The following is a 57,671-nucleotide window of genomic DNA, read 5'->3' on the forward strand; positions in this document are numbered from 1 at the left end:
GGCAAAGAAGCTCAGTAGAACAAGCGCCAGCAAGCCATGGCCGAGCAGCAGGAAGCGCACATTGCCGTAGCGGTCGATCCACCGCCCGACGAAGCGCGTCAGGAACGCGGAGAGAATCGCCCCCGGCGCTATGGTCAAGCCGATGCGCATGGCGCTGAGGCTGAACGCCTTGGCAAGGATGAGCGGCATGAGAAACAGGTTGCCGAGATTCAAGATCAGCAAGCAGAATCCGATCGTCACGAGCTTGAGGAAGGTGCCGTTTCTCAACAACGCCGGGTTAATGAAGGTTTCCTGCCCTCTGCGCAAATGCCAGGCATGAACGGCAAAGGAAGCTATGCTGACCGCAAGCCACACCCATGACAGCTGAGTGACCGCCAGCAGCAGCGTGGCTGCGTTAACGACTGTCATCAGAGCCCCGGCCAGATCGAAGCGAAACGGCGGAGCTTCTTCTCGGGGCAGCAATCGCAGCAAGACGGGCAAGATAACGAGAACAAGGCAGGTCACCGCGAACAAACCGTTCCAGCCGAAGTACTCGCTGATGATGCCGCCGACGATCGGACCGAGCCCGAATGCCATGGCGCTGCCTGCCGAGATCATGGCAATCGCGGAACCGCGGCGCTCTGCCGGGATATAGCGACTGGCGAGTACTAGCCCGAGACCGGCCATGACGCCGGCGCCGGCGGACTGCAGAATGCGAGCGGTCAGCAGCATGCCGAAGCTGTGCGCGAACAAGCCGAGTACCGAGGAGAATCCCAGCACGCACAGGCCGACGGCGAGCAGCTTGCGAATCGTCACGGTATCCGAGAGCCGGCTGTAGATGACCGTAGAGAGCGCGTAACCGATGGAATAGCTGGATATGACCCAGGAGCCGAGATCCGCGGTGATGTGTAAATCTTGAATAATGCTAGGGATGGACACATTAAACATCGTCGTGTTCATGACCACGATGAAAAGCCCGATCGTCCATACCGGCATCACAATTCTATCGTTCATATTCATACCGTCCAGTCTGCAGCTAAGATATTTGCTAGTGTTATTCCCCTAATTTACACAAAATAAAGGCAGCCATGCAAGCGGCTGCCTCCGTCATCTGTCAATTAATCCCGGTTTAAAAATAAAGAAACATGTGCGGCAAATAAATCCGGATACTGGAATAGAAAGCCATGACCGGAATCCGGGTAGATGATCAGTTGTGCGTTCGGTATTTTTTGAGAAATGATATACGAATTGATCGTGGGAACCATAATATCGTGATCCCCGTTGGCCACAAGAACAGGCTGCTTGATCTCTCCAAGCCGGTCAAAGGTTGAATCCGTTCTCCAAGCCATAGCTCCTTTGATCTGCGCTTGTACGGATTCCGGCTTGACTAACGGCGATCTGTCATCGCTTCTTCGCTGATTGAGCCGTTCCAAATACTTGGTTCCTGCGGTTCTGCTTGTTTCCGTCGGCTCGAAGAATAAATAAAGGAAATCTTCAGGTTCGTTAGGCTCCGGCTTGAACGCAACTTGGAATACTTCGGGTTTCCCGGATTCCGTACCTTCCCCTGTTCCGCCACCTGTCCCTGCTAGGATCAATCGGCGAACCAAGTCCGGACGAGTAATCGTTACGATCTGCGCGATATAACCCCCCATCGAAAACCCGAGCAGATCCACTTGCTTCAGACCAAGCGCCTCAATAAATGCAATCGCATATTCCCCGGTTCCATAGAACGTTTCGGCAACCTCTCCGGCAGATAGCCCGACACCGGCACTATCGAATAGGATCACCGTTCGTTCTTTCGCCAATGCATTCACTACGGCAGGATCCCAATCATCCATCGTTCCCCGGAAACGTTGGCAGCACACAAGCGGTACTTCCGATGGTTTGCCAAAAATGCGGTAGGCCAATCGAATTCCTTTGACATCGAGATAAGAAGTCTCAACGGTTTCAGCTGTTGCCCCAATGGTAGTCATCATACAAATCTCCTTTAAAATATTTTTATTTTGAGAATGATCATTCTAAAATGGTCTCATTCATATTATCAGAAAAGAAAACATAGATCAACATGCCTCCCCTGCTCCCTATTCAAATACTTGAACAAATTGTCGTGGATAAAAAAACCAACCCGTAAAGCGGTTGGTTCTCGGGTTGTTCCTGTTAGAAATACACGTGAATTATGACAGCTTGATGATTTGTCCGCCGTCTATGACCATACAGTGTCCCGTCATGTACCGGGACTCGTCGCTCGCCATGAACAGTGCCGCATCGGCGATATCTTCCGGCTGGCCGACCTTTCGCATTGGAATCGACATCACATAGTTCCCAATCGCCTGCGGATTGTCAATCAACGGTTGCGTCAACCTCGTTTCGATAAAGCCGGGGCATAGCGAATTGACGCGGATGCCGTGTTCGGCGAGCTCCAGCGCCATCGACATCATAAGCAGATTCAACCCGCCCTTCGATGCATTGTAGTGGGCTTGTTCAGACTCGGCAGCCAATCCGTTCACACTGGACATCTGAATGATTGAGCCCCCCGCTCCCTTACGCACCATCTCCTTGGCCGCACGTTGGGATACGAGGAACGCGCCTTTCAGGTTCACGTTCATGTGACGGTCCCAATCTTCCTCCGTCATCTCGAGAAAGCGGGACGGCCTGCAAATACCAGCATTATTTACGACAACATCGAGCCTGCCCCATCGAGCGGTCACTTGATCGATCATGGCGTCAACCTGGGATTTACATTGCACGTCCGTAACGACCGCTAACACTTCCGCTCCTTCAGCGCGCAGCAATCCGCCGGCTTCTTCCAGCGCCTCCGCTTCGTTATCCGCGATGGCTACCTTCGCCCCTTCCCGGGCGAAACGGCGGGAGATGGCACGGCCGATGCCGTGCGCTCCCCCTGTAATTAACGTTACCTTCTCTTTAAGCCGCATATCCTTGCCTCCTCCCTTAACCGAGACGACTTAGAGCCCGATCTGCGGCAAGCAGCGTTTCTTCGATATCCGCTAGGCCGTGAGCCGTCGAAATGTACCATAAGCCGTTCGGCCGGAGCAGGACGCCTTCGCTGAGCATGAGTTCAGCGAAACGTGCATATTTGCCTGCATCTCTTCGATTGAACGTATCAAAATCCGCTACCTCTTGCTCATCGATGAACATCATATGGAAGACGGGACCGACTTGATTGATGACGCCTGGGAGGCCATGCTTCCCGAGCAGCCCGCGAAGACCGGCGGATAAAGTAACAAACAAATCTTCCATACGTTTGAAAGAGGCCCCTTCATCTTGGGCCAGCTCTCGGATCGTCGTCAGTGCAGCGGCCGTGGCCACGCCGTTCCCGTTCAAGGTTCCCAGATGACTGACCGCCGAGGTGTCGATATGCTGCATAAGCTCGGTTGAGCCGGCAACGGCGCTGACGGCCATTCCGCCGCCCATCGCTTTGCCGATGGTGACCAGATCCGGCTGGATGCCGAACCGGCCATGCGCGCCCCCAAGACTTAACCTGAAGCCTGTAATGACTTCATCCAATATAAAAACGATCCCCAGCTCCTTCGTTAAGCGGCGGACCAGCTCCAAATACCCGGGCTTTGGTTGAAGGCAGCCCGAATTGCACATAACCGGCTCCGAGATCACGGCGGCAATCTCGGAAGCCCGGCTCCTTAGCGTCGATTCCAGCGCTGCCGGGTCGTTCCATGGGAGCAGGATGATATCGTCCAGACTGTTACCGCTTTGCCCCTTCGTTCCCGGAGGTACCGGAGGTAACGCAGAAGTTCCTCCATCACCTGCCGGTTCGCTCAAACCCGCACCGGGAAAAGAGGTGAAGATCGAGTCGGACCAGCCGTGATAATGCCCGTGGAAACGGACGACCTTGCTTTTACCCGTATGGGCTCGGGCGAGGCGTAACGCTAGCATGACCGCTTCGGTTCCTGAACCGCTGAGCGCGACCTTATCCGCGCAGGGAAGCACTTCCACCAGCAGGTCGGCAAGCTCGATCTCGCCTTCATGCTGCAGCCCGTACGTATACCCTTTGCGCATCGCGGCTAAGATGGAATCCGTTAATCCGTCGTGAGCATGCCCCAGAATCAACGGTCCGTAAGCAAGTAAATAATCGATGTAGGTATTTCCATCTACATCCTGCAGCCGGGCGCCTTTGGCCGATTCGGCATATAACGGAACCGGCTTCATCGCAGCGCGCAGCGAGCTGGCGACTCCCCCGGCAAGATGCTGCCGCGCCCGCTCATAGTTAGCTTTGGAACGTTCAGTTGTTCGCATAGCGGATTTACCCCCTAAAATACATTCTCAAATGGTTGATATTGTTTAATCCAACGGAAAAACAGGACGTTGGATTTGTTTATATGGAAAATGAGACAGGTTGGAGCTGCAGCAGCCCGGCGTATCGACCGGGATGACAGCCTTGCAAATCGATCCGAATGCCGTCTTCCAGGCTACGGCCGATTTGACGACAATCACATGATAATCGTCTGCTTGAAGTCCCGCCGAACGGATATGGCCCGGATCCCAGGGAGCGGTTCGCTTTTCCGTTACCATGACCGTAAGCAATCCTGCTTCGATCACCGCGGTTTTCCCCATATCCGCCCGCTGTCCGGTCATATAAGGACCGATATGCGTATAACGACCGTCGAACAGCGTCCGGATGATTCCCCGTATCCGTACGGGTTCACCGTGCAGACGACCGCTTCTTCCTCCGATATGGCCGTCGTATTCGGCTCCGACACCGAGCTCGTGTGCGGCTGCAGCGGCTTCTTCGTCGCGAATGACGATAAGCGTTCTTCTTACAGGGTTGATGAGATGAACCAACGTATGGGTGGCATCCGCAGGTGCTCCGCCTCCGACATTATCCGAGCCTTCCACCAGGATGACGGGGCCTTCGGGAATCTCCATTGCGCGGGACACCGCTTCCTCCACCGGCAAATCCGCATAGGTGAACAGGTGCCTGCGATCCCAGGCCATCCGCTTCAGCTCCTCGGCATAGCACTCCGCTAGCGTAAGATCATTCTCGGTCGTCACCACGAAGGATAGACCCGCGTCCGGCACGTCACTGTAGGGGAATCCTCCCGCCACCGTAACGTTCAGTACGTTCGGCTCAAGCTCCATGGCAAACGCACGGTCCATCAATTCCTTCATCGGCCCCTCCTCGTGAGTCAGCATCACCTGAGGAACAACCAGCATACCGGGCTTGGCGAGGGCAAGCGTAGGCACAATGTTACCGCTGACCGTGCGAATCAGCAGTTGGGCTGCTTCAACCGCACGCTCATATGCATCGATATGCGGATACGTATCGTAGCCTACGAGAATATTGGCCAAGCGCGCCATTTCCGGACTTATGTTCGCGTGCAGATCCAGCGTCGCCACAATCGGCTTGGACGGGCCGATCCGCTCTCGCACCCGCCGCAGCAGTTCGCCTTCCACATCGGGAAGACCTTCAGCAACCATTGCCCCATGCAGAATGACCAGTACACCGTCCGATGTCACATCCAGCGAACCGGAGAAGGCATCAATCAGCCGTTCCGCCGCTTCCGCTGCCACAATCCCGCTCGGTGTCGCTCCGGCATACAATCCGCAGGCCAGCTGAATGTCCTCACCGCAGAGAGCGTCGATTGCGCCTCCCATCGATGTCCGCGTGCCGCCATAGCGGCTCACAAATGCTTCATTGCCGAGCACCCATTCGGAGCTGAACGCCTCCAATCCCGTGATGTCCGGCGCAAATGTATTCGTTTCATGGAAAACACCGAGAACAGCAATCTTCATCTTGTTCATCCTTTCGCAGGAAGCAGTCCGCACCAGTCAATGATCATCTCCGCATACCAGCGAATCAAGCGCTCGTAAGCATCGAGGTCGAGGCATTCATCCGCCGCGTGGGCATTCGCCCCGCTCGGACCTATGACGATGGCAGGCGTACGGCTATACAGATTAAACATAAAGGCGTCACATGCGAACGGAGCGCCTTGAGGCGGGCCGACAGGAGCTTCAAGCACCCTTTCGCCGGTACTGGCGGCGATGCGCATAAAGCTGTCTGTCCGATAGTCCCTGGGCAATTCACTCCCGCTTAAGTATCGAATCAACGGCTTAATCTGCGGTCGGCATTGCGCAAGCGTCGGATAATGAGGCGATTGAGATTCGTAATACGCCCATAGTTCAGCCATTATCTCCTCTCCGGTCACTCCCGGATAACCTTCGATCCAGAAGTTCAATTCGCCCGTCGCGGGAAGCTTCTCTTGCAGCTCGCGGCTTGCGTCGCCGGAGTAAATGCTTAGCAGCGTTACCTCTGGCTCCCGGCCCCCTTCCCATAAGGGATGTGCGGGCATCCTGCCGAAGCGGTAGGCGCGGAATGCTTTCAGCATGGCGGCGAACTCCACCGTCGCATCCAGTGCGCTCACGAGCTCCTCCCCTGCGAAGCCGATCCCGCTTCTCCCTTCGAAAGACGCCTTCCAGATGCCGCCGCCCAAATGTGCCGTATACAGCCGCATATTGGATGGCTCGGGAATGATCGCCATATCCGCATTCGGTCCCCGCAATCTCCCGGCCAGCGACCCGTTGGCACCCCCATGTTCTTCATCGACAACGCTCTCGATATGTACCGTCCCCGCAATGGGAACGTTCAGCGAGATCAGGCATTTCACCGCCATCATGGCGGCAGCCATGCCGCCTTTCATGTCGTATGCGCCACGGCCGTACAGATAGCCGTCATGCACTTCACCGCCATAAGGCGGATATGTCCAAGCCTCATTCCCCTCATAAACCGTATCCGCATGGCCGGAAAATAGCAGCGATCTGCCGTTCCCGCCAAAAAAACTTCCCGCAACATTGGGACGGTTCGTATACACCCTGCTGTCCATATAAGCGGGATGGTCCTTTAAGCCGGGTACGTCCGTAAGCGGGTACATTTCTACCGCAGCCCCGGCTTCTTGTAACCATCGGGCCATAAACCGCTGATATTCCGCTTCTTCCCCATGCGGCGGGTGATTGACGCTTGGTATTCGGACGAGTCGGGCCGCCAGTCCGACGGCCTCCTCCCGATGCTCTTCCACCCATCGGCGGACCGCTTGCGACAATAGATCTCGTTCCATCCCTCATCCCCTCCTGAAAGGTCCTTTATTGCTGCGTTCTTTTGGCCGGCGCATAGGCAATGACGTCGATCTCCACCAAGTACGCTCCCATATCGACAGGCGCGGTTGTTCTTGCGGGGTAAGGCTGTTGGAATATCTCAGCATAAGTCCGGTTGTATCCGGGGAAATCCTCCGTTCTGCTGACATAAGCGTTCGATTTGACGACATGATCCAGCGTAAGTCCCACCTGCTCCAAGATGATTTCGATATTCCGCAGACACTGCCGGGTCTGATCTTCAATGGTCGGACCGGCAACAGCAAGCGTAACGGGATCCACGCCAACCTGGCCGGAAACATATACGAAATCTCCCGCGATAACGGCATGAGAGAACGGCAGCGGGAATTGCGGTGCCTGAGGAACGTTGGAAGCGATAGACATTGTAATCAACCTCTCTTTATGAAAGTTATTGGATACGCCCGCGAGCGTCGACGGTTATCGGTCTCTCAACCTTCCCATGACGCACGCCTTGTAAGGTGTTGTGAAGATTAGTTACCGTACAGCAATGATTGGGAATGAATTCGAGCCGGTCTCCGATAGCAAACCTCGCCCCTTCGGGAACTGCAACGATGCCGTGCTCCTCGCTAAGCCGTTCAATGAACACCGACGGATCGTTTCGGAGAAAGCCGTAACCCGGGCGGTGCGGATTGGTGTCGCTGCTGAAGGTTTTGGAACCTGCGTCGATAATGATGGTCCCGGGCCGGGGCGCAGCGACAACGGTAGCCAAGATGCTCATTGCAAGATCATCCATCGTGATGGAACCGATCGCCAGCTGGGCGATGTCGCCGAATACGTAAGCGCCCGGTCTCGTTTCCGTCGCGCCTGTCTGTTCCGCAATAAACTTGGAGGTCGGAGTCGACCCGACGCTGATGTCGGGAATGTGAATGCCCGACTTGGCAAGCAGCTGCTTCGTCAAGACAAGTCCGCCGACTTCGTCAGAAGCTGTTTGCCGAAGCTCGCTTAGGCTTTTCTTGCCGTAGGCATGACCGCCATGCGTCATCAGCCCGCGCACCTCCACACCGGGCATCTCTGCAATTTGCCGGACCACATTGGCGGTCTCCTCGCCAGGCTCGCCGCCGCAGCGGTTCAGGCCGGTATTCACATCGATATACAGCGGAATACGGCGCTGAAGCGATTCGCCTAATCGGGATATACCTCGGGCTACGTCAGCATGATCCGCGGATACGGTAATCTTGATCCCGCGTTCGATCAACGCACGCAGCCTGGCAAGCTTGGCTTCACCGACAATCGGGAAGGCGACAAGTATATCCTCGATTCCCGCATCCGCAAGCACTTCAGCTTCGCCAAGCTTGGCGACCGTCAGGCCGCAAGCGCCGTAATCCATTTGTTGACGTGCGATCCAAACGTTCTTGTGTGTCTTGAAATGCGGTCTCAGTTTCACTCCGGCCTGTTTGGCCAGCTCCGCAGTGAGCTTGATATTTCGTTCAAGTACGTCCAGCTCAATAAGCACAGCCGGTGTTTCCAGCTCCGCTACGTCCAATAATCCGGCTATGATAACCGCCTCCTACTCAATCGCTTTGTCCACTAAGCCACCAACAGCGTTCACGTTCGACAAAAAAAGCCTGACGATTCCCAGCGTCAGGCAGCTATCTCAAGACAAAGAACTACGCATTCAGCACCTGTCCGTCCAGCACTAATCTTTCACGGAGCTTGGCGTAGTCGATCTCCTGCACGGCGCAGCCGGCCTCCAAGGCGAGTGCCGCCGCCGTTGCCGCTGATTGCCCGAGAATCATGAAGACGGGCTCCATGCGGATCGAACCGTATGCAATGTGCGAGGAGGACAAGCACACCGGTACGATCAGGTTCGTGCACTCCTCGCCCTTGGGGACAATCGAACGATAAGAAATCGGATAAGGTCCGATCGGATTTATTTCTACATTGCCTTCGTTGATACAACGTCCGTCCAACACAAGCCTGCGGCAATTATGGGAATCCATCGTGTAAGTGGCCAGACCTACGGAGTCTTCCGCTACGGTATATTTGCGGCAATGATGCTCGGTCATCACGACCTCGGCGATCATTCGGCGGCCTTCCCGAATATAGAGTTGATGCGGCCATCCGCCCGTCTCTTTGAACTCGTCGGCAGGCAGTCCCCATTGGCGCGCTTCAGCTCGTACGTAGGCCGGGAGCGATTCGTCGTTGGCGAGAAAATAGAGCATTCCCAGATTATAATTCACATGGTCCTGAAAGATCGCCTCCCGAGCGGCATAACTCCCCTCCGGCCAATCGTAATTCGCTCCGATATGATCGGTGCTGATTGCGCCTCGGTTGTTCAGGTCGGACTTGCCCCTCGGCATAATTTTATTCAGCTGCAAGGCATCCCACACACCGGATTGTATGTAGCGAGACAGCAGCGCGAACCGGTCGGGATTGTAATTCGGCGGCTCGGGGAACGCGATCCGATTGTCCGGAACATTCGTCATACATATACGGAAATTGTAGGCCTGAACGCTGCGGTCCCCCTGCCCCTGATAGCCCGGCGGTTCATCGCTGATGCCCGGAAGCAAGCCGCTGTCCGGTTTCCCTGCGATCCGGTACGGATCGGTCCAGGCATAGAAATTATGCTTCGGATGCCCGAAGTGCACGCCGTTCAACGTCTCTCTGTAGACCGAGTTCGCTTCCCTGCCTACATGATAGGACACACCGGCCCGAGCCAGAAGATCTCCCTCATACGTAGCGTCAATGAAGATGGAAGCTGTGAAGGTATTGCCGTTTTCCATCCGCATGCGGACGATCCTGCCGTTCTCCATCTCGACGGAGTCCAGATGCTGCAGGTAATAAACAGGCGTCTCCGCTCGTTCCAACCATTCTCGATAGATCGCTTCCGCTACATGCGGCTCGAAGGCCCATGCGGCTCCGTCCGGCTCATCGCTGCCGTAATGCTTGCCGATCGTACGGTAAAACTCCCGGGAAATGCCGCCGATAGCCTCCTTGTTCCCAACATCCGTGCGGCCAAGCCCGCTAGCCGTCATTCCTCCGATATGGGAGCCGAACTCGGCTATGACGGGGCGAAGCCCCATCCGGCTTGCTTGAACGGCGGCGGCTATCCCCGCAGGCGTTGCACCGTATATACACAAGTCCGCATGGATATGCTCCGGCGGTTCGTTCGCCGCTTGCGGAGCATAATAGATCAATTTACTGAAATCAGCCATCTTTTCCTATCTCCTTATCTCATGGACTCTGCCGCAGTTTCAAACCATCCGCCAACATAACCGGTGATATCCCAGTTGCCGTCCGACCGCCCCTTCAAGGTTATCGAATCGCCGGGATTCGCGGATTTCAGTTCTCCCTTGAGACCGGCTGGCGTCCTGAACGCCGATCCGGATTGCGGCGTCAGCTTCACCGAATAAGGAGACTCCACCGCAACCGTGATGAACTGCCCCTTCTTGGACGGCGGCAGCGAGAACGCGGAAGCGCCGGAAGCCCCTGTATTCGTGACGAGATGTCCGTTGGCACCCGGATCAATCGCTGCAGTAGACGCCAGCGCCAGCTCCGGCTGCGGGTGCAAGTCGGCGAACACGCCGTCTGCGGCCGGATCTACATACAGCAGACGCTGTGCGCCTCCCTTAGCCGTGCAGTTGACGAACCTGATGTCCCGGATAGCCTCCGAACTGTTTTTCTTAATCGAGAATCCGCGAACAATGAAAGGAACAGGCCGCTCCTCAATCGACGAGCATTCCACAAACTCCACATTGCCAATAGCTTTTCTTGGAAACTGCGGCACGGTCGTTACGATGAAAGAAGAACCGTAGCCATATGGATCTTCGGGCGCATTCACCGTATTGCAATTGACCGCCCGGCAGCGTACGAAGGATACTTTAATGCTTTCCGGGGAGCTGGATAGGACCGAAAAGCCGGCGTATTGCTCTTTCTCAGCCACGCAATCGATGAAAGTCACCTCTCCCTTGACAGCATTCGCTCCTTCAGCGCCGTAATTAACGGAGCTGCCGAAGGAATTGCCTTTGGTGCGGCAATGCTCGAAGGTAATATCGACGCGCTCATTGGCTGCGGTCATCCGGTGGAGCGTGACGAGGAAGCCCCGCCCGACATTGCCTTCGGCCACACAATCCACGAAGTGGATTTTCTTCAGGACATCTTGACCCGAATTATTGTTGGGCTCGATATCGACTCCGCTCTTCGGCGCTGTACCGGTCGTGTTCGTGAATCTGCAATTCTCCACCAGCAATCCGTCCACGCTAATGACGGAAAGCCCCTGCCTGCGGTTATTGTTAGCCGTGCAGTGCCGCAGGACAATATCCTTGCAATACGGCTGGGACGCTTCGTAATTGCCGATGTAGAAGCCGTCCCCCCCGCTGTCATTCGCCTGGATCCCTTCGATGACGACGTTCTCCGATCCGCTGATATCGAAGATATGCGCCTGCTCTCCGGAGCTGAAAGCTGCTTTGTTCATCCGCAGGGTAGCCCCGTTGCCGATGATTTGCACATGCTTCGCATTCTTAATTCGGATCAGCCGTTCATATGGAGCCACTCTTTTTAGCGTGTCGATCGCTTGGATCACGGTGCCGGGTTCGAACTCGATGACAATGTCGCTCGGCACGATCAGCTGGCCGGACAAATAATATCCGCTCCGCTGCTTCGGGATATAGAGTCTCTTGCCGGCAGCGGCGTTCAGCGCATTTTGCAAAGCTTGAGTTTCTACGGTTGTACCGTCCCCTACGGCGCCGAACCAGGAAAGCACGATGGTTTCGCCGTATACTCGCTTGAATCTTCGGCCCTGCGTTGTCACGACAACCGTTCCGGTATTGTCCACCGAGGTCGTATCCGCCATGTCCAGCAGATAAAAGCCTTCCTTGCCTGCATCCGTCACATAGTAGGCGGCATCAGGAAGCTGATCTGCGGAGGTTCTGAGCTCGCTCAACGTGAGGGGCAAGCAAAAGTCGAGATTGCGCAAATCGTTCAGCTTTATTTTCTCATTTAGCGACCCATACACGTTCCCGGTAACGGACGATTGCGCTGACGCTACGCTTTGAAACCTCCCGTTCAGCAGGCCGCCGGTCGCAAAAGCCACCCCCGCCGCTCCAATCGAAGCGAGCAGCTTCCTGCGGTTGAACCTCACTCCTGCTCTGTCTTGGGCGGAAACTTCCGCTATTTCGTTATTCGGATTTGACGGTTGCTCACTCATACTCATAACCCTCCTAGCAAGATGTTGGATTAGTTCCCAATATTAAGCCGGCGTAACGGTTAGTTGACCTGTGTCGGTAACGCCCACGACGAAAACACTTCCACCCGGAGATTTCAGCTTCACAGACGAAGCGCTAAGCGCACCCGCCGATCCGATCGGCTCCCAGACGCCGGGCGTGCCGTCGGATACGCAAATCCATCCAGTCGGGGAGAGAACAGACGGCTGAGCGTTCCACAGGATGGAACCTCGTTTCCATGTCCCCGAGACAGGTGCGGCTGCAGCCCATCCCGTTATGGCATCCTTCGTCTGAATTTCCGGCGAAGTCCATGCTTTCAGATTCGCACCTCCGAATACGGGAGTTCCCGTGCCTGCGAACACGTTTCCGGTTGTAATCCGAAGGTCGGAGCCGGCCGCCGCCGCATCGATTTGCACGCATTTCCCCGCACATTCCGTCACATTGCCATCGAACAGCGTCTCCGTCACCACACCGCCGAACCAGTAACCGACACTGCCGATATTGACCAGCTGGTTACCGGCGATCAGATGACGGCCTGTCGCCTGCGGCCCTGCGAACCGGACCGCTCCGTTGGACGAGTTAATATCCTTGATCAGGTTGCCAGTGAATTGGACGGAAGAGCAGTTGGTAAACGATACGGCTATCGCCCGTGACGATTCGATCCGGTTGCCCGCAACGATCGGGGCTGCCGTATTCGCGATATTCCAGCCTGCGGCGCCGGTCGCATAATCGCGGTTGCCGCTGATTTCGAGTCCCTTGGTCACATTAGAGCATTGGATCATGCGGGCATCGGAGACAGACCCGTAGAAATCGTTGTCTTTGATGGTCACCTGCTCCGTGATCGCAGGAGCGCTGTTACACCGGAAGAAATACCTCGCTTGGCCCTTGTTCCCCGTAATGGTGATCCGCTTATTGGGATAGGACGTATTGGGATTGTATGAGTTAATGAAATAAATTTCGCTGTAATACTCATTGTTCGCGATCCAAATATCTTCTACGATATCCGAGCCTGTTGAAGAGCTGTTCGGCTCCAAATCGATGGTGGCCACATACGGAAAGGGATCCTTGATGACATTGCCTGAGATCCATACCTTGCGCCCGGAAACGACGGCAACCGCGCATCTCCTTGGATTGCTGAGCACGTTGTCCAGGATATGCACATTCTCACTGGGTGCAAGATACACGGTGCCAACACTGGAGCCGATATAGACACAATCTCCATATGGAGCATGCAGCATATTGTTATGAACGAAAACATTGACGGAATTGGCGATTCGGACAAGATGGGATTGCTCGTCGGCCGTGCCGGTCGTATAACCGCCGTTCAGGTAAAGTCCCGTTACATGCAGTCCGCCGCCCTGATAATTATGGATGAGAAACATGCGTTTCTGATCGGACCCGTTGGAACCGCTCATCTGGATTTCCGGCATGCCGATACCGATGATGGAAGCCGTTAGCGCTACCGGACCGCTCAGCTTATAGAATGCCGTCGGTTTAGGAACAATCATCGGTTTACCGGTAGCGGCAGCGTTCACGAAGGCGTTCGTGTCATCCGCAATGCCGTCTCCGGCGGCGCCGAAGTCAAGTACATTAACCCAGCACGGGTCGCTTGTGTTTAACAAATCTAACCCTTTCCGTACGTACACATTACCGGTCACCGTACTTGCTGCCGCTGCTGCCGGCGATCTGAGCAGGCTCCATACAGCCCCTCCGGCAGCCGCTGATATTCCAGCCGCCCCAAGAACGCCAAGCAAGCTTCGGCGGGTCATTGTACGGGATGGGTCGTTATCTTCCTCTTGTCCGGCGCTTTCCAACTGGTGCTGAGTGTCGGTCGTCTCTTGAAGTTTGACATCATGGAGCTCTGAATCCCTCATCATAATCCCTCCTACATCGTAGTTATTCGGATCTATGCGGTTCGAGTCATTGGTGTACAATACTTCTCGTTTCCAGCTTACACGCTCTTCCTTCCTCTAACCGGACATGGCCTCCGAATCTAACAGCAGGCAAGCGGTCAAGGCAGCCGACCAGTGAAAATCACGGATCGGATCGATCTTCCGGCGTATGTCGTATTGCTGCAAAGGCGGGCCTTTCCGACAGCAGGCGGACGGCGGCCTCTTGTCTTCGGCATCGAAATATTCAAAGATGACACCATGCCGCTCATACCAGAACTGCACGGCAGCAATGGTTCTCTCCGCCAGCTTGCTTGCTTCCTCCTCTTTCCCCTGCTTACGCAGACCTCGGATAACCAGGTAATTCGTACTGATCCATACAGGCCCGCGCCACATATCCGTGGAATACGCAGACTCGGAGACGGCGGTGCTGGGAATGGGCAGTCCGGTACCGAAGTGCTGCGGATTGTGCAGCATCGCGAGCAGGCGTTCTGTTCTTGCTTCGTGTATATCTTCAAGCAGCAACGGCATGAATCCGCTTACAGCCTTCACCTTCGACTTCCTTCCGTCCATGCCTAGATCGTAATAAAATCCGTCTTCCTCATCCCACAGTTGACTGTGGACATTCGCCGACATGTCAGCTGAACGCCGGGACCATAGCAACGCTCGTTCACGATCTCCCAGCTCTTCGGCGATCAGTGCCATATATCCCATATCGGCGGCCGCATAGGAGGAGAAATCCACGGCATCCAGCTGAGCCGCTTCATCGAATCTCGGAGAATTATCCATACCGGATTCGCCGGACCGGCAGAGCGGGTTGCCCTCGATCATCCATTCCAGAAGACCGTTCCGATTACCGTCCCGTTGTTGAAGTATCCATTCCATATAACGCTCAAGCCGGGGCAGCGCATAGGCCAGATCGGTCCTTCGCTTCGTATATCGGTAATTCTCCCATACCCCCCATGCCAATATAGGAGGCTGGGTGATGGAAGAAACGGTGCCGTCGGCTCTGCTCATATGCGGAATCATTCCGTCATCGCGCTGGGTCTCGAGCACGCTCCGGAGGAACATCCAGGCGGTACCGGCGTGCAGCCTGTTCATGGCGAAGGAATGAAACACGGAATCCCACAGCCACATGGCTCTGTGCGGCACCCGGTCGGGCGTCGACCATATCTGGCCGATGAATGCTTCGGCAGAAAGTGTATTCACTTTCATAACGCTTAAGCATTTATGCAGCAGCCTTGCTCTTGCAGGATCGCTAAGCTTGGGCAGCTTGGCATAGACGGCCAGCCGTTCCTTCGCCACCTGATCTCGATCCAGCTGAAGGGCGCCAACTGCGCGATCCGTCGCTTCGGCCGAACTCCTGCCGAAAGCCAGTGCCCAGGACCTTCCATCCGCCGCCACCAGAAGCGCGATGACATCCCCAGCTCCGGCATCCTCCGAGATCGTAAGCTGTCCGCCATCGGTGCGCCCCTCCATCCGGAGCCTCGTCCCAGCGATAAGCTCCGGGCCGCCGTCTGCGAACGCTAAAGCCACTTCACCATCGCCCGGCAGATGGCCGGTCAGCGTATGCCAAGCTGCATACGTCATCATCACCTCTCCCCCGGCAGTATCGGCAATCAGTACGTCGCCCGTAGCGACCCGTACCTTGCCGGAATCAGCGGGCCGAAGTTTAAGCAGCCGCCGGGCAGGCGTATGAATAAGCAGATCGTAGCCTGCCGACCCTGCGGCAGCGACAAACTGCGAACGTGTATCGGTATCTCCGTCAAGTCCTGAGAATGCAAACAGAGCTCCTTCTCCCCAAATATCGGGCATATCGGGCATATCCGCCCATACCGGCACATTGGCTTCCATCTCCAGCTCCCCTCTCTCTTATTAGTTCATCGGCTCGGTTGACCGGGCCGCAGCAGCGCGAAGCGCCGCCATCATCCTTTTAACCCCGAAGACGCCACACCTTGCACGAATTGCTTCTGGGCGAAGAGAAACACGATCAGTACCGGAAGCAGTGTAATGACGGAACCGGCCATAATGATCGTCGTCTTGTTGTCCACTTCATTGCGCAGAAACAGGAGTCCGAGCGGCAGCGTATACAGCTTTTTGTCCTGCAAATAAATAAGCGGCTCCAGCGTGCTGTTCCACGAAGAGATGAAGGTAAACACGGCCAGGGCGGATAATGCAGGCTTTGTCAGCGGTAGGTAGATTTTGTAGAAGATGGTCCAAGGATTCGCCCCGTCCACCCAGGCCGCATCATACAGCTCCCTCGGAAGGGTCTTGTAGAATTGGTGCAGCAGGAAGATACCGAACGCGCCTCCCAGGAAGCTGCGCAGGTACAGCGGATAATACGTATTCAGCATATCCAGCTCTTTCCATATGAAATAAGTTGGAATCATCGTAACTTGCGACGGAAGCATCATCGTGCCTAACATCGCCAGAAAAATAAAGCTGCGTCCTTTAAATTCGAAAAAGGCAAGTCCGTAAGCGACTAAAGCGCAGGAGACGACCATCCCTACCATATCAAGTACGGTGACAATCACGCTGTTCATCGAGTACCGCACAAAATTAACCTCGACCCAAACCTTATAGTAATTGCTCCACTCGATCGGTTCGGGCCATAGTTTGGGCGGCAGCGTCAATTCATCGCCCGGCTTCATTAAAGAGGTAGAGAGCATCTGCAGGAACGGCACCAGCATGAACAGCATGCCGCCGATCAAGACGATATAGGCAGCCCACTGCAGACCAACAGACGGTTTATTCATAGTGGACCCACCTCTTCTCCATTTTTTTCTGAAACAATGTGACCAGCAGGATGATTGCGAATAACCCCCAAGCCCAAGCGGATGCAGCGCCCATCTTGGCGTTCAGGAACGCATCGCGGTAGATCAGAATGTTCGGCACCATATTCCGGTCATGAATGGAGTTGATGTCCCCCTTCTCGCCAAGCATAACCAGAAACACGTCGAACGCGTGAAATGCTGAAATCGTCGACAGGATCATGACCATATAGACCATCGGAGATACGATCGGGATCGTTATTTTCACGAAATATTTCCAGCCGTTGGCACCGTCGATCCGGGCCGCCTCCATAATGTCTTTGGAAATATTCTGCATCCCTGCGAGAAGCAGGACCATCGAATATCCGGCCCCCTTCCAAATGTTGACGATGGCGATCGAGCCGATAACCAGCCACCACTTTTCGCTGCGGACCCAATTCACCCTGTCCAGACCCAGCGAATCCAGCACCCAATTCAGAATCCCGAACTCGTTATTGTAAATCCAGAGCCACACCAGCCCTCCGGCGACCCACGGCGTAATGACCGGCAGAAAGTAAATCAGGCGAAAAAACGTTTTTCCGCGAATTTGCAGATTCAGCATATATGCCAGCAGCAAGGAGACCATCGTCTGACCCGGCACGAACAGCAGAGCGAAGTAGAACACATTGCGCAGCGCGATCCAGAACACGTCGTTGTGGACCATTAACGACCAATTTCTCAGCCCGATCCACTGAGGCGCGTTGAACAGATCCCACTTGGTAAATGTTAAGTAAAACGAGAAAAAGAACGGGAACAGGAAGAAGACGGCCAACTGTAAGAGAAAAGGTAAGGTGAAGCAGAAGCCCCACCAGCCTTGTTTGCGCATCGAAACACCTCATTCGACCGGACCCGGAGTCCGTGCTTATTTATTCTCGTCCAGAACGGACTGCACTTTTTGCTGGATTTCCTTCGCTCCATCAGCCGGTGCTTTCTTACCGTCGAGAATATCGTTCAATATCGGAGTCGCCGCTGCGCGCCATTGATTCCAGGACGGATTCTCATCCAGTGTGCCTCCGGCCTCCTCGACGCCTTTGGTGAAAGCCTTCTTATTGGCCGGCTTGCTGGTCGATTTCTCGAGAGCTTCGAGCACCGATTTCTTCACAGGCAGGCTGGCGCCGCTTTCGGATAGAAACGTTTGTGCTTCGTCACTCAAATAATATTGAAGGAACGTCCATGCCGCTTCCTTGGCTTCCGGCTTCGCTTTGGAGTAAATCAGCCATTGGTTGACCACCATAGGGACGAACCGTTTGCCGTTAAAGCCAATGGGAACCTTAACGACGTCCCAGTCCAGATTAGGCTTGTTTTTGTTCAAGCTGACTTGACCTGAATATTGCAGGAAAGTCATGGCCGTTTTCTCACTTTGAAAATAATTCTGGTTCGTCTGCATCTCACGGGTCGGGCTGATCTTATCCTTATGAATCGTATCGGCCCAACGCGTCAAGCCTTCAATCGTTTTGGGATCGGTGAATGTCGCCTTCGTCAAGCCCGCATCAAGCGCTGAGCCCCCGACCGACTTGATCCATGGAATCCAACCCTGGGCAATGGAGCTGGCCGTCTGGAAACCGTATACATCCGTCTTGCCGTCCCCGTCCGTGTCCTTCGTCAATTTCTTGGCTGCATCGATCATATCCTGATAGGTCCAGTCGTCGGTTGGGAAAGGGACATTGTTCTCCTGGAAGATTTTCTTGTTATACACGAGCGCGTTCGGGTTAACACCGTGCGGAATGCCGTAAACTTTGCCGTCAGGCGTCTTGGCGGAGAGCAGAGAATCGATATAATCCGCGGTCTTCAAATCCCGCTTGATGTAGGGCTCGAGATTTTCGGCAACGCCCCTGGCACCGTAACCGAGGATGACGGCATTTTCTTGAAACCAAATGTCCGGTGCGTTATTGCCCGCGATATTCGTGACGATTTTGGTTGTAAAATCAGCCCATGGCGCTTCTTCAATCTGCAGCTTGATGTTGGGATATTTGGCTTGGAAGCCTTCGATGATTTTCTTGCTTGTGATATCATAGCTGCCGGGCAAGCCAATCTTTAAAGTGACTTCTTTCGGCGCGGCTGAAGGCGCACTGGACGCTGCGCCGGACGGACTTGCAGCAGGCGTATTCGTAGTTTTGTCTGAGGAGCAGGCTGCAGTGGCAAATACAATCAAAACGGATGCGGATATAAGGTTGAACTTTTTCATAGTAGAACCTCCCTTTTGAATGGACGAAAGAACTTGGTATAAGCCATCTTGTTACACGTGTTCGTAAATAAGCGCACTTAGATGCTTCTTGTCGACTTGCGCACATTCAGCTCGCATTTGATCTCAATATCCTCCATGCGATCTTCGCTTTGCCTCTCTTTGCCGGCAATGATTCCCAAGGCAAGTGCAGCCAGCTTCCCTATCGGAGGTCCAACCGTCGTTACGGGAATTTCCAACCTTTCCATTTCTGGAATCTCGTCATATACGATTAACGAGTAGTCGTCGGGCACACGAATCTCTCTGTCTCTGAACAGCTTGATCAGACCGAACGCGAAGGATTGGCTGTCGACAATGAAAGCCGTCGGTTTATCGGGACTGTCCAGCAGCCCAGCAACCCGATGTTCGGGAAAAGGATCCCCCTCTTTGACGGCAATCACATAATGCTCATGGTACTCCAGCCGCTGTTCCAGAACGCCTCTGGTGAAACCCAGCTGCTTGTCGGAGGAATCCCCGACGAAGGTGATTCTGCGGTGACCGTTAGCCGCCAAATAGCGTACTGCCTCATAAATTGCACCGCTGCGGTCCACACTGATCCGGTGCGCGCCCTTCAGGGCGCCGCCGCCCATCAGCAGCATTCGTCCATGGAAGAGCTCCTTCTGTTTGATGAAATCCAGGTCCGGCTGCCAGCCCGGAGGGCTCCAGAAAATGATCCGGTCGACAAAATGCTCGTTGAACGCACGCAGTCCGCGAGGCGGATCGGCGAGCGAAATCATCACGTCCAGCCCCCGCCTGGCGGCTTCCTGCTGAATCTGCAGGCTGAGGTGATGAAAGAACAGCGCTTCCGACTTCGGCCATAGCAAACCGATGGTCTGTGTCTGCTTGTCGGCCAGTCTGCGGGCGGCCTGATTCGGGATATAATTCATCTGCTCGGCGATACTGACGATCCTTTGCCTGACTTCTTTGCTGACTCCCGGAGAGCCGTTCAACGCTTTCGATACGGTGGGGTGGCTCACCCCTGCTGCACGGGCGATATCCTTAATGGTTACTTTCATGGATTGGATTTGCTTCCTTTCAACCTACACATGTCTATTATGTTTCTAAGTATATTACACGTGTTCGTAAATAGGAATACAAAATTTTCGGAATATTAAAACTTCACCAAACCGTCGATTCCGATCTGGCGTCCGGTGCGCATGGAGACATTGCCTGCGATCCCCGTCAATATCGAGACGGCGCCGTCGATATGCGAGGCTGCCCGGTTCAAACGATCGGGCTCCGGTTCGCCGAACAGATCGTTCAACAGAATCGGATCTCCGCCGCCATGCCCTCCGCTTCTTTCTTCAATCTCTACTTCATAAGCCTTCTGGAACATGGGCTGGACGGTCAACTGCTTGTAGGAAAGTGCCCCTTCATCCTCCTTCGCCCCCGCCGAGTTGATGTAGGATCGTTCCACGACCTTCAGCTCCATCCTTCCTTTGCTGCCATTAAATACGACATTGAACCCTTCCCAAGGCTGGTAAGCGTTCAACGAATAAGTGAGCACCGCCTTGTTCTCGTAACGCACCATAACGCCCAGCGTATCTTCAATACTAATTCCGTCGCCGAAGACGCTTTGGTCCCGCTGATAACCGTCTGCGATCTCCGCATCGAGATACAACGACTTCAAATGATCGTTCGTATCCAGATGAAGCGCGAACGGATCATTTCTGGCCGCTTCGCTGCCGAGTGCCCGCTGGTAAAATTGCGTGACTCCTCTGCGCTCCGCGTTTTCGCGTCCATAATACATCAGACCGCCCATAGCGAATACCGATTGCGGGCGGGTTCCCAGCCAGAAATTAACCAGATCGAAATGATGTGTCGATTTGTGGACGAGCAGGCCTCCGCTGTTACGCTTATCCCTGTGCCAGCGGCGGAAATAGTCTGCGCCATGCTCGGTGCTGAGCAGCCATTCGAAATGCACGGAATTCACTTCGCCGATTGCGCCATCCATGATCAGTTCGCGGACTTTGCTATTATGCGGAGCATAACGGTAATTGAAGGTGACTCTGAGGCTGCGTCCGGTCCGCTTCACCGCATCGAGAATTTCTTGGCACTTGTCCTCATCTACCGTCATCGGCTTCTCGGTAATGACGTCGCAGCCAAGCTCCATGGCACGGATAATATACTTATGGTGCGTCCTGTCGATGGTCGTTACGATGATGGCGTCGGGCTTTTCCTTCTCAATCATGGTATCGAACGCTTCGGCGCCGTAGACGGCGATCTCCGGATGGGCGTACTTTTCTCTAAGCAGCCGGTTCGCATAAGCTAACCTTACAGGGTTGATGTCGCAGAAGGCCACCAGCTCTGTACGATCACGGAATCCTCCGGCAAGTGCTCCATAAAAAAATTCGGCGCGACCGCCTGTACCGACCAGTGCATATTTTTTTCTATTCATAGCTACTTCCCCTTTCACTTATTATAACGCTTTCATTGTAACGCAATAAATCATTCCTTTCTGCTGATTATTTGCGATTATATCCCACTTTCTTTGCATTTTTTGCGCATTTCTTCGGAAGATCGTGCTATAGTGTGGAAAAGGAGGGATAACCGGATGCAGAAGGAATTGTTCATCCACCACCATACGCGGCACGGCTTCTACACGATGCAGAAAAACCACTTTCACGACCAATATGAAATTTATTATTTAATCAAGGGGGAGCGGACTTATTTCATCAAAGATCTCACCTATCGAATCGGAGAGGGCGATCTAGTTTTCGTTGATAAATATGAGCTCCATAAAACAGGCGATACACGTCTGCCCAATCACGAGCGCATTCTGATTAATTTCGCCGACGGCTTCCTGCGCCATTTCAACCAGCCGCTGTTGTATGAGCCGTTTCGGATGAAGATCAGGCTGCTTTCGGTTCCCCTCCAGGACCGGGAATGGGTGAGCTCGCTGCTGTTCGAGATGCTGAAGGAGTTCAACGATGGTCTGTCAGGATCCGAAACGGCGCTTCAGGCTCAATTGGCGAGATTTCTAATTTGGTGCGCACGCCGATTGAACCGCGGCAGCGGCGCGGATTTCGAACATGAGAGTCCCGCCCATAAGAAAATTGCCGATATCGTCGCCGACATCAACGGCAGCTTCGATGAACCTCTATCCTTGGAATCCGTCGCCAAGGAGCATTACATCAGCCCCTATCATCTAAGCCGTATGTTCAAGCGCGTAACCGGCTTTTCCTTCGTCGAATATGTCAACAGCATCCGGATCAATGAAGCTCAGCGGCTTCTTCGGGAGACCGACTGGAAAGTTACGTTGATCGCCCAACGCGTCGGATATGATAACATTAGCCACTTCGGACGCGTCTTCAAGGAGATAGCCAAGACGAACCCGCTTGAATACCGTAAAACATCTAAGCGCGAGGATCATTAATGCGAGGACAATTCATAGCCTTAGTCTATGATAATCATGTCTCCCCTGTTTGACATGAAATTTAAATAACCCTAAGATGGTTAGTAAAACAACTTTTTTCATAACGGAAAGCTGGTGTTCGTGTGCAATATAGTATCGGCGTTGAGTATGCCCTTCATTGCCTTGTTTATCTAATTGATATTCCGCCCGATTCCACCATTGGGATTAAAGAACTCTCCGCTTTTCAAGGCGTTTCAGAGACCTATCTGTCCAAGATTTTCAGTAAATTGACGAAGGCGGGCATTGTGAGTTCGGTGCCTGGTGCCAAAGGCGGCTATAAACTCGCGAAATCTCCGGATGACATCTCTTTCTGGGATGTCGTAGAAGCCGTTGAAGGAGCAACACCGATCTTTCAATGCAAAAATATTATCGAGAACGGCTATCTTTACAGGGATAACAGGGATAAGTCCTACTCGGCTTGTTCCACAGGCTCTTCGTCCTGTACGATCAATCTCGTTATGCTCGAGGCTGAAGATACGATGCGTCATTTCCTTCGCGGCAAGTCACTCACCTGGCTGAACGAAGAGCTTGATCGGGTTCTGCCTCCCAGAAATCGACAAGAAACGCGAGCCTTCTTCGCCAAAGACAGCATGTAAAAAATCCCCGCTAAACAACTTCTGACTAGAAGCTGCAAGCGGGGATTTTGAATGATTTGCGCTGTACGTACTTTTTAAAATAATGTCTTCGTCATAATGAAATCCGTTTGTTCTTCTTCACCCATATAGAAAGAGTGAGTCCCTGTTTGAACAAACCCCATCTTCTTATAAAAAGCGATAGCATTTTCATTTTTTTCCCATACGCCTAGCCAGATGATCCTTTTGTCAAGTTTCTTCGCAATCTCCATAGCTTTATTGTACAAATATTTGCCAAGCCCACGGTTTTGGAAGCTGCTTCTCACATAAATCCTCTCGATTTCAAGCGATTCCTCCCCCATTTCTTCCGACTGAGCATCATGGGTATTGACCTTCAAATAACCTGCAAGCTTATGATGATCATAGACCAAAAAGAATTGCGAGAAAGGATTGGATAATTCCTTTTCCAGTTGTTTTAGGTTAAACGCCTTATCCAAATACGCTTTCATGTTCTCGGGTGAATTCTGATCCTTGAAGGTCTGATTAAACGTTTCATAACTGATTTCTTGGAGCTTGCTTGAATCTTCAAGGGTACACTCTTTTATACTTATAGTCATCGTTAAGTCGCTCCTTCTGCAATATAAATCAATACATTCTTTCGTTTCCCTTTTTGACAAATTCCCAATCTTTCTCCACATTTTTTCTTATTCTTTGAAGAAGAACCAGAACCGTTTCTGCTTCCTGATCCGAAAATCCCTCTAATGCAACACGATCCGAATGCTCATTTTCTCTTTTGATAAAAGGATAAACGGTCTTCCCTTTCTCCGTTGGAAACAATTTTCTGATTTTTTTATTTTGTGCATCGTCTGTCTTCTCTACAAATCCGTTCATTTCAAGTTTCTTGATCGCACGGGCCGCTGTTGTTCGGTCCACTTTTATCATCTCAGCTAACTTTTCCTGAATGATTCCCGGGTTTTCACAGATTCGCACAAGATATAGATACTGCCCCTTGGTTAAGTCATACTCTTTAAACTCGATATTGCTTATTGAATCTAATGCCCTTGCTATCATGCCAATTTCACGAAGGATTTCTTTCATCATGAACTCCTTACCACATATTTTGTTGCATATTCAACAAAAACGGAATACTTCTACTTTACCTCTAAATTGTTGCATTTGCAACAAATATGATTCGGAGATCATGCGCATACAAATCTCTCAACTTATTTTTTTGGGGCAGCTGCAACCTATTCGGAACGACTCCCGTCTGAAGGATTGTCAACAAGATTGACGATAGATTACAGATTCGGAAGGAGCTTTATGATATGAAAAAGAAACTAACGGTCATATTAACTTTGGCTGGGATCTTGGGCACAACGGCCGCAGTCGGAGCTGAAGATTTGGTAGAAAAGGTTACAGGGTACCTGCAAAAAGATGTAAAAGTTCTTGTGAACGGACAAGACAGCACACTTACCCCCGTCTATATTGATGGCAAAGCGTATCTCCCGGTGCGCGATGCTGCGACCAAACTTGGATATACAGTAAGCTACGATGAAGCGAACCAAGAAATCGAGCTTAACGAAGCGGCCGACCTGATGCGTGCATCCGGCGTGGTCGTAAGCGTGCAGACTACCGAAGACGGGAAATCCCGTATTGAACTGCTCGGCAGCACATGGGTCATCCTGCATGTCGACAACTCGACAGCTATAAAAAGTCTAGACGGCAAAACGCTAACACCTGCCGACTTGAAAGCCGGCACACAAATCGACGCGGAATTCGGTCCAGCCATGGCCATGAGCTTCCCGGGCCAAGCACAAGCCGTTAACATTAACGTTCACGCGGATCGCTTAGTTAAAGAAGATACAATTAAAGAAGTCAAACATACGGATGACGGCTGGAGAGTTCAATTAGGCGACGACTTGATCTTGAACGCAGGGAAAGAAACTCGCGTCATGACATCCCAAGGCGAATCCGTGAATTGGGAAGACCTGAAAGCCGGCACGAAAGTTAAAGCTTACTATGGCCCAATTCTAACGAAAAGTCTTCCTCCGCAAAGCCCTGTGTACCTCTTGGTTGTACAGGCTCAAACCGCTGTAACAGGCAAAATGTCGCCGGAAACCGCACAGGAGTACCGCAACTTGGCATGGGCGCAAGTGAAGGAGCAGGCTTCTCATATTACGACGAAGCAAGACGAAGCGATCGTCCAAATTGTGTCCTCCAAAGAGGTTGGCGTCTTAGCCGCTACAGATGATCAGAAGAAATTGCTCGCAGACGTTCAAGCTGCGAACGGCAACTTCGTAACGGTGACTTACAACACAGACCAAGACGAACTGCTTGGACCTTTGACAGCTGTGTTCGATTTCAACACAAAAGCATTTATCGGCTTCAACGCAAGAAGATAACCGTTGGATAGCCAGCCATGAAGTTCAACTTCCGTTGAATTTCGTGGCTTTTTTATTTATGCGGGCACCTATTATGAAAATTAAATAAAGCCGCGACTTCCGCGGCAGTTCATGAGATAATATTCTTGTCATCGACACATGAAGTTCAATCCTCATAGGTAAGAAAGGAGCCCTTTCATGACCTTAAGACAAACTTCTGAGATTGCCATGAAGAACGAGTCCACCTTTCGTTATTGGGATATTTTGAAATCGACGGCCCGTTACGTGCTTTCAAGAACAATGATCAGAAAGTGGCGTACGGACCGAATCGTGCTGCCTGGCACTTCGCGAGTTATTTATGTCAATCCGACTGAGAATCGAGGGAGAATCTTATACATGACCGGCGGAGTGACACAACCTCGATTAAACCTCTTCTGGAATCAGGCCGTCGCTACTTTCCGGCCGACATTGGTTGTAGATGTGGGAGTCAACTATGGCGAATGCCTCTTCTCGGCAACCTATCCCAAGAACTGCAAACTAATTGGCATTGAAGCCAACCCCCACCTGCAGCCTTACATCGAACGCTCCAAGACCGCCCACCCCAACCGCTCAAAAATCCAGACCGTTTATGCAATGGCGTCAGATGTAGACCAAGAGAACCAATCCTTTTATATTCACGAATACTGGTCGGGACTCTCCTCCGCTTCTCTTGCTAAAGCCGATTCTTTGAAGCCATACACACAGCATTACATTACAAGCATTACGCTGGATTCCCTGCTAAGCAAGCATGCTCTTCCCAAAGAGAGGCTGCTATTCAAGATCGATGTCGAAGGCCACGAGGAAAAAGTGATGAAAGGCATGCTGCATTCGATCGAACGATGTCCGCGCATGCTTGGCTTTATTGAATTTGACAGTAAATATTTAGCCAAGAGCGGCACGGATGCCGATGCGTTCCTGACATTCTTGGAGCAACGATTCAACGTTTACATTTACATAAACAATCAAGAATTGGTCCGTTTCGGTCGGATTTCTTTGACAAAATTGCAGGCGTTATTCAAGAAACAAAACATTCATACGGATATCATTCTGGCCTCAAACGATGTCGATATACCCAAAATTTATTCGCAGCTTACCCTGCTGGAATAAAGTCAGCCCATGAATAAAACGGGCAGGAGACATGTTCTCCGCCCGTCTCTTTCTCCTTCTAATTATTGCGGCAATGGACAGGCCTCCTCCAATTCCATGATGAAATTGGGCAGATGATCCTCAAACCGATTCCAATCTCCGAGCATTTCCTCCTCCGTTAATAAGCAGGCATCCAGAGAAGCGATGAGGGCATCCCGGTCCATATCCATGCCGATGAAGACGATTTTATTGATGCGATCCCCATGGATCGCGTCCCAATGCTTCATCAGATCGGCCTCTTCTTCCAGCACGGCTTCTCTTTCCGCATCGGGGAGCGCAGATATCCAAAGTCCTGCAGGCCCGAACCGGATAGACGGTCCTGCCTGGCTTAGGCTCTGCGCGTAATCATTGCGGCTCGCAAGCCACATCATCCCTTTGGCTCTTACGATCTCGGGAGGCCAAGCCTCCATCCATCTCATCAGCCGCGAAGGCTCGAAGGGGCGGACTCTTGCATACACGAAGGAGGCAATCCCATATTCCTCTGTTTCCGGCGTATGAGCCCCCTTCTCCATTTCCTCTATCCACCCGGCCGACGTGCTGGCCTTATCGAAATCGAATAGATGTGTGTTAAGAATTTCCGCCGGCGCCACCTGCCCAAATACGGAACGAATCCATTTGGCTCTAGGCTGCAGTTTGCGCAGTACGGCTTCCAGCTCGTTCAACTCCTCTGGCTCCAACATGTCGCATTTATTCAAAATGAGAATATCGCAGAACTCGATTTGATCAATCAGTAGATCAACGACTTCCCTCGTATCGTCTTCCCCGACCGCTTGATTCCGTTCGAGAAGAGTTTCCCCTGAGGAATAATCCGTCCAAAAGCGATAGGCATCTACGACCGTCACCATGCTGTCCAAGCGGCAAATTCGGGAGAGATCAATGCCCTGCTCCTCATCCAGATAAGTGAAGGTTTGAGCCACCGGCAAGGGCTCGCCAACGCCGGTTGATTCGATCAAGATGTAATCGAACCTATTCTCCTTGGCAAGCCGCTCCACTTCCTTCAACAGATCTTCGCGCAATGTGCAGCAGATACAGCCATTGGACATTTCCACCAGGCTCTCGTTCGTCCGCGATAACCCGTTCCCCTCCCGAATAAGCCCGGCATCGATATTGACCTCGCTTAAATCATTGACGATAACGGCAACCCGCAAACCGTCCCGATTATGTAAGATGTGGTTTAATAAAGTTGTTTTGCCAGCCCCTAAATAACCGCTTAAAACGGTGACTGGAATTTGCTGATTTGACATGGCGTTCTCCTTTTATATGTAATAGTTACGATTAACACCCAAGTAATAAGCAAACACTAGGTTTGCAGGTTTGCTCTCTCTTCCTTCTATTCATTTAACGCTTTCTTCAACGCTTCCAAGTTATTGGTCATGACACCGATGTAATCCAGGTTTTGCTTCTTCTCTTCATCTGTCAACCCTTCCAGCGGATTCAACACATCCGTTTTGGCATGGAGTTCTTTGGCAATGGTTGCCGCTACTTTCGGGTCCACTAAAGTTTCAAAGAATATCGTCTTCACCTGATTCTCTTTGGCAAATTGAATGATATCGCCCATTCGTGAAGGAGACGGCTCTTCTTCAGGCGAAAGCCCGGCGATTGGAACTTGTGTCAGTCCATACTCTTGGGCCAAATAGCTGAATGCTGCGTGCTGGGTCACGAATCCCTTCTTTTTCACTTGCGCAAGACCCGTCCGGTAGGAGGCATCCAACTCTTTCAGCTTCCCGATAAACACATCTGCATTTTTACGATAATCGGCTTCATGGGCGGGGTCTGCTTGAGACAAGCCTGTCAGTATGGATTCAACCTCTTGCTGAGCAAGCACCGGATTCAACCATACATGCGGATCCAGCATTTCCCCATCGTGATGCTCTGAATGGGCTTCTTCCTCGTGATGCTCCTCTTCCTCCGGCAGCCCTTCCTTGAGTTCGATCCCTTTGCTGGCTTCGACCACAACCCGCTTTGAATTCTCAGCACTCGTTAATGCTTGCTCCACCCAGCCTTCCACAACTCCGTTGTAAACAAACACGTCCGCTTTTTTCAATCTTTCCATATCTTTGGCGCTGGGCTCCCAATCATGCGGCTCGGCACCGGCAGGAATTAAAGCAATCACATCCGCATGTTCGCCGGCAACTTGCTTGGTGAATTCATACATCGGGTAAAAGGTTGTAACAACGTTAAGTTTACCGCTGCTTGAAGCAGGATTAGAGCCGCAACCTGATAGAAGAAGAGTTGTCAAAGCGGTGAATGCAAGTAATTGGACTGCCCGTGATTTTTTCATGATTAATTAATCCTCCTGATAAGTATGAAATGTTGTATTGGCGGTGTCTCCCGACGATTTCAGCAGTCGGCCGAAAGCCGCCGGCTCTGTTAGCACAGTTCTATGATTGCTGGCTTTACTGTACTTGACGACCAGTTTTTTAATGCTTAATCCGCAAAGCAAAACAATTAATAAGCAGATCGCAATGGTTCCTCCAGGCGGGGTGCTCAGTTCATACGAAGCCGTAAGCCCGGAGAACACGCCAAGCAAGCCAACCCCTACAGCGATCGCAAGCGCCGAAGTGAAGCTGGGAGCGATTCTGATAGCCAGAGCCGCAGGAAGTACAATCAGGGCTGAAACAAGTAACACGCCTACGATTGGCATAGCTGCGGATACGATCATACCGGTTAATACGCTAAAACCAAGAGACAGCCATTTGACCGGCAGTCCATTCGTTCTGGCGGTATCTTCATCGAACGTCATTTGGTACAGAGGCCGCCTGAACAAGTAGAAGAAAAGCCCCCCGATTACCGCTACACCCAGCATGAACAATAGCTCCGTCTCCTTCACCGCAACGACCGAACCGAATAAATAAGCCGAGAATCCTTTGTTAACACTCGGATTGAGACTCATGATAATAACAGCTGAAGATAAGCCGCCTACCATAATAATCGCAACGGATATTTCACTGTAGGATTTGTAGGCTCTCCTCACCCATTCAACCGCGACCGCTCCCACGGCTGCTACAACAAATCCGGATAGCGTCGGATTGATATGCAGATAAGCGCCCCCGGCTATGCCAGCCAACGATACGTGAGACAGCATATCTGCCATAAGCGCCTGTCTGCGCAGCATTAAATATACGCCGAGCACCGATGCGATAACGGCTATCAACCCACCGGCACAAAATGCCCGCTGCATGAAGTCGTAGTGCAGCATCTCCATCCGCCGTCCTCCTTTCTCTCCAACGCAATGATGCGGTCCAGGTAAGGGGATACTTCATCGAGATGGTGTGTCACCATAATAACGGTCCGTTTATGTATGCTTACATGATGATGCATCAATTCATAGAATCCGGATCGGCTATCCTGATCCATCCCCGTCGCTGGTTCATCGAGAACGAGCACATCCGGTTCTTGGGCCAGAACCCTGGCGATGCATATCCGCTGCTTCTGACCGCCGGAAAGCTCGCCGATTTTGCGTTTACGCAAATCCCACATGCCAACTTGCCGAAGCGCTGTTTCTGTCACCCTCTCGTCTTCCCCGTTAAGCTTGCGGAGCCATGATCCGCTGGCGTATCTGCCCGAACGGACGAACTCTCTTATGGAACTTGGGAATCCGCTGTTAAAAGCAGCAATTTGCTGCGGGACATACCCGACTTGCAGCTTCTTCCCTTCACCATTCTTAGGCGAGAGGTAGACGCGGCCTTTCCACGGCTCAATTAAACCCAAGATGAGCTTCAGCAGGGTTGACTTGGCTGCGCCGTTCGGTCCCGTCACCACGACGAACTCGCCCGATTGAATCTCCACGTCGGCATCTTGCAGACAAGGAATATCCGTATATCCAAACTCGACCTCTTTCAGAGATGCAATTAACATCACATATAACCCCCTGCATTTATTGTAAAAATTACGAATTAACGGCGTGAACTTTCATTTTTTCGTAGACATCCACCTATTGTTACATGTAATTATTACGAATATAATATCCCATTAATCGTAAAAATTACTTTTACCTAGACGAATATATCCGCTTTTTAAAGCAATGTCAATCCTGAATTTTTTCAGACCTTGCAGCGTTCCCTCTTTTATACTACAATTTAATTCGTAATAATTACGCTTTCAATACATACATAGTAAAGGAGTCCTGCAATGAGTAAAGTGCCTGTGATCGTAATAAGCGGATTTCTAGGCAGCGGCAAAACGACCCTGCTCGTTCATATGCTCCAAGAGGCTGACGCCTTGGAACTCTCGCCTGCTGTTCTCATGAATGAACTCGGGAAACAAGATGTTGACGGGCACCTTCTGCAGTCCGCATCTCCGGATCTCAACATGGCCAAACTGCTGGATGGCTGCATCTGCTGCAGCAAAAAAAGCGATATTTCCGCATCCGTTAAACAGTTGATCGTTCGTAATCCCGATGTCATTCTCATTGAACTTACCGGTGTTGCTAACCCCGAGGAGATCGTCGATGCCCTGACGGAGCCTTCCCTGCTTCCTTATGTCAAGCTTCATCAAGTTATTACCGTGCTTGACGCTGAACATGTGCTCGAATATAACAGTATATTCGCATCGGACCGGGAACTCGTCCACACAATTAGAAGACAGATGGAAGTGGCCGATCTTCTGGTGCTCAATAAAATCGATCTCGTATCTGATAAACAATTGAAGTCTAGCGAAAAAACAATTCGTAAATACAATGAACGTTCCATATTATTGAACACGGTTCATAGTCAATTTGATTTAAACTATATTTTCACGGGTCTAGCATCCAGACATTCGCAGCCTCCAAGCTCACTTCACTTGAACAAAAACATGCGGTTTCAATCCGTAAAACCATTCCAAGCGACGAGTCATCCATCCAAGCAACCCGCATCTTTCTCCCGCATACAGACCCTTTCCATCCCTTTAGAGGAAGGGCATATCGTGACTAGACGCCTTGTGGAGCATTATTTGGCTAGGTGGGGACGAACGCTGCTTCGGGCTAAAGGATATTTGCGAATCGGCCATAAGCGCGAGCCTTTCCTTATGCAATTTGCAGGTAAACGAGTCAATTGGGAACCTATCGATTTTCAAGATGCGCCCTATATCGTTCTCATAGGTCTTGATTTGGATGTAGAAACCATTGAGGATGACTGGACAAAGTGTCTGGTGGAATCTCAGGCATCCATTCATGATTCGTAAGGAGCTGCCCCCATGCCAAGTACCGTTTTTCGAGCGAGCCTACAAGCTCTAGCCGTTATTTGCTTCTTGCTCCTAATTCTTATCTTCCTGAACAGAGACGTACCGTCTTTCGTTCTTCAAACCGAGCAAATTCAATCATTCAAAACGATTTTTATAAGCATCCTATTAGATGCCCTTCCTTTCATTATCTTAGGCGTACTGCTGTCGTCGCTGCTGCAAACGTTTGTATCTGAACAAACGATTCGCCGAATCATTCCGAAGAACCCCGTCCTTGGCATTGTGTTCGCCTGTTTACTAGGCATCCTGTTCCCCATGTGTGAATGCGGGATGATTCCTGTCGTGCGAAGACTGATTCTCAAAGGCATGCCTGTTTACATTGCTGTCGTTTTCATAATAACCGGCCCGATCATTAACCCCATTGTATTTGCAGCAACATTCATGGCATTTCGCAGCCAGCCTGCTATTGCCTATTCACGCATGGGACTTGCTTTTGCCGCTGCAGCGATCATCGGCCTGCTCCTCTACCGGTTCCTGAGAAGCAGTCCGCTGCGAAACAGCCGCACGAACTTTATGAATCCAGATGAACACCAACATCAAGGGGGCGGGTTCGCAAGCCGAATAAACACCTTTTTCGTGCATGCGTCCGATGAATTTTTTGAAATGGGGAAGTATGTGGTCTTTGGTTCCTTGCTTACCGCACTGATCCAAATTTATATGCAGCGCGAAAGCCTGCTCGCCATCGGACAAGGCCCGATCAGCTCTCACTTGTTTATGATGGGTTTCGCCTACATCCTATCTTTATGTTCAACCTCGGATGCCTTCGTAGCTTCCTCTTTTCAAACATCGTTTACGCCAGGCTCCCTGCTAACCTTTTTAGTGTTCGGTCCTATGCTGGATTTCAAAAGCACGCTCATGCTGCTCTCCGTGTTTAAATCCAAATTCGTCATCATTCTCTCTCTATTAATCGCAGCCACTGTTCTTACCTGTTCGCTGCTTCTGGAGCATTTAGGGTAACTCTATCTTAAGGAGAAATGCACATGGATCAAATTCGCGTCATCAGCTTTCATTATTTCACTCGAACATTGATTCTTCTCGGATTTTCCAGCTATATCGTAGTCCTGTCCAAGTCGGATGCTCTGCAATATTACATTGCACCGCGAATGATGATCTATGTGAAACTGGCAGCCGTCATCTTGTATATCATTGCCTGCTTTCAAGGCTATATGGCAATGCGAGCTTACTGGGGGAAACCCGTATCGTGTGCATGCGAGCAGCCGCAAACCCGTGGGGCTATACGGAACACAGTTGCATATGGACTATTAATGCTTCCGCTGTTCATCGGCTTCTTGCTGCCGGATACAGCTCTAAACTCTGCGATGGCTGCTGCCAAGGGAATGAATCTTTCTGCAGCTCAATCAAGCATTGCAAAGTCTGCCGCAGACGCAGGTGAACTCCCATCCGCCCCGTTGCAGACGACGGTCCCGGCGCCTTCGGCAGCTCCCCCTGCTTCCCAACCGGATAAGCCGATAACTGCGAATTCGGATGCCGACTTGCAGGCATTGTTTCCTATTGATAATGAATGGGACGAAGATTTTGCCAAGGTAGGCATGATCCTTTATAAGAAGGATACCATCGTCGTTCAACCCGAAGTTTATATGGAAATACTCTCCTCCATCGACTTGTTCAAAAACAATTTTATCGGTAAAAAAATGGAACTGTCCGGCTTCGTCTACCGGGAAGACGGGATGACCAGCAGCCAATTTGTCGTCGGCCGATTCGCTGTGAGCTGTTGTTCCGCGGATGCTACCCCCTACGGAGTTCTGATCGACTTTCCTTCCGCCCAGACATATCCCAAAGACATGTGGGTCAAGGTCACCGGAACCATTCATAACGGCAGCTACAATGGCAACGATATTTTCATGATCAAGGCTAATCAAATTGAGAAAATCGCTCCTCCTAGCGAGCCCTACGTGTACCCGAACTTCGAACCTCTTAAAGTGCTCACTGATCATTAGACCCGGCTGCCGCCTGTCAACCGAAAGAAAGAGGAGCTGCATCCCTGCAGCTCCTCTTTCTTTCGTTGCGTACTCGTTAAGTACGATTGGAAACTTCCTTCTCCATGATAAAATCATCCATGACGTATCCGTTCCCGATATCCGCCATTTGTTCCCGCACGGTTCTGAAACCTTTGCTCTCGTATACCCCAATGCTCGATTCGTTATGACGATTGACCGTCAGCCATATATGGCTGAGGCTTCGCTGTTGGCACAGCTGCTCCAGGAAAGCCAATGCTTGGGTCGCATATCCGTGTCCCCGGTGCTCCTTGGCTATATAAAATTTGCTCAAGAAGAGCTTCCCCTCGACGGGTTTGACGGCCATATATCCGACTGCTGCGCCCTCTTGTTGGATGAAGAAATATTCGTAACCTTGGTGATGAATTTGATCCGTCATCGCAGGTACCGATTGGAACTTGTCAATCATGTAATCAATCTGTTCGATGGTAATCAGAGTTACATAATATTCGCGCCATATGGCTGCAGCCAATCGAGCTGCTTCTGCGATTTCCTCCGGTGAGCTGATCATTGGGAACATTAGCTTCATGACCTATACCGCCTTTTCTCGTTCTCTCGCTTCATCCTTTTAGAATAACATAGCGACCCGATCTGCGAAACTGTCAATCCCCCTACGAATGAAAAGAAAAGATCCCCTGCGACGGGGATCTTAGGAGCGCCTCTTTAGTGCGACGGCACCCAGCCTATAATTTGCAAAATAGTAATGACCACCTCGATGACGATGAGGATCACGACAATCCATTCCACGAACAGCCCTCTAATCGAGTGGCTGATGTTCGAAAATCCCTCCATTATATGGTACAAAATATCCGTTTTACTTTTGAGAATTTTATAGCGATCATTCAACTCAAAAAAGTTCATCATCCCGTCGTAAAATTCGCTTGCCGCGCTATGCGTCCACGTCAGATCAGGCTTATCCAAAATCATGATATAAGCTAATGTGTTGTATTCATGCCTCACGATTTTCGCAGTCGTTCTTGCCAGTTCTTTGTTGCCGACCCGAAGCTTCCCTTTCTCCAGCCGGTCAATCATCAGCTCCAGATTATCCTGGATTTTGCCGAGCTGTTCCTCAATCTTCTCAAGGGCTACCGATTTGGCCAGCACGGTCGAGATCAGCTCGGGAAGGAAATACTCATACTCGGCTACAACGACATATTCGTCGGTTAATCCCATATGATCCACTTCACCGACATGCAGACTATAGTCGTCCGTATATTGCTTCGCCTGAGTCAAATCGAGATCCGGTTCGAACGATTGCAGAAATTTCAAAAAGTGTTGAATCTCCGACGTTTTCGAATGATTGACAAAGACGACACTGCCGAATGAAAATACCATTACCTGCTGTAATTCGTCAATCTCGGTTTGATAAATGTTTTTCAGAAAGCTGTTCCGGATGATCAATGGCTTTTCCCATGTATATTTTTTAGGAATGCCGCAGTGAATGGCAATTTTATTGAGGTCGATTTCATTGGCAACGGCGGCTGCCTTGAATGTAATGTTTTTCATAGAACTCCTATTGTAACCGTAATCTAAAGAAAAGTACTTCACTGCTACTCAGTCTTAACGGAAATAAGCCGTTCTAACCCTCATCGTCCTCGTCAGAACAACAAAAAGGATCAATTGCAAGGAACGCAACTGATCCGTAAGTTTTACATCTATTCGGCCACGAAAGGACTGACATGGACGGCGCAAACCTTGAAGCCTGGCATTCGACACGTCGGGTCCAAAGCATCGTTCGTAATTTTGTTGACGTTCTGCGTGTTCCCCCAATGCATCGGGACGAAAACGGTATCCTCACGAATGTCGCTGCTGTAACGGCACCGCACATAGATTTCCCCCCGCTTGGATGCCACCTTCACTAATGCAGCATCTTCAAGGCGGTACTTTCTCGCTGTTTTCGGGTGAATTTCCATGAACGACTCGACATCTCGCGCTGCCAATGAATGGCTTCTTCTTGTTTGCACACCTGTCAAGTAATGGGTAAGCACACGGCCTGTGGTCAAGTATAAAGGGAACGCATCGCTAATACGCTCTTGTGGCAAATGGTTCGCCACCGAAGTCAATAGCGCTTTGCCGTCCGGCAGCGGGAACGAAGCTTCGAACAAGCGGCGCTGCCCCGGGTGCTGCGGCTCCGGACACGGCCAGTAGATGCCCTCCTCTTGGCGCAGACGCTCGTAGGTGATGCCGTAGTAATCCGCAACACCTCCTCGGCTTGCCAAACGGAGCTCGTCAAAGATGTCTTCGGCATCTTGATATTGGAATAACGAACCCCTCCCCAAGGAGCCAGCCAACTCGCATAATATTTGCCAATCATGCTTCACCTCGCCCGGAACGGGCTGGGCCGATTCTCTCAACAGCACACGTCCTTCCAGATTGGTGAGTGTTCCCCCGTTTTCCAGATAAGTGGAGGCAGGCAAAATCAAGTCAGCAAGCTGCGCGGTTTCCGAAAGGAGGAAATCGGCGACAACGAGGAAATCAAGCTTTTTCAAGCCCTCTTCTACAAAATTGGCATTCGGATTGGATACGATCGGGTTGGATCCCATGACGAACAAGGCGCGAATCTCCTGCTGGTGTACCAATTCCATCATCTCATAGGCGGAGACGCCTTTCCCCGGAAGCTCGTTCGGATCAATCCCCCATACACCCGCTACATAAGCTCTGTCTTCCGGATTCTCGATCAGCCGGTACCCCGGCAATTGATCCGCCTTCTGGCCGTGCTCCCTGCCGCCCTGACCGTTCCCTTGTCCGGTGACGGCCCCGTAGCCGCAGCCCGGCTTGCCAATTTTGCCGGTGAGCAGAACGAGATTCAAGAAATTACGAACCGCCATATGCCCGTCTGTCTGCTGCTCGACGCCTCTGGCCGTGAACACCATGCCGGTCGCCGCTCTCCCGTAAGCCAATGCCGCTTGTCGGATTAACGTCTCAGGTACCCCCGCTAACTCGCTAATCTCCTTCATATCAAGCGATTCCAGGTGGGTTTTGAGCTCTGAGAAGCCATTCGTCCGGTGGTCGACGAAGTGTTGATCGACAAGCCCTTCTTCCAACAGCACTTTCAGCATGCCGTTGGCCAAAGTCGCATCCATCCCCGGTTTAACCCGCAAATGCAGATCCGCTATCCGTGTAGTCCCGGTCTCCCTCGGATCGATGGCAATGAGGAAGGCGCCTTTCTCTTTTGCTCTTGTCAAATAAGGCATTAAAGTCGGCTGGCACTCGGCAATATTCGTTCCCGCCAGTAGAAGGCATTCCGCCATCTCGATATCGGACAGCTGGTTCGTTAAACCGCGATCGATTCCGAATACCTTTACGCCAGCCGATGCAGCTGCCGACATGCAAAATCTTCCGTTATAATCGATGTATTTGGTTTGAAGGGCAACGCGCGCGAACTTGCCCAACAAGTACGCGGATTCGTTCGTTAAGGAGCCTCCGCCATATACACCTACCGAATGTTGGCCATATTGATCACGAAGGTTATGGAAATTACGCACGATATGCGCATAGGCGTCCGCCCAAGTAACTTGGACAAACTTGCCATCAATCTTCATCATCGGATGCAAGATTCGCTCGGCAGTGAGCGCATGCTGATAGGCATTCATCCCTTTGATGCATAACCGTCCCTCCGAAGCTTGATTCGGCTTCGGAACTACGCTGTAGGACGGCACGCTGCCTGCTGCCGCCACCTCTTCAATGACTTGCATTTTGCACTGTACGCTGCAAAATGGACACTGCGTGTCCATGACACGCTTCACACCTTTTGGTTCCGCAATTAGACTCATAGACTCACCTTATTAATGCAGCTGCTGGCTGCGTATTTGCTTGATGATCCGTAGATACGGCCGTTGCCAGACGCATTCTGGCCAGTAATGCTGCACGGAGATAGGGGTTAAACAGCCCTTCGCGCAGCTGCACGATGCCTAATCGCTCAACCCATTGCGCCGACGTTTCACCGTAATTGGCCTCTTCCCTGTACCACTGCAGGAATGCCGCCGACATCTCCAACACCGCCTCCTCAGAGGACTCCATACATAGCAGCTCGCCCTGCCGGAGCTTAGTTCCGGAGCTGCCGCCGACGTAGATTTCCCATCCGCCCGGGCTGCCGGCAATGCCAAGATCTTTGGCCAGCGTGCCTGCCCGGTGCAGAGTGCTCGCAGATACGGCGACACTGACGAGAGAAGGCATTTGCAAATGTTCGATGGCCTGCTCCAGCCTTGCGCCCAAACGAACGGAGTCTTGAAGTGCGCTGGTATCATAGCCTATACCCGCGCAAGTGGAGACAGCCGGAATTAATTTGCCATAGAGCGGCAAAGCGGCAGCAGGCTGCCCAAGCTCAGAGCGGATGGAAGCGACATGAGACTCTTCGATGCCTAGAAGGTTCAAATGCGTCCCGCTCGTCAGCTTCGCCAGCGGAATCTCGTATTTGTCGATGACGTCCGCGATCTGTCTTAGCTGAGCAGCGTTCGTCACACCGCCATACATACGAGGAATGATGGCGGTGGTGTTGTTCGCTGCCGCGCTCGCAGCAGCGTCTGTCCCCCGGGCATCGGCTTCCCGCGCCAGCCCGATGTAGTAGTGCAAAGCCGGACGGCATATCGCACACCCGTCCGACAGCCACCCCAGCGCCGACATTGCTTCGCGCGCTGTACCGAAGCCGGAGCTGCGCACGGCTGCGCGCAGCTCTTCATGACTGTGCGACGTGCAGCCGCACACCGTTGCTTTCTGTGCGGCAGGCGCATCCTTGCTCTGCAGCGCCAGCTTCAGCATCGCGGATACGAGCGGCTTGCAGCCGCCGCATGTACTCGATGCCCGCGTGCATGCGCGAACGTCCTCGACCGTCTCGCAGCCGCCCTCAAGGACCGCATCCATGATCGCGCCTTTGCTCACGCCGTTGCAGGAGCACACCGTTGCCGTTAGCGGCAGCGATTCCGCAAAGGCATCGTCCGCGCCGCCGGCTGCCGACTGCTCCTCCAGAACGGAGACGTCCGCCTGCCGTTTAATATACCCGAGCAGCTTATTGCCTTCGCTGCTGTCGCCGAACAAGACGGCACCGACGATTTTATTGTCACGGATTGCAATTTTCTTATACGTGTTGCGAACGCCGTCAATGGCTTTTACCGCCGTCGTAATCTCGGCATCGCGAATTTCGCCGGCAGAGAATACTTCTACACCGGATACTTTCAGCTGCGAATACAGAATGGACCCTTCATAAGGTTCAGTATCGAGGCCGCAAATTGTTCTCGCAAGCACTTTGCCCTGCTCATATAAAGGCGCAACCAGACCGTACACCATGTTGCGATGCTCCGCACATTCCCCAACCGCATAAACGCCGGGAACATTCGTTTCCATATAATCATTGACCATGATCGCACGATTGGTCTCGATGCCGCTGTCCGCCGCAAGCTTGATATTCGGGCGTACCCCCACCGCGATAACGATTAAGTCGGCTTCCACCTTGCTTCCATCCTTGAACAGCAGGCCTTCCACGCGCTTCTTGCCGAGAATTTTCTCCGTTTGCTTCTCGAGAAGGAACCGCATGCCTTGTTTCTCCAGCTCTTTGCGAAGCATGCCGGCGGATGTCGGCGTAAGCTGGCGTTCCATCAAATAATGAAAAATGTGTACGACATGCACTTCCATACCCAGATTCAACAATCCGCGCGCCGCCTCCAACCCAAGCAAACCTCCGCCGATCACAACGGCTTTCTTGTACGACTTGGACGCTTCCAACATTTTGTTGCAATCGTTGATGTCCCGGAATGCCGTAACTCCCGGTTTATCCGCTCCGGGCAGCGGCAGCATGAAAGGCAGTGAACCGGTTGCCAGGATAAGCTGATCGTAAGCGACGATTCTTCCTGATTCACTGATGACTTTACGCCCCGCCGTATCGATTTGGATGACCGGATCTCCTGCATACAGCGTAATGCCGTTATCTTGATACCACTGCCAATCGTTAATCGTAATATCCGCGATGGACGTATCCCCTTGAAGCACCTTGGACAGCATAATGCGATTGTAATTCGGATGCGGCTCGCTACCGAATATCGTGATTTCGAATCGGTCTGGCGCAAGCGCTATAATCTCTTCGATGCAGCGGACTCCGGCCATACCGTTACCGACTAGTACAAGTTTCTGTTTCCCCATGTATGATTAACCCCCACTCACTTTCCCATGTGCTGCAGATGGGATTCATCCTTAGAACGCACTGCGGTTATGCCGCAGTGCTCTGTTTATGTAAGGCCAGACGTTTGGTTGCCAGATTCATCCATAAACAGACGAAAGCAAACACCATGAGCAGGATGAATCCGAGCGTATACGTCCCCGTCCAATCTTTAATCAGGCCGAGCACGATCGGCGGAAAAAATCCGCCAACGCCGCCGGCGGCACCGACAATCCCGGTCACGGCTCCCGTGTTGCCCGTAGATACCTCCGGCACCATTTTGAACACAGCCCCGTTGCCGATACCCAGTAAAGCTGCAGCGGCCAAACAGCCGGCGCTGAAGGCAGCGAACTGATGCAGCGATGCGGCCATGGTCAGCGAAGTGGCGATGAGACCGGTGAAAACGAACACCAGCACTTTGCGTGAACCGGCGCGGTCCGCCATATAGCCCCCCAAGGGGCGAATCAGCGTTGCGATAACGACAAAGCCCGCTGTCTTCAAGCCCGCATCCGTGGCGGATAATGCAAACAGCTCCTTAAGAAATGTCGGCAGGTAAGCTCCGAATGCTACGAAGCCGCCGAACGTTAGGAAATAAAATATCGATAAGTACCACGTGGATTGTTCTTTAAGAACGACCATCGATTGCTTCAATGTTTTGGGCTGCGCCGGAGCAGGCAGATCCTTCGCGCCGAGCAGGAAGACGACCGCTACGGCAATGATCATGATCGCTAAGCTCCAGAATACCCAAGGCAAGCCGAAGCGGTTGAACACGATGGGCAGCGTGTAGCTGGCAACCGCTCCGCCCAGGTTCCCGAGCCCGGCTAGCCCAAGTACAAGGCCTTGGCGTTCCGGCGGAAACCATCTGGAGACATAGGTCAAGGAAATCGCGAACGTCGTACCTGCCATCCCGATGAATACGGCGCACAGCAGCAGCCACCCATACGACTGCACCCAACCGGCCGCTCCCAGTGGCAATGCAAGAAACAGCATCGTGATCGTGAATACGCGTTTACCGCCGAAGCGGTCCGTATAAATCCCCATTGGAATCCGCAGGATTGAGCCTAGCAATACCGGCGCTGCGATCAGCAAGCTTTTCTGTATGGTACTCAGCTGGAATTGTTCCTGAATCTGACCCGCAATCGGCGAAAATACGCTCCAAATGATGAAGGAAGCCATCATGGCAAATGTCGAAAATCCAAGCGCTAGATAAGATCCGTTGTGTCGCATATGACGTATCCATTCCCGGCTAAGATGCCAGAATACTTTCTTCTGGAATGTGCAAATACATCTCTCCGCTCGCCTCGTCGATCTCCACTTGGAACGAAGTTACACAGCCGTCATCCGGCGCTTGAACGAGTCCGTCATGCAAATCGATCTTCCAGTCATGAAGCGGACAATACACATGGTGATCGCAAACGATTCCTTCGGAAAGCTTACCCGCTTTATGCGGGCAGCGGTTCTCGATCGCCTTCACGACACCGTCGGAGAGTTTGAACACGGCGATCTCCAAGGTCCCAATACGAACCACGCGCGAGCGTTTTACAGCAATCTCTGACATATGGCCAACATGTACCCGTTTCATAGACGTCATCCTTTCTTATTTCAAAATCGTCTCAGCCGCTTGTTCCTCCATCGGCAGGAACGTTTGGCGCAGCGATTGCTGCTCAATAATTTCTTTCCAAGGATCTTTCATTAAGCTTAGCGTCTTATTAATGCGTGCATTCAAAGCATCTCGATCCGCCTTGTTTTCCAAAGCTGCTTTGATCGTGTCTAAGCCGATACGTTCCAGCCACTCGGATGTTCGTTCATTATACTTGCCTGTCTCGCGGTAATATTGCAGGTAAGCCCCGGACCACTCCAACACTTCCTCTTCCGTTTTCACTTTGCACAGCAGGTCGGTTCCGCGAAGCTTCGTTCCGCCGTTGCCTCCGACATGCAGCTCCCAACCGCCATCGATGGCGACGACGCCGAAATCCTTGATGGTGGCCTCCGCACAATTCCGGGGACATCCGGATACGGCCATCTTCACTTTAGCCGGCGTATACAAGCGTTCGAACTTTTTCTCGAGCTGAATGCCCATGCCGATCGCGTCCTGCGTGCCGAAGCGGCAAAATGTCGAGCCTACGCACGTCTTAACGGTGCGCAGCGATTTGCCGTAAGCATAACCGGACGGCATATCGAGATCCGCCCACATGCCCGGGAGATCTTCTTTCTTCACGCCGAGCAAATCGATGCGCTGGCCCCCTGTGACTTTCACCAGCGGCACCTCGTACTTCACGGCAATTTCCGCGATTTTCTTCAAATCCTGCGGTGTTGTGACGCCTCCGTACATTCTAGGTACAACCGAATATGTGCCGTCTTTCTGGATATTCGCATGATTGCGCTCGTTCACGAAACGGGATTCTCGCTCGTCTTCATGCTCTTCCGGCCATACCATGCCCAGGTAGTAGTTGAGCGCTGGGCGGCACTTGGAGCAGCCCTCCGTATTCGACCATTCGAGCACGTTCATCACTTCCTTGGTCGTCGTCAGCCGCATGGAGCGAATGGCTTCGACAACTTCATCGCGACCAAGTGTCGTACAGCCGCAGATTCCTTCTTTGACGGTTTGGACTCCGTCGGCGCCGAGGACATAGGTCAGCACGTCGGCGACAAGGGGTTTACACCCTCCGCAGGAAGCGGAAGCTTTGGTGCAGGCTTTGATATCATTGACGCTGGAGCAGCCTTTCTCCTGAATGGCACTCACAATCGCTCCCTTCGAAACCCCGTTACAGCCGCAGACGATTTCATCGTCGCTCATGGCCGCAACCAGCTCTGCGCCCGACTTCGTCTTACCTCCGGCTTCGCCCAGCAACACCGTCTTTTCTTTGCCGGTCACGTCCTCGCCGCCCCGGATCATCGCGAACAGCCTGGAGCCTTCGCTAATGTCGCCGAACAACACAGCACCGATGACTTTGCCGTCACGGATAACGACCTTCTTATAGATGCCTTCGAAATCATCTTGAACGCGCACCGCCCGTGTTCCCGGTTTATCCGCATATTCACCGGCGGAGAATACGTCTACTCCGGACACTTTCAGCTTCGTCGAGACGACCGATCCTTGATAGCCGTCGGTACGAACGCCTGCCAGACGCTTGGCGAGCACGGCCCCTTGCTCATAGAGCGGTGCGACCAAGCCATAAGCAACTCCTCGATGTTCCGTGCATTCGCCGATGGAATAAATATGCGGAACGCTCGTTTCCATGAAATCGTTGACTACGATTCCTCGATTGATCTCGATGCCGGCGCCTTTGGCAAGAGCGACGTTCGGGCGAATTCCGACAGCCATTACGATCAGATCGGCTTCCACTTCCGTACCGTCGGTAAACCGGAGGCCGGTTACGCGCTTTTTACCCAAAATAGCCTCGCTGTTCTTCTTCAGCAGAAATTTCATGCCTTGTTGCTCCAGTTCTTGCTGAAGCAGCATCGATGCGGTTCGGTCCAGCTGCAGATTCATTAAATACTCGTTAATATGAACGACCGATACGTCCATGTTCAGATTCAGCAGCCCGCGCGCCGCTTCAAGTCCGAGAAGTCCGCCGCCGATCACGACGGCCTTCTTATATGTTTTGGCGGTTTCCATCATCGCCTCGCAATCCTTGATGTCCCGGAAGGCGATAACGCCTTCCTTGTCTGCGCCGGGCAGCGGAAGCATGAAAGGCAGCGAGCCGGTGGCAAGGATCAATTCATCGTAGGACACGGTAATTCCGCCATCCGTGCTGACCTGCTTGCGGGACGTGTCAATTTTGTTGACACTATGTCCCGTATGAAGCGTAATATGATTCTCTTCGTACCAGGACCAATCGTTAATGACAATATCCTTCATATCTGCATCGCCGGCTAGCACGGATGAAAGCAGAATGCGGTTGTAGTTGGGATAGGGTTCTTTACCAAAGATTGTGATCTCATATTGGTTCGGGGCAAGTTTGAGCAGTTGCTCGAGGCAGTTGACTCCAGCCATTCCATTACCGACAAGTACAATTTTCTTCTTCATATTGCTACACGCCCCTTATTCAGATTAGATAACATCTCATGTTAATATTATTGAAAAACATCTAAGAGCAGTTGAAAAATGAACTATGTGTAATGATTTCTGACACGATTGCTTGTTACTACTATACTTCTCTTCGCTGTACTTTTCAACAAAAATTTGGATATTCATTGTGAATTCGTACAGACACCCAATAAAAGACGAACATTAACTCGTTATCTTCAATTTATTATTCGTATTAATTAAATATCATGAAGGTCACCCTTCCATTCCACAAGAAATGTTTCCTGACATGAATTACTAAGAATCTAACACAATCCAACCTGCCCTTCAAGAAAAATATATCGCAGAACGATTTAATTATATAGAATTTTATGGTAAGCTATAAGAAATCGTTATTTGTTATCACCTTGTACGTTAGTTTATATTACATGTAACGAAAGCGATTCGCTTTACACTCTCAAACAATGGAGGAATTCCTATGATTACAATTCGCCGATACTCTGCACTGGACACGGATGATTTATGGAGAATTCATTTACTCGTCATTTCCGAAGCCAATGTCGAGCCTACGCATCAGCATTATCACGACATCCTCCACATTCCTGAACAATACTTGCTGAATGGCGGGGAATTTCTAGTCGGCATGGATGACCGCGGCGTCATTCTTGCCATGGGAGGCCTTAAGATTCTCGAGAACGGTAAAGCAGAAATCAAACGGCTTCGCGTGCACCCAAGCTACCAGCAGAAAGGCTACGGCCAGCAGATTCTCTCTCGCTTGGAAGCGAAAGCCAAGGAGCTCGGCATCCGCCACCTCATTCTCGACACGCTGAATAATCAGCTGGGCGCCCAGAAGCTTTTCGCCAATAACGGCTATCAACAGAAGGGTCCCGCGATCATCGACGGCTTTAATGTCCTGTTATATGAAAAAGTTCTCGCCTAACCTAGCATCTTCCCTATACAAATAAAGAGGCTTTTCCATCCGTCACGGCGTGACCGATGGAAAGAGCCTCTTTATTTCGCTTAAGATGTTCTATCCTTCATCATGATTGTTTACAATCCGACAACGGGTTTCGAGCAACATTTTACATGCTATGCGTTATTCTATGAATAAGATCGATCTGAAATCTATGAAAGAAGGTGGACAAGGAGTGGCTCACATTGGAATCAGCGATGAAGAATTGTTGATGCTGCTGTCCCCCGCTGCCGATCAGCCTGCAGGCGAACTCGAAAAACCGAAGCTCACTATGAAATTGCTCTATGAGCTGATTAAGAAGCTGAAGCAAGAGAATATTCAACTCTCCGAACGAGTTGCCGAATATGAGCTCAAGTTGGACATTCTGCTTCAAACGAGAGAAGAAGTTGCAAGCAGCCTCGAACTGCCTGCCATAACCGAGCCTGAAACCGCGATGCTGCCCATCTCGCTCGAGCCCGCTCTGCCACAACCCATGTACACGCCGCGTTCCAAACGTCACGTATCACCGCGCAAACAGTCGATCGGTGCCTTGCTCGTTAGAGCGTTCATGAAATTGTTCGCCCGGCGGCGCAGAGGATATCCCTCCAGGTATCGCTCCCTCTTTTAAAATACCGGGAAAGTTGATAGGGACGAGCGCTGACTCCTTTCAACGATTTGTTCTTCTTCTGTCAGGTGAAAGAAAAATAGGCCGCATTATTTGCGGCCTACTGTTTCGTGCTGGATTTCATACTCCAGATCCTTCTTTATTTTATCCGGCATCTGCTCAGGCTTGCTGCCGAACCACTTCGTGTACACGGCTTCATACGTCCCGTCTTTACCGATCGCTTCGATGCCTTTGTTGACTTTGCCAATGTATTTATTCCGCTTCTTCGCCACGACCGCATACCGTTCTTTATTGAACGCCTCTCCAACCTTCTTCACTTGTCCTTGCGCCTTGTCTTTAAGAAAGTCGGTCGCATTCCGCTCATCGAATATGGCTGCGTCAACGGTATTGTTCTTCAATTCGTTATACACATCGGCAATATTGGAATAACTCCTGATTTTGGCCCCTTGAATTTCACCGGCGTAATTGTAAGCGGTAGAGCCATTCTTGGTCGCAACAACTTTCTGAGCCAAGTCGTCTTTCCCTTTAATCACACCGTTATCCTTGGAAGTGAGAATGACTAATCCTGTTTGAAAATAGGGACTCGAATAGTCGAAGTTATTTTTACGTGCATTGCTTACCGTCATCCCGGCAATAGCCAAATCGACATCACCGGACTTGACGCTCTTGATCAATTCACCATGTTCCATGGGGACGAGCTCGTACTTGATATCCGCTTTCTTCGCAATGGCTTGCCATAATTCCACCTCGAAGCCCTTTTTCTCCCCTGCCTCCATGTACGTGAACGGGCGAAAGTTTTGCTCGATGCCGACTTTAATCGTTTTGTTATTTCCGCACGCGGAGCCGGTCATCATGACCAATAGCGCGATCATCAGCGTCATGCCGCGCTTGGCTCGATTTCCAACACTCATCGATTATATACCCCCCTTATCATATCAACGGTATTATTTGTTAATCGATGAGAGGTTATGCAGCTATAACACGACGTATAGCGATAAGCTGGAACAATAACTAGATGATGTTATTCTTCCGGGCTATCCAATTCGCCATTTAATTGATCGGCGTAGGCCCGAATCAAATCATAATCTTGATCATTCTCTGTTTCCGCTGTTCGTGCCGTTATTTCCCGTTGAGTGCTCCATGTGCGATCAATTTCATCCTGCATCCTGCCCACCTCCTTATTCAGTTGGGGATAGGTTTTCCTAATTCATACTGGTTATTCATACCTGTCCATTTGGCGGGGAAAGACTCTAACTTCAACTTCTAACCATGAGCAACAAGTACGTATAGTAGAATTAGGAAGCATACCAACACCGGAGGAGGATATTCCATGATTGTCGCTGAGGACATCTACAAAGCTTACGGCATGGACAGAGATTCATTCATCGCCTTTATGAAATCACGCAGCCAGGATACTGCCATTCATGCGCTGGGCATTGATTTCGTTGAACTTTCAGCCGATCGCGTCGTCATGTCCATGGCGGTCGGACCGTCCACCCATCAACCGGCGGGCATTTTGCATGGCGGCGCTTCCGTGCTTTTGGCCGAAACCGCCGCTTCCATTGCCTCGGAAATCAATATTGCCGAGAAAAATAAATACGCCGCTGTCGGCCTCGAAATTAACGCCAACCATCTTAGGAGCAAGCGGGACGGGATGGTCACGGCTACCGCCACCCCGATTCATATAGGCCGAAGAACGATGGTCTGGGACATTCGCATCACCGACGAGAGCGATCAGCTCATCTGCATTTCACGGTGTACGGTTGCCATTGTAGAGAAAAGATAAGCCAACAGCCCGCTATTCTTCGTCGTATATCATTTTCACTGTCATCCCGCCGTCGATGGTCAAATTCTGACCAGTAATGAAGCCTGCCTGCTCGCTGGCTAAATAGAGGCAAGCGGCAGCAATGTCTTCCGGCTTGCCTACCCGGCCAACAGGATGCTGGCTTTTATCTGTCTCGGAATGAACGATACTGCCCTTGGGCGAGTTATAATGCCAATCTCTGACTTCTATCCAACCGGGAGAAATTGCATTGACGCGAATACCATAGCCGCCTAAACTTATCGCCATCGCATGGGTCAGCGCGGAGATCCCGCCTTTGGAGGCGGAGTACGCTTCGGTGTTGGGTTCCGACATCACAGCCCTTGTGGATGATAGGTTTATGATTGCGCCTCCCCTCTTCTGCTCTTTCATGAGGCGTGCAGCAGCTTGAGAGCAGAGGAAAGCGCCTCCCAAATTAACGGAAATAACCCGGTTGAATTGTTCGGCGGTTAGATCCAATACATCCGCGTTATGCATAATTCCGGCATTATTAACCAATACATCGATGCCGCCTAAATCCGAAGCTGTGCGCTGCATCCATTGACTTACTTCCGCCTCGTTCGCCACGTCAACTTTCATATATTTCGCGTCATTCGTATAAGGACGCAGAAGCTCAAGTGTTTCCATCCCGGCCTCTTCATGAACATCCGCAATGGAAATGCCATACCCTTCCCGGGCAAAGGCAACCGCGATGGCTCTCCCAATGCCTTGTCCGCCGCCTGTTACAGCCGCAACTTTACGCAATCCAATCACCTCTACCTCTTCTTTTTAGCCAACATTGTATCATTATAACCGAATATTTATTGGTCGGATGACAAGAACTTTATTCTGTGACTCTTCACTACAATTTATAAAACCCATTTCACCATTAAACACGCCAACCCTACCATTGTAACCATCACGCCACCAAAGCGAGTTGACCATACATACAAACTAGAAGGCTCTGTCGCATCGTTGGATTTCCAACTTTCCGTAACATTCCAAATCATTGAAGGCTTGAATAGCATCAACAATCCGCAAATAACAAGAAAAATGCCGAGAAAGCCCATTACGTTTCAACCTCCTAACAGTCTTTTACTTTCATACATCTGTACTTAGGAAAAGTTACGAAACGAATTGCTAAACTTAACGATACCGGAGCACAGCGCGGCGAGTTGTGCTCTGGTTATTGGGCTGACATAGAGCACTAAAATTAAGTTGCCACTCAGTATAACGCGGCTGCCGATCCATGTCAGCAGCCGCGTCTTATTACTTGATTTAACTCTTTTAAAAATTCGGTTAATGAAATATAGAGCAGGTCCGTTTGCCGTCAGCCTTCGACGCTTTTCGATTTCACTAAATCGATTCATTTCAAGTTGACTGCAAAAAGGGCTGTCTCTCACCGAGACAGCCCCTCTTAATAATACATTATAAAGAATTTCTCAATATCTTTCTGACGTCTTCTTTTGTAAGAGGAACATAGTTACCAATTTGTTCGGCGAGCATAGCTCTTTCCGTCATCAACTCAATTTCCTGATCATCTATTCCATAGTCCGATAGCTTCGTAGGAGCTCCAATGGATGCCCAGAAATCCCTGAGAGACTGGATCGCTTCTTTAGCCAATTGAGCATCCGTTTTTCCTATCGGGTCTAAATCGAATACCCGAACACCTAGCTGTGCGACTTTCTCTGGCCGCATGGCTGCGACATGTTCCATCCAATGCGGTGCAATTATCGCGATTCCCCCACCATGTGGTATGTCATGGACAGCCGATACGGCATGTTCGATAAGGTGCGTCGCCCAATCCGGATTGACACCCATTCCAGTTAACCCGTTTAACGCCAAGGTTCCATTTAATAACATGACTTCACGGTAGTCGTAGTTGTTTAAATCGTTCACAAGTTTAGGCGCCGTCTCGATAACGGTACGAAGAATGGCTTCACCGATCCTTTCCTGAAGAGGTGCATTGCTCGAACCATGAAAATACTGTTCGAAGACATGGGACATCATATCAACGGTGCCATACACCGTTTGCTCCCGAGGTACAGAGACTGTAAGCTCTGGATCTAGAACACTGAATCTGGGTAGCACATAGCTGGAATTGAAAAAAGCTTTCGTATTCGTTTCCCAATTCGTAATGACGGAATTTCCGTTCATCTCTGAACCCGTTCCCGCTATTGTTATAACTGTGCCAATCGGTGTTGAATTAGACGGAGCCTTCACCTTACTGGTCACGATATCCCATACGTCGCCATCGTATGGCACACCCGCGGCAATTGCTTTAGCACAATCGATGACGCTACCGCCGCCAACTGCAAGAATAAAATCCAGCTTATTTTCTCTGATGAGGCTAATTCCTTTTTTAACGGTCGTAAGTCGTGGATTCGGCTCAACTCCAGCTAGCTCAATGACATAGGCGTCAATTTCTTTCAGTTCACTGATTACTTTATCGTAAAGTTCATTTTTTTTAATACTGCCGCCACCGTACACTAACAAGATGCGTTTTCCATAGGCAGGAATTTCTTTTTTCAAGCTGCTAACTTGACCTTTTCCAAATAAAAGCTTAGTCGGGTTTTGAAATTCAAAGTTTTCCATATTCGTTTACCTCTCTCCATAAAAATTATTTTATTTAAAAATTCATAGTATTTCTTTAATCAAAGCGTCAGAGTTATACCAAAAATGCGGAACTGTCATGTTTAACAAATAAACATCTTAGTAGTTTGCAAGTCATAACCGGCGGTTCTGCAATTACATTTTAACAATCACAACTCACCTCCTTTAATTCATATACAAATATTTAGAAATGTCGATATGTTTAAATAAAAAAAATTTACATATTGCAAAGTATCGATATAATGCTTTTTAGGAAAACTGAATTCTAATTGAATTCAGTTCTGTTTCCTAGCTAAGTTATTTTTGAAGGAATTGCCCTATTTCTTTAATCGCATCTTCATTCCTTCTGTAGTACGTCCATTTCCCTAACCGTGTTGCATGGACCAGTCCTGCTCTTTGAAGCATGGAGAGATATTGGGAGGCCGTAGACTGATTCATTTTTAATTTTTCGGTAATTTGACTTACACATACCCCAACTGTAAGAAGATCAGCCCCTTCCTGGGGAGAAAAATGGGTTGTTGGATCTTTCAGCCATTCCAAAATCTGAATACGCGCTTCATTGGAGAGTGCCTTAAAAATCTCAATTGGGTTGGTCATGTCGATATTATATATTATAAATTTGCAATATGTCAAATCATTAATTCGAATTTGATATAGGATATCCATAAATCAGAAAAGCATGATCTCGGAACTCTTATTTCTTGATTTTCCCTCTCCAAGAAAGGATACCGCCTTGCAGCTGGTTTAGTTCAGCAAAACCATTCTTCTTTAAGATTGAAGCCGCCTGTTTACTTCTCATTCCACTTTGGCAATACAGGAATACATCCTTATTTTTAGGTATGTCGTTAATTCTTCCCTTTAGTTCGGATAATGGGATGTTCACTGCGTTTGGAATATATCCATTCTTGAATTCAGTTTTTTCCCTAACATCAATCAATATTTTATTTGAACTGCTCTCAATAGCCTTTTGAAAGTCATTTGCATTTAAGTTTTTTAGCCCCTTCAATGGCGCTAATCGAACAAAGAAAAACAAAGAAATCAGCACTATAATAATAATTAAACCCCAATTAGATGAATCCATAGTCATACATTCTCCTTACGATTAACGGCTTTTGACTAGTAATTCGATGGCCTCTTGAACAAGCTTATTTGAATCCTCGCCAGATTCTTGCGCTTCGACAATACATTGTTGAAGATTTTCTGCTACAATTTGAGCAATTGCCTTATCAGCTGCATTTCGGATTGCCGTAAGTTGAGCAATAACTTCTTTACACTGTTTTTCTTCATCCATTAATCGTAGAACTCCACGAACCTGACCTTCAATTCGTTTCAAGCGTCTCTTCATATCATCATTGTAATTGTATCCCATTTCCATCGACACCCTTCCATTTGTGAAATACCTATACAGTAATCTCCGCATTTTCATCGAGCTTGTTATAGTTAAAAACCACTTCATTTTCGTCTTTTGGTGGAAGCCAATACTTGGCACCTGTAAGTTGAGAAATATGATCAGCGTGAAGATGGGTATCAAGTGTGTGCTTAATAACCGCATTATGCTCTTTTGCAAATTTCTCAAATACTTCTGTCATTCGCAATGTTTCAATAACGGCAGCCTCACCGTTGGAGACTACCATATATTATAGACAACCTTTGCCAATGCGCACGAATTGGTAAATGGAGCCTCCGTCTTTTAAATCACCAACTTTTACTGGCTCCAAATGCTCACTCCAAGCCTTCATATCTCCAATTAGGTAAGCAATATTATGTTTTCCTCGTTCAACCAACTGCTCTGCTACAAATACGGATGAACCTTCTTTTGCACAAACAACCAATACTTCTTTATCATCAGGAATTTTATCTAAAACGGCATCTACACCGTCAATAAGGTCAAAGTAAGGAACATTGATAATCTCAATATGATGACCTTCAATCTTCCAATCATTAAAATCACTGTCATTCCGCACATCCAAGATAAACAAATCCTTATTATTAAGGACTTTTTTAGTTAATTCCCCTGCAGTAATTCCCTTTAGTCCAACGGTTGTCATAAGGGTTCCTCCTCTAGAGATACGTCAGCATCAAATGCAAAATCTAAGAATGTTGCTGCACCGCCAACCTCTGTTCCCTCAACAAAATGTTCTTTTTCTAGTCCGATAACATCCATTGTCTTTGGCAAGCAATAAATCGCACTCCCATTTCTTTTGCCATTCCAATCAGTTCTTCAATGGACGGGACGTTGGCTTTAGTAAATCCTTCTTGGAAATGTTCTTTTCCAGTAGGAAGGGGTAGTTGTTTATGGGCTTCTTTGTGAATTAAATTCAAACCCTCAAAGGTAAGAAGATTGTTACATTGGCATCCGTTGCCGCGGCTGCAGTTGCAATATTGAATACTTTATAAACGTCAAACAAACCACCATTTGCCGCAATAATCGCTACTTTTCTACTCATAACTAATTTCCTCCTTATTTGTTGTCCTTCTCAATGGAACCTTTCCATTCGGACATTCCAGATATTACGTTCTACTTTGACTTCTGTAGAGTCTGATTTCCGTACAAGATGATGAAGTATGTCTCCGTCTTGATTAGAACCTAAATACTGGTGACCAGTTGTTTTGGCCCCACTTTGAATATCTGCTAGTGAACCTAGTCTGTTGCTTGAACTTCAAGCACTTGACCAGCTTTAAGTTCTTCAAGAGCTTTCTTCGTCCTTACGATGGGCATCGGGCAGGCAAGACCTTTTGCATCCAACACTTTATCCACTTTTATCGCCATTAACTAACGCCTCCTTATTCGATTTCTCCAACCCAATTATTCATCCCACCAAATAAATTTTTCACTTTAAGGTATCCTAATGAGTGTAAGTAATTACAAGTTTGAGCACTTCGATTTCCGCTTCTGCAAACCATTACTAATTCTTTATCTTTATCCAATTCACTTACTCTTTCAGCAAATTGGCTTAATGGAATATGCGTGATTTTGGGGATGTGTCCAGCATCGTATTCATCTTGTTCTCGGACATCCACAAATTCAACTTCCTTTTTGTTCATCAAGTCTTTTGCCTCAAATGGTAATATTTGCTGCCAATTTTCGTCGTTTGACATTTTTCTAGCCTCCTTATACCTATACCCGTATGGATTTCGATTACGTCACCCCTGAAATTACAAATCATTATGAAGCTCGGAAAGGGCATCCTATTCAATGTGTTAATAAAAGCAAACCATTAGAGAATTTATGGGGTGATAATATGAAGTGTAACGTTGGGGATAGGGAGCAAGTTCTAAGAATAGGAATTGGATCGGCTATTGTTCTTGCAGGGGCATATTATAAAAAATGGTGGGGATTAATTGGCATAGCGCCAATTGTTACGGGAGTGACTCGCTATTGTCCACTAAATGCGGCTTTGGGAATATCCAATTGCAAAGAACTCAGTAAGTAATACGAAATTATACATTGATTTGAACCTTAAAAAAGGGAGAACTGTGGTATGTATTTTCTTTATATTATTGGCTCTGGAGTATTAATAATTGCTTTGATCCTTTCATTCATTCTTGCAAAAAAACAACAAAATCGTGAGATTGATAAAACTATGAGTGCTGCGACATACAAGCATAGAGTATTAGCTAATCCAGGATTCATAGCATATGCTTCAATTATTCTAATTGCCATAGTTGTCATAGGTTTTTTCATGTTAACTAATACCTAAAAGGTGGTTCGTTCTAAATATGGATAAAAAAAGATATTATGTCTCAGTACAATCAGGCACAATTATGGAAAGTCAAGGTGATGCCTCGTACGAGCTAGAAATTGATGCTACACCGGATGATATAGATCGACTGAAAGAAGTATTTGAAGAATTGGAAAATTTCGATCAAGCATCAGCAATACAAACAGCCTTGGCATTAGGCATTGCTTATCATAATGATGAATCAAACGATGGATATGATTATTATCTAAAAGAAGCGTATGCCTTAATAAATGAACTTGGAACTAAGGAAACCAAACAGCATATTGGGTCAATGAATATCTTGTCATAAAATTTTTCATAAAAAATGCCTAAATACCTCTCCAAGAGATGGTGTAAAGGCATTTTAATTTTACACTTTAAAACTTTCACTTTCGTTCTTTGACCCGCGCCTAATCAATTAGTCATTTGGAGAAAACTCCTCCCTGGCTTCCATCGGGAACCCTTTGTCAAAATCGGAAATGAGATAAGGTCCTTGTCACCCGACAAATCCAAACATGTTCCGTCAATTCCGGGAAGAAAAAAAGCTTGAGACCTCATCGAGATCTCAAGCCTTTCCCTCTTCGCGAATTGCCGCTAAGTCCAGCCGCCAATCGTTGCAACGCATAACGTTACCCGGCGGATATTCGAACGCACTTTCGCCCAGGAACGAGAAGCCGAGTTTGCGGCAGATTGCATTGGAGGCGGGATTATCATACGACGGATACGCATGTATGTATCGATGTTTCCCTTCCGCAGCAGCGTGTGCGACTGCCGCAGCCGAAGCTGCAGCGGCGATACCTCTTCCCTGATATTCGGGAAGAACGCCCCAACCCGTTTCGTATACGATCTCCCCTTGCCAATCGCGTTCCCAGTATCCGACATTCCCAACGTACACACCTTCGGGAAGCAGGACGATACTGAACATGCACCCCTTGCCAGTACTGCCAAGCTGGGCATAGCGGTTGTGCCGCTTAAGGACCTGCTCCTCCGTTTCAATCCCGCCAAGATGATCCAGCATTTCAGGAGCGTTCAAACGTCGTAATAAATCAAGATGAAGATCAGACCAAGGTTCAATCTTTATTTGCAAGGAGTCCTCTCTCATAGACAAATCGTTCACTCCTAATGTTAGTCGTCGTTATTGTACAATATGTAAAGATCGAAGAGCGCGTAAAACAGAAGCTGCAACGTCCGCCGACGTTTCATGTTCTTGAAACTCATCGCCAAAGGATTTCGTGAAAACTTGACGAATGCCTTGGGAAAGCAGCTGCTCATTCAAATTCGTCAAATGCTTGGCAATATAAATCGTAATACTGCGCGCTTCGCCTTCATACTCATCTTCCGGGCCATCCATTGCCAATAACTGAAGAGGATCCCATGCATCGAGATGTGCGTTCACAACCTCAAGGATCGGCGTCGGGTCATAAGGCAGGGAATTCAGAAACGCATTCTCTTTCTGTATTTCCTTTTTGATGCTCCACATCATATAATTCATTCTCGTTTGTTCGGATACCGCTCTAAATTTCAATGCTAAAGCCTCCTTTATTGGACGCTTTCTTGACCCTCCGTCAATATCTTGGCGGACTCTGCCGTCCATTTGGCAGTCCGGTCAATGATCGCCCCATTGAAGTTTAGCATTTTCCCCGTTCCTTGGGCAATACAAGCCATCGGTTGTTCGGCAAGAAAGACGGGAACGCCCAGCTCCTGCTGCAGACGCTTGTCCAATCCTTCCAGAAGCGCGCCGCCGCCGCACAGCAGGATGCCCTGCTCCATCACATCGCCGGCCAGCTCCGGCGGACACTTCTCCATCGCCAGTCGAATGCATTCCACGATGGCATGCATGAAATCATCCAAAATCTCATAGATTTCACTGGATGAAATGGTGATGCTGCGCGGTAAGCCTTCCATGAGGTCGCGGCCGCGAATATCCATCGTCACTTCCCTTACGGGCTGTACGACGATAGCGACATTCTTCTTGATTTCCTCGGCGGTTCGTTCGCCAATCACCATATTGTACGTTCGCTTGACGTACTCAATGATGTCTTGATCGATGGACATCCCGCCGCGCCGTATCGCTTCGCTGACGACAATGCCGCCAAGCGAGATGATGGCCACTTGACTCGTCCCGCCGCCAATATCCAGAACCATGCTGCCGATCGGCTCGGCAACGGGTAATCCGGCACCCATCGCTGCAGCCAGCGGCTCTTCTACGGTCGTAGAGCGGCGTGCGCCTTTATGTACAATCATTTCCTCGACAGCCCGCTTCTGCACATTCGTAATTCCGCAAGGAACGGAAATCAAGACGTGAAAGCTTCGGAACCAGTTGTAGCCGCGTCTGATTTTGCCGATGAAATATTTAAGCATTGCTAAGGTCATATCGAAATTTGCAATTACGCCATCCTTAAGCGGGTAGATAACTTCAACATTCGCCGGTGTTCTCCCAATCATGTCATAGGCTTCCTGGCCAAAAGCTTTGATTTCCCCTGTATCCGTTTGGATGGCAACGACAGACGGCTCCTGCAGAACGATTCCCTTCTTCTGCTGATAAATCAGTGTATTACAGGTGCCTAAATCGACACCAAACAGTTCTTCCAATCTCTTTAACATGACTCGCTCCTTCTCGCTGTTTTGTAGACGATGCGCCTAGTAGCGTGTTTATTTAAATGATTATGACTAAACTGCATCTGTATACTTGTTCGCATCCGAAGGGCATTCTGCGGGGGTATAACCGAAACTATCGCCGAAATCCATCTCGATTTGAGATGAATCCTTTCGACAAAACCTTCACAATTTCTTACTCATCACATACCAACTGTCCGTCCGATCCGGGTAAAATTGATGCTCAATCGTCTCGTATCCCAGCCTCTGATACATGGCAATATTGGCCGGAATGGAGAGCCTGACGCCTACTCTTGCTTCGAACACTTCCTGGAGTCTTGCTTTCTCCTCGAGATAACGCAGCATGAGTTTGCATACTCCCTTGCCTCGGGCTCCAGGGCAAACAGCAACTCGTCCGATATACATATATGGATCCGAGAATCGGTAGGTTGCCGATCCGAGTGCCGTATCCTCTTCCCAGGCTAACACCGAGCCGCCGCCTCGTTCCATATTCGCTATAAGATCTTGCGGAGTTTCCCGCAGGGCGCCGGAAGGCGGATTCAGCTTGCCTTCATACTCTGCGAACGCCGCGCGAATCGTGTGATGGACCACCTCGGCCTCATCAAGACGAGCTTCCCTTATTTCAATCGTCATAACTTCATCACCCCGTCAAAGTGAGTGGATATATCCATAATACCAAACGTTTGTTCCCGTGTAAATAGGAAAATCCCATTTTCACCCAAACACAATGAATGGGAAACGGACTCCGCCATGCCAATCAGCGAGCCTATTTCCCATCGCAAGCCCTACCTCCCGTTCAACCTGTATATGTATAAAATCCCTGCCCTGACTTTCTCCCCAACCGCCCAGCCTTGACATATTTCCGCAGCAGCGGGCATGGCCGGTATTTGGAGTCTTTGAACCCGTCATACAAAATTTCCATGATCGACAGACAGGTATCCAAGCCGATCAGATCGGCCAGCTCGAGCGGTCCCATCGGATGCCTCATGCCGAGCTTCATCACCTTGTCAACCGATTCCGGAGAGGCAACCCCTTCGTATACGGTAAAAATAGCCTCATTAATCATCGGCATCAGGATGCGATTGGAGACGAAGCCCGGGAAATCGTTGACCTCGACCGGTGTTTTGCCCATCTGTTCACTAAGCCGGCATACCTGTTCAAACACATCCTGCGAC

The 57,671-nt window shown here is 50.3% G+C and carries 57 protein-coding genes and 3 pseudogenes (2 of these 60 cut by a window edge); 13 read left to right on the forward strand and 47 right to left on the reverse strand.

Annotated elements, in window-relative coordinates; all coding sequences use genetic code 11:
* From J2X61_RS29300 to J2X61_RS29380, 17 genes are all read right to left on the reverse strand, one after another.
* A protein-coding gene (locus J2X61_RS29300) for an MFS transporter (protein WP_274471581.1) crosses the window boundary here: on the reverse strand, positions 1-993 show its 5' portion. The gene continues 330 nt to the left of window position 1, outside the view; 993 of the gene's 1,323 nt are visible here — the first part of the coding sequence; its start codon is at positions 991-993; its stop codon lies beyond the left edge, outside the window.
* 104 nt (positions 994-1,097) lie between these two features.
* Positions 1,098-1,952 (reverse strand): alpha/beta fold hydrolase, encoded by an 855-nt coding sequence (locus tag J2X61_RS29305; RefSeq protein ID WP_310193111.1) that lies wholly within the window; start codon positions 1,950-1,952, stop codon positions 1,098-1,100.
* Between the two features lie 201 nt (positions 1,953-2,153).
* Positions 2,154-2,912 (reverse strand): SDR family NAD(P)-dependent oxidoreductase, encoded by a 759-nt coding sequence (locus J2X61_RS29310; protein ID WP_310193114.1) that lies wholly within the window; start codon positions 2,910-2,912, stop codon positions 2,154-2,156.
* Between the two features lie 16 nt (positions 2,913-2,928).
* Complete coding sequence (locus J2X61_RS29315) at positions 2,929-4,248, reverse strand: aspartate aminotransferase family protein (protein ID WP_310193117.1); 1,320 nt, start codon at positions 4,246-4,248, stop codon at positions 2,929-2,931.
* A 45-nt stretch (positions 4,249-4,293) separates the two neighbouring features.
* Positions 4,294-5,745 carry a M81 family metallopeptidase gene (locus tag J2X61_RS29320; protein WP_310193120.1) on the reverse strand — a complete coding sequence of 484 codons (1,452 nt, stop codon included), beginning with the start codon at positions 5,743-5,745 and terminating at the stop codon, positions 4,294-4,296.
* 5 nt (positions 5,746-5,750) lie between these two features.
* Positions 5,751-7,064 carry a M20 family metallopeptidase gene (locus J2X61_RS29325; protein WP_310193122.1) on the reverse strand — a complete coding sequence of 438 codons (1,314 nt, stop codon included), beginning with the start codon at positions 7,062-7,064 and terminating at the stop codon, positions 5,751-5,753.
* A gap of 25 nt (positions 7,065-7,089) precedes the next feature.
* Positions 7,090-7,482, reverse strand: a complete 393-nt coding sequence (locus tag J2X61_RS29330; protein WP_274471574.1) for a RidA family protein — start codon at positions 7,480-7,482, stop codon at positions 7,090-7,092.
* A gap of 25 nt (positions 7,483-7,507) precedes the next feature.
* Complete coding sequence (locus J2X61_RS29335; RefSeq protein ID WP_310193126.1) at positions 7,508-8,602, reverse strand: alanine racemase; 1,095 nt, start codon at positions 8,600-8,602, stop codon at positions 7,508-7,510.
* 124 nt (positions 8,603-8,726) lie between these two features.
* On the reverse strand, positions 8,727-10,274 hold the full coding sequence (locus J2X61_RS29340; RefSeq protein ID WP_310193129.1) for an FAD-dependent oxidoreductase: 1,548 nt from the start codon (positions 10,272-10,274) through the stop codon (positions 8,727-8,729).
* Positions 10,275-10,288: 14 nt separating this feature from the next.
* Entirely contained in the window at positions 10,289-12,265 is a 1,977-nt protein-coding gene (locus tag J2X61_RS29345; RefSeq protein WP_310193131.1) for a right-handed parallel beta-helix repeat-containing protein, read from the reverse strand.
* Positions 12,266-12,307: 42 nt separating this feature from the next.
* Positions 12,308-14,155 carry a right-handed parallel beta-helix repeat-containing protein gene (locus J2X61_RS29350; protein WP_310193134.1) on the reverse strand — a complete coding sequence of 616 codons (1,848 nt, stop codon included), beginning with the start codon at positions 14,153-14,155 and terminating at the stop codon, positions 12,308-12,310.
* Between the two features lie 96 nt (positions 14,156-14,251).
* Positions 14,252-16,024 (reverse strand): amylo-alpha-1,6-glucosidase, encoded by a 1,773-nt coding sequence (locus J2X61_RS29355; protein WP_310193138.1) that lies wholly within the window; start codon positions 16,022-16,024, stop codon positions 14,252-14,254.
* A gap of 71 nt (positions 16,025-16,095) precedes the next feature.
* Positions 16,096-16,926, reverse strand: coding sequence for a carbohydrate ABC transporter permease (locus tag J2X61_RS29360; protein WP_274471563.1), 831 nt, complete (start codon positions 16,924-16,926; stop codon positions 16,096-16,098).
* Positions 16,919-17,806 carry a carbohydrate ABC transporter permease gene (locus J2X61_RS29365; protein WP_274471560.1) on the reverse strand — a complete coding sequence of 296 codons (888 nt, stop codon included), beginning with the start codon at positions 17,804-17,806 and terminating at the stop codon, positions 16,919-16,921. The genes J2X61_RS29360 and J2X61_RS29365 overlap by 8 nt, the downstream gene beginning before the upstream one ends.
* A gap of 36 nt (positions 17,807-17,842) precedes the next feature.
* Positions 17,843-19,165 carry an ABC transporter substrate-binding protein gene (locus J2X61_RS29370; RefSeq protein ID WP_274471558.1) on the reverse strand — a complete coding sequence of 441 codons (1,323 nt, stop codon included), beginning with the start codon at positions 19,163-19,165 and terminating at the stop codon, positions 17,843-17,845.
* A 77-nt stretch (positions 19,166-19,242) separates the two neighbouring features.
* Positions 19,243-20,217, reverse strand: a complete 975-nt coding sequence (locus J2X61_RS29375; protein WP_274471556.1) for a LacI family DNA-binding transcriptional regulator — start codon at positions 20,215-20,217, stop codon at positions 19,243-19,245.
* Positions 20,218-20,312: 95 nt separating this feature from the next.
* Positions 20,313-21,599 carry a Gfo/Idh/MocA family oxidoreductase gene (locus tag J2X61_RS29380; RefSeq protein ID WP_274471555.1) on the reverse strand — a complete coding sequence of 429 codons (1,287 nt, stop codon included), beginning with the start codon at positions 21,597-21,599 and terminating at the stop codon, positions 20,313-20,315.
* Positions 21,600-21,755: 156 nt separating this feature from the next.
* Here J2X61_RS29380 and J2X61_RS29385 point away from each other — a divergent pair, with 156 nt between their 5' ends.
* A complete protein-coding gene (locus tag J2X61_RS29385; RefSeq protein ID WP_274471553.1) occupies positions 21,756-22,577 on the forward strand; it encodes a helix-turn-helix transcriptional regulator in 822 nt (273 codons plus the stop codon).
* Positions 22,578-22,699: 122 nt separating this feature from the next.
* Positions 22,700-23,212: an RrF2 family transcriptional regulator gene (locus J2X61_RS29390; RefSeq protein ID WP_274471552.1), complete on the forward strand. Its 513-nt coding sequence runs from the start codon at positions 22,700-22,702 to the stop codon at positions 23,210-23,212.
* A 74-nt stretch (positions 23,213-23,286) separates the two neighbouring features.
* On the opposite strand, the gene paiA is transcribed toward J2X61_RS29390, so the two are convergent.
* Both paiA and J2X61_RS29400 read right to left on the reverse strand, forming a co-directional pair.
* Positions 23,287-23,805 carry a spermidine/spermine N(1)-acetyltransferase gene (gene paiA / locus J2X61_RS29395; protein ID WP_310193144.1) on the reverse strand — a complete coding sequence of 173 codons (519 nt, stop codon included), beginning with the start codon at positions 23,803-23,805 and terminating at the stop codon, positions 23,287-23,289.
* Positions 23,806-23,833: 28 nt separating this feature from the next.
* Positions 23,834-24,286, reverse strand: coding sequence for a MarR family winged helix-turn-helix transcriptional regulator (locus J2X61_RS29400; protein WP_274471676.1), 453 nt, complete (start codon positions 24,284-24,286; stop codon positions 23,834-23,836).
* A 227-nt stretch (positions 24,287-24,513) separates the two neighbouring features.
* On the opposite strand from J2X61_RS29400, the gene J2X61_RS29405 reads away from it, so the two are divergent.
* Both J2X61_RS29405 and J2X61_RS29410 read left to right on the forward strand, forming a co-directional pair.
* Entirely contained in the window at positions 24,514-25,590 is a 1,077-nt protein-coding gene (locus tag J2X61_RS29405) for a stalk domain-containing protein (RefSeq protein ID WP_274471550.1), read from the forward strand.
* 177 nt (positions 25,591-25,767) lie between these two features.
* Complete coding sequence (locus J2X61_RS29410; protein WP_310193148.1) at positions 25,768-26,715, forward strand: FkbM family methyltransferase; 948 nt, start codon at positions 25,768-25,770, stop codon at positions 26,713-26,715.
* 62 nt (positions 26,716-26,777) lie between these two features.
* Here J2X61_RS29410 and J2X61_RS29415 read toward each other — a convergent pair whose 3' ends face one another.
* The 4 genes from J2X61_RS29415 to J2X61_RS29430 all read right to left on the reverse strand — a co-directional run bounded on the left by J2X61_RS29415 (position 26,778) and on the right by J2X61_RS29430 (position 30,612).
* Positions 26,778-27,998, reverse strand: a complete 1,221-nt coding sequence (locus tag J2X61_RS29415) for a GTP-binding protein (RefSeq protein ID WP_274471545.1) — start codon at positions 27,996-27,998, stop codon at positions 26,778-26,780.
* Positions 27,999-28,084: 86 nt separating this feature from the next.
* Positions 28,085-29,035: a metal ABC transporter substrate-binding protein gene (locus tag J2X61_RS29420; protein WP_310193150.1), complete on the reverse strand. Its 951-nt coding sequence runs from the start codon at positions 29,033-29,035 to the stop codon at positions 28,085-28,087.
* Between the two features lie 6 nt (positions 29,036-29,041).
* Complete coding sequence (locus tag J2X61_RS29425; RefSeq protein WP_310193154.1) at positions 29,042-29,959, reverse strand: metal ABC transporter permease; 918 nt, start codon at positions 29,957-29,959, stop codon at positions 29,042-29,044.
* Positions 29,905-30,612, reverse strand: coding sequence for a metal ABC transporter ATP-binding protein (locus J2X61_RS29430; protein ID WP_310193156.1), 708 nt, complete (start codon positions 30,610-30,612; stop codon positions 29,905-29,907). Before J2X61_RS29430 ends, J2X61_RS29425 begins: the two co-directional genes overlap by 55 nt.
* A gap of 273 nt (positions 30,613-30,885) precedes the next feature.
* On the opposite strand from J2X61_RS29430, the gene J2X61_RS29435 reads away from it, so the two are divergent.
* From J2X61_RS29435 to J2X61_RS29445, 3 genes are read left to right on the forward strand one after another with little or no spacing between them, the layout of a single operon-like run.
* A complete protein-coding gene (locus J2X61_RS29435; protein ID WP_310193158.1) occupies positions 30,886-31,917 on the forward strand; it encodes a CobW family GTP-binding protein in 1,032 nt (343 codons plus the stop codon).
* Positions 31,918-31,929: 12 nt separating this feature from the next.
* Positions 31,930-32,931, forward strand: coding sequence for a permease (locus tag J2X61_RS29440; RefSeq protein ID WP_310193162.1), 1,002 nt, complete (start codon positions 31,930-31,932; stop codon positions 32,929-32,931).
* 23 nt (positions 32,932-32,954) lie between these two features.
* A complete protein-coding gene (locus J2X61_RS29445; RefSeq protein WP_310193165.1) occupies positions 32,955-33,932 on the forward strand; it encodes a TIGR03943 family putative permease subunit in 978 nt (325 codons plus the stop codon).
* Between the two features lie 76 nt (positions 33,933-34,008).
* Here the strand turns inward: J2X61_RS29445 and J2X61_RS29450 are convergent, their stop codons facing one another.
* From J2X61_RS29450 to nirB (J2X61_RS29480), 7 genes are all read right to left on the reverse strand, one after another.
* Positions 34,009-34,518: a GNAT family N-acetyltransferase gene (locus J2X61_RS29450; RefSeq protein WP_310193168.1), complete on the reverse strand. Its 510-nt coding sequence runs from the start codon at positions 34,516-34,518 to the stop codon at positions 34,009-34,011.
* 134 nt (positions 34,519-34,652) lie between these two features.
* Positions 34,653-35,495 (reverse strand): RMD1 family protein, encoded by an 843-nt coding sequence (locus tag J2X61_RS29455; RefSeq protein ID WP_310193171.1) that lies wholly within the window; start codon positions 35,493-35,495, stop codon positions 34,653-34,655.
* Between the two features lie 149 nt (positions 35,496-35,644).
* Positions 35,645-37,762 carry an assimilatory nitrate reductase catalytic subunit NasC gene (gene nasC / locus J2X61_RS29460; RefSeq protein WP_274471530.1) on the reverse strand — a complete coding sequence of 706 codons (2,118 nt, stop codon included), beginning with the start codon at positions 37,760-37,762 and terminating at the stop codon, positions 35,645-35,647.
* A gap of 4 nt (positions 37,763-37,766) precedes the next feature.
* A complete protein-coding gene (gene nirB / locus J2X61_RS29465) occupies positions 37,767-40,121 on the reverse strand; it encodes a nitrite reductase large subunit NirB (protein ID WP_310193175.1) in 2,355 nt (784 codons plus the stop codon).
* A gap of 67 nt (positions 40,122-40,188) precedes the next feature.
* Positions 40,189-41,364 carry an MFS transporter gene (locus J2X61_RS29470; RefSeq protein ID WP_274471527.1) on the reverse strand — a complete coding sequence of 392 codons (1,176 nt, stop codon included), beginning with the start codon at positions 41,362-41,364 and terminating at the stop codon, positions 40,189-40,191.
* Positions 41,365-41,383: 19 nt separating this feature from the next.
* Complete coding sequence (nirD, locus tag J2X61_RS29475; protein WP_274471525.1) at positions 41,384-41,719, reverse strand: nitrite reductase small subunit NirD; 336 nt, start codon at positions 41,717-41,719, stop codon at positions 41,384-41,386.
* Between the two features lie 15 nt (positions 41,720-41,734).
* Positions 41,735-44,167, reverse strand: coding sequence for a nitrite reductase large subunit NirB (gene nirB, locus J2X61_RS29480; protein ID WP_310193180.1), 2,433 nt, complete (start codon positions 44,165-44,167; stop codon positions 41,735-41,737).
* A 478-nt stretch (positions 44,168-44,645) separates the two neighbouring features.
* Between nirB (J2X61_RS29480) and J2X61_RS29485 the strand changes: the two genes are divergently transcribed.
* Entirely contained in the window at positions 44,646-45,107 is a 462-nt protein-coding gene (locus J2X61_RS29485) for a GNAT family N-acetyltransferase (protein ID WP_274471523.1), read from the forward strand.
* Positions 45,108-45,315: 208 nt separating this feature from the next.
* Positions 45,316-45,747, forward strand: coding sequence for a hypothetical protein (locus J2X61_RS29490; protein WP_274471521.1), 432 nt, complete (start codon positions 45,316-45,318; stop codon positions 45,745-45,747).
* Positions 45,748-45,833: 86 nt separating this feature from the next.
* Here J2X61_RS29490 and J2X61_RS29495 read toward each other — a convergent pair whose 3' ends face one another.
* Complete coding sequence (locus J2X61_RS29495; protein WP_274471520.1) at positions 45,834-46,655, reverse strand: transporter substrate-binding domain-containing protein; 822 nt, start codon at positions 46,653-46,655, stop codon at positions 45,834-45,836.
* Positions 46,656-46,765: 110 nt separating this feature from the next.
* Positions 46,766-46,909, reverse strand: coding sequence for a hypothetical protein (locus tag J2X61_RS29500; protein WP_274471519.1), 144 nt, complete (start codon positions 46,907-46,909; stop codon positions 46,766-46,768).
* A 228-nt stretch (positions 46,910-47,137) separates the two neighbouring features.
* On the opposite strand from J2X61_RS29500, the gene J2X61_RS29505 reads away from it, so the two are divergent.
* Complete coding sequence (locus J2X61_RS29505; RefSeq protein ID WP_310193280.1) at positions 47,138-47,530, forward strand: PaaI family thioesterase; 393 nt, start codon at positions 47,138-47,140, stop codon at positions 47,528-47,530.
* Between the two features lie 12 nt (positions 47,531-47,542).
* Here J2X61_RS29505 and J2X61_RS29510 read toward each other — a convergent pair whose 3' ends face one another.
* From J2X61_RS29510 to J2X61_RS29555, 10 genes and pseudogenes are all read right to left on the reverse strand, one after another.
* Positions 47,543-48,310 (reverse strand): SDR family oxidoreductase, encoded by a 768-nt coding sequence (locus tag J2X61_RS29510; RefSeq protein WP_310193282.1) that lies wholly within the window; start codon positions 48,308-48,310, stop codon positions 47,543-47,545.
* A 104-nt stretch (positions 48,311-48,414) separates the two neighbouring features.
* Entirely contained in the window at positions 48,415-48,615 is a 201-nt protein-coding gene (locus J2X61_RS29515) for a DUF6199 family natural product biosynthesis protein (protein ID WP_274471518.1), read from the reverse strand.
* Between the two features lie 358 nt (positions 48,616-48,973).
* The gene (locus tag J2X61_RS29520) at positions 48,974-50,140 is read right to left on the reverse strand and encodes an iron-containing alcohol dehydrogenase (RefSeq protein ID WP_274471517.1); all 1,167 of its coding nucleotides are present in this window, start codon (positions 50,138-50,140) and stop codon (positions 48,974-48,976) included.
* 315 nt (positions 50,141-50,455) lie between these two features.
* On the reverse strand, positions 50,456-50,755 hold the full coding sequence (locus J2X61_RS29525) for an ArsR/SmtB family transcription factor (RefSeq protein WP_274471516.1): 300 nt from the start codon (positions 50,753-50,755) through the stop codon (positions 50,456-50,458).
* A gap of 97 nt (positions 50,756-50,852) precedes the next feature.
* Positions 50,853-51,239 (reverse strand): rhodanese-like domain-containing protein, encoded by a 387-nt coding sequence (locus J2X61_RS29530; RefSeq protein WP_310193187.1) that lies wholly within the window; start codon positions 51,237-51,239, stop codon positions 50,853-50,855.
* A gap of 21 nt (positions 51,240-51,260) precedes the next feature.
* Positions 51,261-51,527 (reverse strand): metal-sensitive transcriptional regulator, encoded by a 267-nt coding sequence (locus tag J2X61_RS29535; protein ID WP_310193284.1) that lies wholly within the window; start codon positions 51,525-51,527, stop codon positions 51,261-51,263.
* Between the two features lie 34 nt (positions 51,528-51,561).
* Positions 51,562-52,206, reverse strand: a pseudogene (locus J2X61_RS29540) (rhodanese-like domain-containing protein); the annotation flags it as partial.
* Positions 52,203-52,605, reverse strand: a pseudogene (locus tag J2X61_RS29545) (DsrE/DsrF/DrsH-like family protein). The pseudogenes J2X61_RS29545 and J2X61_RS29540, both read right to left, overlap by 4 nt.
* Positions 52,606-52,793: 188 nt before the next feature.
* Positions 52,794-52,922: pseudogene (locus tag J2X61_RS36505) on the reverse strand (sulfurtransferase TusA family protein); the annotation flags it as partial.
* Positions 52,923-52,942: 20 nt separating this feature from the next.
* Entirely contained in the window at positions 52,943-53,257 is a 315-nt protein-coding gene (locus tag J2X61_RS29555; RefSeq protein ID WP_310193190.1) for a rhodanese-like domain-containing protein, read from the reverse strand.
* Between the two features lie 143 nt (positions 53,258-53,400).
* Here J2X61_RS29555 and J2X61_RS29560 point away from each other — a divergent pair, with 143 nt between their 5' ends.
* The 3 genes from J2X61_RS29560 to J2X61_RS29570 are packed head-to-tail and all read left to right on the forward strand — an operon-like array spanning position 53,401 to position 54,190.
* Positions 53,401-53,592 carry a YgaP family membrane protein gene (locus tag J2X61_RS29560; RefSeq protein WP_274471509.1) on the forward strand — a complete coding sequence of 64 codons (192 nt, stop codon included), beginning with the start codon at positions 53,401-53,403 and terminating at the stop codon, positions 53,590-53,592.
* Between the two features lie 48 nt (positions 53,593-53,640).
* A complete protein-coding gene (locus J2X61_RS29565) occupies positions 53,641-53,859 on the forward strand; it encodes a hypothetical protein (protein ID WP_274471508.1) in 219 nt (72 codons plus the stop codon).
* A 19-nt stretch (positions 53,860-53,878) separates the two neighbouring features.
* Entirely contained in the window at positions 53,879-54,190 is a 312-nt protein-coding gene (locus tag J2X61_RS29570; RefSeq protein WP_274471506.1) for a hypothetical protein, read from the forward strand.
* Between the two features lie 255 nt (positions 54,191-54,445).
* Here the strand turns inward: J2X61_RS29570 and J2X61_RS29575 are convergent, their stop codons facing one another.
* The 5 genes from J2X61_RS29575 to J2X61_RS29595 form a co-directional block, all read right to left on the reverse strand.
* Positions 54,446-54,982 carry a GNAT family N-acetyltransferase gene (locus tag J2X61_RS29575; RefSeq protein ID WP_310193288.1) on the reverse strand — a complete coding sequence of 179 codons (537 nt, stop codon included), beginning with the start codon at positions 54,980-54,982 and terminating at the stop codon, positions 54,446-54,448.
* Positions 54,983-55,015: 33 nt separating this feature from the next.
* Positions 55,016-55,405 carry a hypothetical protein gene (locus J2X61_RS29580; protein WP_310193194.1) on the reverse strand — a complete coding sequence of 130 codons (390 nt, stop codon included), beginning with the start codon at positions 55,403-55,405 and terminating at the stop codon, positions 55,016-55,018.
* A 14-nt stretch (positions 55,406-55,419) separates the two neighbouring features.
* Positions 55,420-56,484: a rod shape-determining protein gene (gene mreB, locus J2X61_RS29585; protein WP_274471503.1), complete on the reverse strand. Its 1,065-nt coding sequence runs from the start codon at positions 56,482-56,484 to the stop codon at positions 55,420-55,422.
* Between the two features lie 177 nt (positions 56,485-56,661).
* Complete coding sequence (locus J2X61_RS29590) at positions 56,662-57,129, reverse strand: GNAT family N-acetyltransferase (RefSeq protein WP_310193198.1); 468 nt, start codon at positions 57,127-57,129, stop codon at positions 56,662-56,664.
* 163 nt (positions 57,130-57,292) lie between these two features.
* On the reverse strand, positions 57,293-57,671 hold the 3' end of the coding sequence (locus J2X61_RS29595) for a 3-hydroxyacyl-CoA dehydrogenase family protein (RefSeq protein WP_274471500.1). 476 nt of this gene lie beyond the right edge of the window; the window shows 379 of its 855 coding nt (coding positions 477-855); its start codon lies beyond the right edge, outside the window; its stop codon occupies positions 57,293-57,295.

It is taken from the genome of Bacillus sp. 3255, assembly GCF_031456485.1.
Classification (GTDB): Bacteria; Bacillota; Bacilli; order Paenibacillales; family NBRC-103111; genus Paenibacillus_E.

Excerpts from the sequence above, each read along its gene's own strand:
- J2X61_RS29450 (WP_310193168.1), bottom strand. The coding sequence starts at position 34,518 with ATGAAGCTAATGTTCCCAATGATCAGCTCACCGGAGGAAATCGCAGAA.
- J2X61_RS29420 (WP_310193150.1), bottom strand. The coding sequence starts at position 29,035 with ATGAAAAAATCACGGGCAGTCCAATTACTTGCATTCACCGCTTTGACA.
- J2X61_RS29565 (WP_274471508.1), top strand. The coding sequence starts at position 53,641 with ATGTATTTTCTTTATATTATTGGCTCTGGAGTATTAATAATTGCTTTG.
- J2X61_RS29560 (WP_274471509.1), top strand. The coding sequence starts at position 53,401 with ATGAAGTGTAACGTTGGGGATAGGGAGCAAGTTCTAAGAATAGGAATT.
- J2X61_RS29360 (WP_274471563.1), bottom strand. The coding sequence starts at position 16,926 with ATGAATAAACCGTCTGTTGGTCTGCAGTGGGCTGCCTATATCGTCTTG.
- J2X61_RS29325 (WP_310193122.1), bottom strand. The coding sequence starts at position 7,064 with ATGGAACGAGATCTATTGTCGCAAGCGGTCCGCCGATGGGTGGAAGAG.
- J2X61_RS29500 (WP_274471519.1), bottom strand. The coding sequence starts at position 46,909 with ATGCAGGATGAAATTGATCGCACATGGAGCACTCAACGGGAAATAACG.
- nasC (WP_274471530.1), bottom strand. The coding sequence starts at position 37,762 with ATGAGTCTAATTGCGGAACCAAAAGGTGTGAAGCGTGTCATGGACACG.
- J2X61_RS29515 (WP_274471518.1), bottom strand. The coding sequence starts at position 48,615 with ATGGGCTTTCTCGGCATTTTTCTTGTTATTTGCGGATTGTTGATGCTA.
- J2X61_RS29385 (WP_274471553.1), top strand. The coding sequence starts at position 21,756 with ATGCAGAAGGAATTGTTCATCCACCACCATACGCGGCACGGCTTCTAC.
- J2X61_RS29315 (WP_310193117.1), bottom strand. The coding sequence starts at position 4,248 with ATGCGAACAACTGAACGTTCCAAAGCTAACTATGAGCGGGCGCGGCAG.
- nirB (WP_310193175.1), bottom strand. The coding sequence starts at position 40,121 with ATGGGGAAACAGAAACTTGTACTAGTCGGTAACGGTATGGCCGGAGTC.
- J2X61_RS29445 (WP_310193165.1), top strand. The coding sequence starts at position 32,955 with ATGGATCAAATTCGCGTCATCAGCTTTCATTATTTCACTCGAACATTG.
- J2X61_RS29405 (WP_274471550.1), top strand. The coding sequence starts at position 24,514 with ATGAAAAAGAAACTAACGGTCATATTAACTTTGGCTGGGATCTTGGGC.
- J2X61_RS29345 (WP_310193131.1), bottom strand. The coding sequence starts at position 12,265 with ATGAGTGAGCAACCGTCAAATCCGAATAACGAAATAGCGGAAGTTTCC.
- J2X61_RS29340 (WP_310193129.1), bottom strand. The coding sequence starts at position 10,274 with ATGGCTGATTTCAGTAAATTGATCTATTATGCTCCGCAAGCGGCGAAC.
- J2X61_RS29430 (WP_310193156.1), bottom strand. The coding sequence starts at position 30,612 with ATGTTAATTGCATCTCTGAAAGAGGTCGAGTTTGGATATACGGATATT.
- J2X61_RS29505 (WP_310193280.1), top strand. The coding sequence starts at position 47,138 with ATGAAATCACGCAGCCAGGATACTGCCATTCATGCGCTGGGCATTGAT.
- J2X61_RS29520 (WP_274471517.1), bottom strand. The coding sequence starts at position 50,140 with ATGGAAAACTTTGAATTTCAAAACCCGACTAAGCTTTTATTTGGAAAA.
- J2X61_RS29330 (WP_274471574.1), bottom strand. The coding sequence starts at position 7,482 with ATGTCTATCGCTTCCAACGTTCCTCAGGCACCGCAATTCCCGCTGCCG.
- J2X61_RS29305 (WP_310193111.1), bottom strand. The coding sequence starts at position 1,952 with ATGACTACCATTGGGGCAACAGCTGAAACCGTTGAGACTTCTTATCTC.
- J2X61_RS29410 (WP_310193148.1), top strand. The coding sequence starts at position 25,768 with ATGACCTTAAGACAAACTTCTGAGATTGCCATGAAGAACGAGTCCACC.
- J2X61_RS29485 (WP_274471523.1), top strand. The coding sequence starts at position 44,646 with ATGATTACAATTCGCCGATACTCTGCACTGGACACGGATGATTTATGG.
- J2X61_RS29380 (WP_274471555.1), bottom strand. The coding sequence starts at position 21,599 with ATGAATAGAAAAAAATATGCACTGGTCGGTACAGGCGGTCGCGCCGAA.
- J2X61_RS29470 (WP_274471527.1), bottom strand. The coding sequence starts at position 41,364 with ATGCGACACAACGGATCTTATCTAGCGCTTGGATTTTCGACATTTGCC.
- J2X61_RS29375 (WP_274471556.1), bottom strand. The coding sequence starts at position 20,217 with ATGAAAGTAACCATTAAGGATATCGCCCGTGCAGCAGGGGTGAGCCAC.
- mreB (WP_274471503.1), bottom strand. The coding sequence starts at position 56,484 with ATGTTAAAGAGATTGGAAGAACTGTTTGGTGTCGATTTAGGCACCTGT.
- J2X61_RS29535 (WP_310193284.1), bottom strand. The coding sequence starts at position 51,527 with ATGGGATACAATTACAATGATGATATGAAGAGACGCTTGAAACGAATT.
- J2X61_RS29570 (WP_274471506.1), top strand. The coding sequence starts at position 53,879 with ATGGATAAAAAAAGATATTATGTCTCAGTACAATCAGGCACAATTATG.
- J2X61_RS29415 (WP_274471545.1), bottom strand. The coding sequence starts at position 27,998 with ATGTCAAATCAGCAAATTCCAGTCACCGTTTTAAGCGGTTATTTAGGG.
- nirD (WP_274471525.1), bottom strand. The coding sequence starts at position 41,719 with ATGAAACGGGTACATGTTGGCCATATGTCAGAGATTGCTGTAAAACGC.
- nirB (WP_310193180.1), bottom strand. The coding sequence starts at position 44,167 with ATGAAGAAGAAAATTGTACTTGTCGGTAATGGAATGGCTGGAGTCAAC.
- J2X61_RS29525 (WP_274471516.1), bottom strand. The coding sequence starts at position 50,755 with ATGACCAACCCAATTGAGATTTTTAAGGCACTCTCCAATGAAGCGCGT.
- J2X61_RS29530 (WP_310193187.1), bottom strand. The coding sequence starts at position 51,239 with ATGGATTCATCTAATTGGGGTTTAATTATTATTATAGTGCTGATTTCT.
- J2X61_RS29370 (WP_274471558.1), bottom strand. The coding sequence starts at position 19,165 with ATGAAAAAGTTCAACCTTATATCCGCATCCGTTTTGATTGTATTTGCC.
- J2X61_RS29425 (WP_310193154.1), bottom strand. The coding sequence starts at position 29,959 with ATGGAGATGCTGCACTACGACTTCATGCAGCGGGCATTTTGTGCCGGT.
- J2X61_RS29555 (WP_310193190.1), bottom strand. The coding sequence starts at position 53,257 with ATGTCAAACGACGAAAATTGGCAGCAAATATTACCATTTGAGGCAAAA.
- J2X61_RS29455 (WP_310193171.1), bottom strand. The coding sequence starts at position 35,495 with ATGAAAAACATTACATTCAAGGCAGCCGCCGTTGCCAATGAAATCGAC.
- J2X61_RS29440 (WP_310193162.1), top strand. The coding sequence starts at position 31,930 with ATGCCAAGTACCGTTTTTCGAGCGAGCCTACAAGCTCTAGCCGTTATT.
- J2X61_RS29590 (WP_310193198.1), bottom strand. The coding sequence starts at position 57,129 with ATGACGATTGAAATAAGGGAAGCTCGTCTTGATGAGGCCGAGGTGGTC.
- J2X61_RS29355 (WP_310193138.1), bottom strand. The coding sequence starts at position 16,024 with ATGGAAGCCAATGTGCCGGTATGGGCGGATATGCCCGATATGCCCGAT.
- J2X61_RS29575 (WP_310193288.1), bottom strand. The coding sequence starts at position 54,982 with ATGAGAGAGGACTCCTTGCAAATAAAGATTGAACCTTGGTCTGATCTT.
- J2X61_RS29495 (WP_274471520.1), bottom strand. The coding sequence starts at position 46,655 with ATGAGTGTTGGAAATCGAGCCAAGCGCGGCATGACGCTGATGATCGCG.
- paiA (WP_310193144.1), bottom strand. The coding sequence starts at position 23,805 with ATGACTATAAGTATAAAAGAGTGTACCCTTGAAGATTCAAGCAAGCTC.
- J2X61_RS29350 (WP_310193134.1), bottom strand. The coding sequence starts at position 14,155 with ATGAGGGATTCAGAGCTCCATGATGTCAAACTTCAAGAGACGACCGAC.
- J2X61_RS29400 (WP_274471676.1), bottom strand. The coding sequence starts at position 24,286 with ATGAAAGAAATCCTTCGTGAAATTGGCATGATAGCAAGGGCATTAGAT.
- J2X61_RS29320 (WP_310193120.1), bottom strand. The coding sequence starts at position 5,745 with ATGAAGATTGCTGTTCTCGGTGTTTTCCATGAAACGAATACATTTGCG.
- J2X61_RS29435 (WP_310193158.1), top strand. The coding sequence starts at position 30,886 with ATGAGTAAAGTGCCTGTGATCGTAATAAGCGGATTTCTAGGCAGCGGC.
- J2X61_RS29310 (WP_310193114.1), bottom strand. The coding sequence starts at position 2,912 with ATGCGGCTTAAAGAGAAGGTAACGTTAATTACAGGGGGAGCGCACGGC.
- J2X61_RS29365 (WP_274471560.1), bottom strand. The coding sequence starts at position 17,806 with ATGCGCAAACAAGGCTGGTGGGGCTTCTGCTTCACCTTACCTTTTCTC.